Origin of the sequence: Cupriavidus taiwanensis, from assembly GCF_900250075.1 — a bacterium.
Classification (GTDB): Bacteria; Pseudomonadota; Gammaproteobacteria; order Burkholderiales; family Burkholderiaceae; genus Cupriavidus; species Cupriavidus taiwanensis_C.
Window position 1 is genome coordinate 1,199,298 of the sequence record NZ_LT977071.1, and the last position, 57,671, is coordinate 1,256,968.

General features: G+C 68.4%; 42 protein-coding genes (1 of these 42 only partly in view). 20 read left to right on the plus strand and 22 right to left on the minus strand.

Annotated elements, in window-relative coordinates:
* Positions 1-98 precede the first annotated feature (98 nt).
* The 10 genes from CBM2588_RS21815 to CBM2588_RS21860 all read right to left on the minus strand — a co-directional run bounded on the left by CBM2588_RS21815 (position 99) and on the right by CBM2588_RS21860 (position 8,917).
* Positions 99-1,163, minus strand: a complete 1,065-nt coding sequence (locus CBM2588_RS21815; RefSeq protein ID WP_115682440.1) for a phosphotransferase — start codon at positions 1,161-1,163, stop codon at positions 99-101.
* Complete coding sequence (locus CBM2588_RS21820) at positions 1,156-2,352, minus strand: acyl-CoA dehydrogenase family protein (RefSeq protein WP_115682441.1); 1,197 nt, start codon at positions 2,350-2,352, stop codon at positions 1,156-1,158. The genes CBM2588_RS21815 and CBM2588_RS21820 overlap by 8 nt, the downstream gene beginning before the upstream one ends.
* Before the next feature lie 11 nt (positions 2,353-2,363).
* On the minus strand, positions 2,364-3,149 hold the full coding sequence (locus CBM2588_RS21825; protein ID WP_115682442.1) for an SDR family NAD(P)-dependent oxidoreductase: 786 nt from the start codon (positions 3,147-3,149) through the stop codon (positions 2,364-2,366).
* Positions 3,150-3,185: 36 nt separating this feature from the next.
* On the minus strand, positions 3,186-4,655 hold the full coding sequence (locus CBM2588_RS21830) for an NAD(P)(+) transhydrogenase (Re/Si-specific) subunit beta (protein WP_115682443.1): 1,470 nt from the start codon (positions 4,653-4,655) through the stop codon (positions 3,186-3,188).
* On the minus strand, positions 4,652-5,002 hold the full coding sequence (locus tag CBM2588_RS21835) for an NAD(P) transhydrogenase subunit alpha (protein WP_115682444.1): 351 nt from the start codon (positions 5,000-5,002) through the stop codon (positions 4,652-4,654). The genes CBM2588_RS21830 and CBM2588_RS21835 overlap by 4 nt, the downstream gene beginning before the upstream one ends.
* A 15-nt stretch (positions 5,003-5,017) precedes the next feature.
* Entirely contained in the window at positions 5,018-6,136 is a 1,119-nt protein-coding gene (locus CBM2588_RS21840; protein ID WP_115682445.1) for a Re/Si-specific NAD(P)(+) transhydrogenase subunit alpha, read from the minus strand.
* A 101-nt stretch (positions 6,137-6,237) separates the two neighbouring features.
* Entirely contained in the window at positions 6,238-7,032 is a 795-nt protein-coding gene (locus CBM2588_RS21845; protein ID WP_115682446.1) for a TauD/TfdA dioxygenase family protein, read from the minus strand.
* A 34-nt stretch (positions 7,033-7,066) separates the two neighbouring features.
* Positions 7,067-8,038, minus strand: coding sequence for a zinc-binding dehydrogenase (locus CBM2588_RS21850; protein WP_115682447.1), 972 nt, complete (start codon positions 8,036-8,038; stop codon positions 7,067-7,069).
* Positions 8,039-8,061: 23 nt separating this feature from the next.
* Entirely contained in the window at positions 8,062-8,466 is a 405-nt protein-coding gene (locus CBM2588_RS21855; RefSeq protein ID WP_115682448.1) for a hypothetical protein, read from the minus strand.
* Entirely contained in the window at positions 8,456-8,917 is a 462-nt protein-coding gene (locus CBM2588_RS21860; protein WP_115682449.1) for a hypothetical protein, read from the minus strand. Before CBM2588_RS21860 ends, CBM2588_RS21855 begins: the two co-directional genes overlap by 11 nt.
* 219 nt (positions 8,918-9,136) lie before the next feature.
* Here CBM2588_RS21860 and CBM2588_RS21865 point away from each other — a divergent pair, with 219 nt between their 5' ends.
* From CBM2588_RS21865 to CBM2588_RS21895, 7 genes are all read left to right on the plus strand, one after another.
* Positions 9,137-9,427 (plus strand): UxaA family hydrolase, encoded by a 291-nt coding sequence (locus CBM2588_RS21865; protein WP_115682450.1) that lies wholly within the window; start codon positions 9,137-9,139, stop codon positions 9,425-9,427.
* A gap of 5 nt (positions 9,428-9,432) precedes the next feature.
* Positions 9,433-10,587: a UxaA family hydrolase gene (locus tag CBM2588_RS21870; RefSeq protein ID WP_115683687.1), complete on the plus strand. Its 1,155-nt coding sequence runs from the start codon at positions 9,433-9,435 to the stop codon at positions 10,585-10,587.
* Between the two features lie 6 nt (positions 10,588-10,593).
* The gene (locus CBM2588_RS21875) at positions 10,594-11,298 is read left to right on the plus strand and encodes a GntR family transcriptional regulator (RefSeq protein ID WP_115682451.1); all 705 of its coding nucleotides are present in this window, start codon (positions 10,594-10,596) and stop codon (positions 11,296-11,298) included.
* Positions 11,295-12,329: an Ldh family oxidoreductase gene (locus CBM2588_RS21880; protein WP_115682452.1), complete on the plus strand. Its 1,035-nt coding sequence runs from the start codon at positions 11,295-11,297 to the stop codon at positions 12,327-12,329. The genes CBM2588_RS21875 and CBM2588_RS21880 overlap by 4 nt, the downstream gene beginning before the upstream one ends.
* 87 nt (positions 12,330-12,416) lie before the next feature.
* On the plus strand, positions 12,417-15,983 hold the full coding sequence (locus tag CBM2588_RS21885) for an indolepyruvate ferredoxin oxidoreductase family protein (protein ID WP_115682453.1): 3,567 nt from the start codon (positions 12,417-12,419) through the stop codon (positions 15,981-15,983).
* Positions 15,984-16,051: 68 nt separating this feature from the next.
* On the plus strand, positions 16,052-17,032 hold the full coding sequence (locus CBM2588_RS21890) for a tripartite tricarboxylate transporter substrate binding protein (protein ID WP_115682454.1): 981 nt from the start codon (positions 16,052-16,054) through the stop codon (positions 17,030-17,032).
* A gap of 173 nt (positions 17,033-17,205) precedes the next feature.
* Entirely contained in the window at positions 17,206-18,606 is a 1,401-nt protein-coding gene (locus tag CBM2588_RS21895; protein ID WP_115682455.1) for a 3-deoxy-D-arabino-heptulosonate 7-phosphate synthase, read from the plus strand.
* A 39-nt stretch (positions 18,607-18,645) separates the two neighbouring features.
* On the opposite strand, the gene CBM2588_RS21900 is transcribed toward CBM2588_RS21895, so the two are convergent.
* Entirely contained in the window at positions 18,646-19,131 is a 486-nt protein-coding gene (locus CBM2588_RS21900) for a helix-turn-helix transcriptional regulator (protein ID WP_231942232.1), read from the minus strand.
* Between the two features lie 376 nt (positions 19,132-19,507).
* On the opposite strand from CBM2588_RS21900, the gene CBM2588_RS21905 reads away from it, so the two are divergent.
* The 10 genes from CBM2588_RS21905 (at position 19,508) to CBM2588_RS21950 (ending at position 32,257) form a co-directional block, all read left to right on the plus strand.
* Positions 19,508-20,713: an ATP-grasp domain-containing protein gene (locus tag CBM2588_RS21905; RefSeq protein ID WP_115682457.1), complete on the plus strand. Its 1,206-nt coding sequence runs from the start codon at positions 19,508-19,510 to the stop codon at positions 20,711-20,713.
* 8 nt (positions 20,714-20,721) lie between these two features.
* A complete protein-coding gene (locus CBM2588_RS21910) occupies positions 20,722-22,527 on the plus strand; it encodes an IucA/IucC family protein (RefSeq protein WP_231942233.1) in 1,806 nt (601 codons plus the stop codon).
* Positions 22,524-23,696, plus strand: a complete 1,173-nt coding sequence (locus CBM2588_RS21915) for an MFS transporter (protein WP_115682459.1) — start codon at positions 22,524-22,526, stop codon at positions 23,694-23,696. Before CBM2588_RS21910 ends, CBM2588_RS21915 begins: the two co-directional genes overlap by 4 nt.
* A 61-nt stretch (positions 23,697-23,757) precedes the next feature.
* Positions 23,758-25,578 carry an IucA/IucC family protein gene (locus tag CBM2588_RS21920; RefSeq protein WP_115682460.1) on the plus strand — a complete coding sequence of 607 codons (1,821 nt, stop codon included), beginning with the start codon at positions 23,758-23,760 and terminating at the stop codon, positions 25,576-25,578.
* Positions 25,575-26,807 carry a type III PLP-dependent enzyme gene (locus CBM2588_RS21925; protein ID WP_115682461.1) on the plus strand — a complete coding sequence of 411 codons (1,233 nt, stop codon included), beginning with the start codon at positions 25,575-25,577 and terminating at the stop codon, positions 26,805-26,807. The genes CBM2588_RS21920 and CBM2588_RS21925 overlap by 4 nt, the downstream gene beginning before the upstream one ends.
* The gene (locus CBM2588_RS21930) at positions 26,794-27,570 is read left to right on the plus strand and encodes an HpcH/HpaI aldolase family protein (protein WP_115682462.1); all 777 of its coding nucleotides are present in this window, start codon (positions 26,794-26,796) and stop codon (positions 27,568-27,570) included. Before CBM2588_RS21925 ends, CBM2588_RS21930 begins: the two co-directional genes overlap by 14 nt.
* Before the next feature lie 245 nt (positions 27,571-27,815).
* A complete protein-coding gene (locus CBM2588_RS21935) occupies positions 27,816-28,232 on the plus strand; it encodes an SRPBCC family protein (RefSeq protein ID WP_115682463.1) in 417 nt (138 codons plus the stop codon).
* Positions 28,233-28,592: 360 nt separating this feature from the next.
* Positions 28,593-30,809, plus strand: a complete 2,217-nt coding sequence (locus CBM2588_RS21940; protein ID WP_115682464.1) for a TonB-dependent siderophore receptor — start codon at positions 28,593-28,595, stop codon at positions 30,807-30,809.
* Positions 30,810-30,905: 96 nt separating this feature from the next.
* The gene (locus CBM2588_RS21945; protein WP_115682465.1) at positions 30,906-32,066 is read left to right on the plus strand and encodes a PepSY-associated TM helix domain-containing protein; all 1,161 of its coding nucleotides are present in this window, start codon (positions 30,906-30,908) and stop codon (positions 32,064-32,066) included.
* A complete protein-coding gene (locus tag CBM2588_RS21950) occupies positions 32,063-32,257 on the plus strand; it encodes a hypothetical protein (RefSeq protein WP_115682466.1) in 195 nt (64 codons plus the stop codon). The genes CBM2588_RS21945 and CBM2588_RS21950 overlap by 4 nt, the downstream gene beginning before the upstream one ends.
* A 60-nt stretch (positions 32,258-32,317) precedes the next feature.
* Here CBM2588_RS21950 and CBM2588_RS21955 read toward each other — a convergent pair whose 3' ends face one another.
* The 3 genes from CBM2588_RS21955 to oxlT form a co-directional block, all read right to left on the minus strand.
* Complete coding sequence (locus CBM2588_RS21955) at positions 32,318-33,067, minus strand: dienelactone hydrolase family protein (RefSeq protein WP_115682467.1); 750 nt, start codon at positions 33,065-33,067, stop codon at positions 32,318-32,320.
* Between the two features lie 77 nt (positions 33,068-33,144).
* Positions 33,145-33,972, minus strand: a complete 828-nt coding sequence (locus tag CBM2588_RS21960) for a helix-turn-helix domain-containing protein (RefSeq protein WP_231942234.1) — start codon at positions 33,970-33,972, stop codon at positions 33,145-33,147.
* Positions 33,973-34,129: 157 nt separating this feature from the next.
* Positions 34,130-35,452 (minus strand): oxalate/formate MFS antiporter, encoded by a 1,323-nt coding sequence (gene oxlT / locus CBM2588_RS21965; protein ID WP_115682468.1) that lies wholly within the window; start codon positions 35,450-35,452, stop codon positions 34,130-34,132.
* A gap of 1,041 nt (positions 35,453-36,493) precedes the next feature.
* Here oxlT and CBM2588_RS21970 point away from each other — a divergent pair.
* Complete coding sequence (locus CBM2588_RS21970; protein ID WP_115682469.1) at positions 36,494-38,017, plus strand: Fic family protein; 1,524 nt, start codon at positions 36,494-36,496, stop codon at positions 38,015-38,017.
* A 20-nt stretch (positions 38,018-38,037) separates the two neighbouring features.
* On the opposite strand, the gene CBM2588_RS21975 is transcribed toward CBM2588_RS21970, so the two are convergent.
* The 4 genes from CBM2588_RS21975 to CBM2588_RS21990 all read right to left on the minus strand — a co-directional run bounded on the left by CBM2588_RS21975 (position 38,038) and on the right by CBM2588_RS21990 (position 51,526).
* Positions 38,038-48,711, minus strand: a complete 10,674-nt coding sequence (locus CBM2588_RS21975) for an LWXIA domain-containing protein (protein WP_115682470.1) — start codon at positions 48,709-48,711, stop codon at positions 38,038-38,040.
* Positions 48,712-48,895: 184 nt separating this feature from the next.
* Positions 48,896-49,699 carry a putative hydro-lyase gene (locus tag CBM2588_RS21980; RefSeq protein WP_115682471.1) on the minus strand — a complete coding sequence of 268 codons (804 nt, stop codon included), beginning with the start codon at positions 49,697-49,699 and terminating at the stop codon, positions 48,896-48,898.
* A 118-nt stretch (positions 49,700-49,817) separates the two neighbouring features.
* Positions 49,818-50,768, minus strand: coding sequence for a LysR family transcriptional regulator (locus tag CBM2588_RS21985; RefSeq protein WP_115682472.1), 951 nt, complete (start codon positions 50,766-50,768; stop codon positions 49,818-49,820).
* 152 nt (positions 50,769-50,920) lie between these two features.
* A complete protein-coding gene (locus tag CBM2588_RS21990) occupies positions 50,921-51,526 on the minus strand; it encodes an SRPBCC family protein (RefSeq protein WP_115682473.1) in 606 nt (201 codons plus the stop codon).
* A 513-nt stretch (positions 51,527-52,039) separates the two neighbouring features.
* Between CBM2588_RS21990 and CBM2588_RS21995 the strand changes: the two genes are divergently transcribed.
* A complete protein-coding gene (locus CBM2588_RS21995; protein ID WP_439897461.1) occupies positions 52,040-53,353 on the plus strand; it encodes an MFS transporter in 1,314 nt (437 codons plus the stop codon).
* A 325-nt stretch (positions 53,354-53,678) separates the two neighbouring features.
* Complete coding sequence (locus tag CBM2588_RS22000) at positions 53,679-54,662, plus strand: helix-turn-helix transcriptional regulator (protein ID WP_115682474.1); 984 nt, start codon at positions 53,679-53,681, stop codon at positions 54,660-54,662.
* Positions 54,663-54,974: 312 nt separating this feature from the next.
* Here CBM2588_RS22000 and CBM2588_RS22005 read toward each other — a convergent pair whose 3' ends face one another.
* The 4 genes in view from CBM2588_RS22005 to CBM2588_RS22020 are tightly spaced (at most 26 nt apart) and all read right to left on the minus strand, a layout consistent with a single transcriptional unit that may run on beyond the window.
* Positions 54,975-56,012, minus strand: a complete 1,038-nt coding sequence (locus tag CBM2588_RS22005) for an EscU/YscU/HrcU family type III secretion system export apparatus switch protein (protein ID WP_115682475.1) — start codon at positions 56,010-56,012, stop codon at positions 54,975-54,977.
* A 26-nt stretch (positions 56,013-56,038) separates the two neighbouring features.
* A complete protein-coding gene (gene sctT / locus CBM2588_RS22010) occupies positions 56,039-56,854 on the minus strand; it encodes a type III secretion system export apparatus subunit SctT (RefSeq protein ID WP_025584980.1) in 816 nt (271 codons plus the stop codon).
* Complete coding sequence (locus tag CBM2588_RS22015) at positions 56,847-57,359, minus strand: flagellar FliJ family protein (RefSeq protein WP_115682476.1); 513 nt, start codon at positions 57,357-57,359, stop codon at positions 56,847-56,849. Before CBM2588_RS22015 ends, sctT begins: the two co-directional genes overlap by 8 nt.
* Positions 57,356-57,671, minus strand: partial view of a FliI/YscN family ATPase gene (locus CBM2588_RS22020; RefSeq protein ID WP_115682477.1) — the end only. 1,067 nt of this gene lie beyond the right edge of the window; 316 of the gene's 1,383 nt are visible here — the last part of the coding sequence; its start codon lies beyond the right edge, outside the window — the gene reads right to left on this strand; it ends in the stop codon at positions 57,356-57,358. Before CBM2588_RS22020 ends, CBM2588_RS22015 begins: the two co-directional genes overlap by 4 nt.

Genomic DNA, 57,671 nt, shown 5'->3' on the forward strand with positions numbered 1-57,671 from the left:
AGCTACGTTTCGCATAATAAGTGTTATGTCAAATCAAGTAGATTTCGTAGCTGGCTGCCAGCAGTTCGGCAGCCACCATAGACCCTCATACCCCCCGCTCAACCCATAACGCGCTGCGCCTGTATCCAAGCAAGATCAGCCACCCGCGCGAAGCGCTCGCCCATGGCACGCGCGTCGGCGCTGGACGCCGTGCCGCGTGCGGCGCGGGCCTTGATGCCATGGAGAATCGCTGCGAAGCGGAACATGTTGAAAGCGATGTAGAAATCCAGGTTGCCAATGCCCTGGCGCCCGGTGCGGCGGCAGTAGGCTTCGACATAGACGGCCTCGTCGGGCAATCCCGCTGCCGCCAGGTCCCGCCCCGCGATGCCGCCCAGGATATCGGGCGGCATGCGGAACATCATGGCGTGATAGGCAAAGTCGGCAAGCGGATCGCCCAGCGTCGACAGTTCCCAGTCCAGCACCGCCAGCACCCGCGGCTCAGTGGGATGGAAGATCAGGTTGTCGGCGCGGAAATCGCCGTGGGTGATGGCAACCTCATCGGCGCCGGGCAGATGCCGGGGCAGCCAGTCGACCAGTTGGTCCATCGCAGGATGCCGGCCGGCCAGCTCGTCGCTGCGGTACTGGTCCGACCAGCGCGCGACCTGACGGGCAACGTAGCCGCCAGGCTTGCCGTAGTCGCCCAGGCCGATGGCAGCCGGATCGATGGTGTGGAGGCTGGCCAGCGTGGCGTTCATGGCGTCCATGTAGGCCGCACGCTCGCCCGGCGCCACCTCGGAAAAACCGGCATCCCAGAAGATCCGGCCCTCGACGAGATCCATCACGAAGAACCAACTGCCGATCACCGCATCGTCGGTGCAGAGCCCGTGGATCCGGGGTACCGGAAAGCCCGCCTGGCCCAGCGCCGCCATCACCCTGGCTTCGCGTTCCACGGCGTGGGCGCCTTTGATCAGCTCGCCGGGGGGCTTGCGTCGCAGCACATAGCTGCGCCCGGGCGTACGCAGGCGATAGGTAGGATTGGACTGCCCGCCCTTGAACTGGTCGATCGTCAGCGGTCCGGCGTATCCCGCCACGTTACGCGCCATCCAGCGCTCCAGCGCAGCCTGGTCGAAGCGATGCTGGTCGCGCACCGGCCCTGTGCCGGCGAACGCTTGCGCGCTAGCCATGGCTCGCCTCCCCGCTCAGGGTCTTGCGCTTGATCATCTTTGCCAGCGACCATTTGTGTACCTCGGTGGGGCCGTCGTAGATGCGGAAGGCGCGGACTTCACGGAACACCTGCTCGACGATGGAGTCGCGCGATACCCCCGAGCCGCCCATGATCTGCACGCAACGGTCGGCCACGCGGAACACCGCCTCGGACACCGCCACCTTGGTCATCGAGCTCTCGTTGGTCCCCACGGCACCGCCATCGAGCACGCCGGCGCACCAGTCGATCATCAATGCCGCCTGCTGCAGGTCGATCAGGTTCTCGGCCAGCATGAATCCTACGCCTTCATGGTCGATCAGCAGCTTGCCAAATGCCTTGCGCGTGGTCGCATAGGCCGTGGCGATCTCATGCGCACGCGTGGCGCAGCCGTGCCAGCGCATGCAATGCGAAAGCCGGGCTGGCGACAACCTGACCTGAGCATAGCGGAAGCCTTCGTTGATCTCGCCAAGCACCTGGCTGGCCGGCACCCGCAGATTGTCGATGACGATCAGGGCATGCCCGCCGGGCATCGAGTTGTCGATGGTGTCCAGCACACGCTCGATCCGAATCGCGGGATCGGGCAGGTCCACCAGGAACATGGTGGACTGCACCTTGCCGTCCTCGCCCGTGCGCGCCATCACAATGCCGACCGAAGCCCCTTCCGCGCCAGTGATGAACATCTTGCGCCCGTTGATGACCCACTCGTCGCCCCGCTTCACCGCGGTGGTCTGCAGCATTGACGGATCCGAGCCGGCGCCGCCATCCTCGGCTGGCTCGGTCATGAAGAAGGCCGAGCGGGTTGCGCCACTGACAAGCTGGTCGAGGAAGCGCCGCTTCTGTTCCGGGGTGGCGACCTTGCCGAGCAGGAACATATTGCCCTCGTCGGGGGCCATGGTATTGACGGCCACAGGACCCAGCGGCGACAGCCCGGAGCGCTTGAGCACGGCTGCGGTCTCCAGCTGCGTCAGGTGGCTGCCGTCATCGAGGATGTGCGGCGTCATGACGCCCGCCTCGCGCGCCTTGGCGCGCAGTTCGTCGACGAGGTCCGCCGACGGGCCATGCGCACCGTAACGGGGGTCGCGCTCGTAGGGCGCGACGACCTTGCGCACAAAGGACTCGACCCGATCGGCGATGGCCCGGCTGCGTTCGGTGGGACAGGGAGTGAACATGGGTATTTGTCTCAGAGCGAGTTGATGGAGTGGCCGCCGTCAACCGGCAGGACCGTGCCCGTCATGTAGTCGGACGCATCCGAGGCCAGCAACAGCAGCGCGCCATCGAGCTGGCCGGGCTGGCCGAGCCGGCGCTGCGGAATGCGCGCGATCATGGCCCGGCCGCTGTCGCTCTCGAAGAAGCTGCGGTTGATGTCGGTCTCGAAGTAGCCCGGCGCCAGCGCGTTGACGCGGATGCCGTAACGCGCCCATTCCAGCGCCAGCGAGCGCGTCAGGTGGATCAGGCCTGCCTTCGCGGCGGTGTATGCGGGCACCTGCTGCGCCACGCGCAGGCCGAGGATCGACGCGATATTGACAATGCTGCCGCCGCCGGCTGCGCGCATCATCCGCGCCGCGCACTGCGCCACGCGCCAGGCGCCGTTCAGGTTGGTGTCGATCACGCTTTGCCAGGCGCCCTCCTCTACCTTCATGGCCGGCCCGGTGGTGGCGATGCCGGCGCTGTTGACGACTACCTGGACCGGTCCCAGCTGCCGGTGCGCCGCCTGGAACGCGGCACCGACCGATGCCGGATCCCTGACGTCGAGCGGCACCACGCAGCCTTGCCCGCCCTGTCTGCGCAGGTCGGCCAGCACGGCCTCGCCTTCGGCCACGCGCCGGCCAGCCAGTGCCACCTTGCAGCCTGCGCGCGCCAGCGTCTGCGCAAAGTGCAGGCCCAGGCCGCCAAAGGCCCCGGTTACCAGCGCTACCTTGCCGTCCAGATCGGCAAACAGGCCGAGCTCGCGTCCTTGCTGGTTCATTGCTTGTCTCCTCTGTATTGCTGCGAATGCTGCGGCTCAGGCGGCCTTGAGCATGTCCTCGACCACCTTCTTGGCGTCGCCGAACACCATCATGGTCTTGTCCATGTAGAACAGCTCGTTGTCCAGGCCGGCGTAGCCGGCGGCCATCGAGCGCTTGTTGACGATGATGGTCTTGGCCTTGTACGCCTCCAGGATCGGCATGCCGGCGATCGGCGACTTGGGATCGGTTTTGGCCGCCGGGTTGACCACGTCGTTGGCGCCCAGCACCAGCACCACGTCGGCCTGGCCGAACTCGCTGTTGATGTCTTCCATCTCGAAGACCTGGTCGTACGGCACCTCGGCCTCGGCCAGCAGCACGTTCATGTGGCCCGGCATGCGGCCCGCCACCGGGTGGATCGCGTATTTCACGGTTACGCCCTTTTCCGTGAGGGCTTCGGTCAGCTCCTTGAGCGCGTGTTGGGCGCGCGCCACCGCCAGGCCGTAGCCAGGCACAATGATGACCGTCTCCGCATTGCCCATCAGGAAGGCGGCGTCATCGGCCGAACCCGACTTGACGTTGCGCTGCGCCTGCGCTGCCGGCCCGCTTGCGGCCGTGGCATCGCTGCCGAAGCCGCCCAGGATCACGTTGAAGAACGAGCGGTTCATCGCCTTGCACATGATGTACGAGAGGATGGCACCGGACGAACCCACCAGCGAGCCGGCGATGATCAGCATCGGGTTGTTCAGCGAGAAGCCGATGCCCGCCGCCGCCCAGCCAGAGTACGAGTTCAGCATCGACACCACCACCGGCATGTCGGCGCCGCCGATCGGGATGATGATCAGCACGCCCAGCACGAAGGCAATTGCCAGCATCACCAGGAACGGCAGCCATTCCTGCGTCATGAAGAAGGCGATGCCGAAGCCCACCATGGCCACCGCCAGCGCCAGGTTCAGCACGTGCTGGCCGGCGAACACCACCGGCGCGCCCTGGAACAGGCGGAACTTGTAGCGCCCGGCCAGCTTGCCGAAGGCGATCACCGAGCCCGAGAACGTGATCGCGCCGACAAAGCAGCCAATGAACAGCTCGATCCGGTTGCCGAGCGGGATATCACGCGAACCGGCAGCGGTGATGCCGAACGCGGCGGGCTCCGCCACTGCCGCCACCGAAATAAACACCGCCGCCAGGCCGATGAGCGAGTGCATCGCCGCCACCAGCTCGGGCATCTTGGTCATCTGCACTTTCCTGGCCACGTAGGCGCCAATGCCGCCGCCCACCACCAGCGCGGCCAGTATCAGCGCCAGGCCGGTGCCGGGCGCTGATGCATCCGCCTGGCCGGACAGCAGCTCGCTCTTCAGCTTGAAGATCAGCGCCACCGTGGTGAGTGCCGCCACCGCCATGCCGGCCATGCCGAAGCCGTTGCCGCGCCGCGCGGTGGTCGGGTGTGACAGCCCCTTGAGCGCCTGGATAAAGCAGACCGACGCGCCCAGGTAAGACAGCGTCACCAGATTCATCGACAGGCCGTTCATTGCGCTACCTCCGACAGTTTGCCGCCAGGCTGCCCAATTGCTTCAGCCTGCGCCTTGGGTGCCTTCTTCCTGAACATCTCCAGCATGCGCTGGGTGACCAGGAAGCCGCCGAACACATTGACCGCCGCCAGCGCCACCGCCAGCGTGCCCATTGCGCGGCCAACATAGCCCTCGGTCAGGCCGGCGGCCAGCATGGCGCCGACGATGATGATGGCCGAGATGGCATTGGTCACCGCCATCAACGGCGTATGCAGCGCGGGGGTAACGGTCCAGACCACGTGGTAGCCCACGTAGATCGCCAGGACAAAGATGATCAGGTTGATCACCGTGTGGCTAACCATTTCCATTGAGGTCTCCTTGCATCAGCCGGCCAGCGCCGCTTGCTTGCGTCCCGTCATCAGGCAGGCGGCGACGATGTCGTCTTCGAGGTTGAGCGTGAACTGGCCGTCCTTGTCGACGACCAGCTTGAGGAAGTCCAGCACGTTGCGGGCATAGAGCGCCGAGGCGTCGGCCGCGACCATGCTGGCCAGGTTGGTATGTCCGATCAGGATCACGCCGTTGTGGTTGACCACCTGGTCGGCCACCGTCAGTGGGCAGTTGCCACCCTGCGCGGCGGCCAGGTCGACCACCACCGAGCCCGGCTTCATCTGCCGCACGGTCGCTTCCTGCAGCAGCACCGGCGCCTTGCGGCCCGGGATCAGCGCGGTGGTGATGACGATGTCGGCCTGGAGCGCGCGCTGGTGCACCAGCTCGGCCTGGCGCTTCATCCAGTCCGGCGGCATCGGGCGCGCGTAGCCGCCCACGCCCTGCGCGATCTCGCGCTCTTCGTCGGTCAGGAACGGCACGTCGAGGAACTTGCCGCCGAGCGATTCGATCTGCTCCTTGACCGCGGGGCGCACGTCGGACGCCTCGATCACCGCGCCCAGGCGCTTGGCGGTGGCGATGGCCTGCAGGCCGGCGACGCCGGCGCCCAGGATCAGCACGCGCGCGGCCTTGACGGTGCCGGCGGCGGTCATCAGCATCGGCATGAAGCGCTGGTAGTGGTGCGCGGCCACCAGCACGGCCTTGTAGCCGGCGATATTGGCCTGCGACGACAGCACGTCCATGCTCTGCGCGCGCGTGGTGCGCGGCGCGGCTTCGAGCGCGAAGGCGGTGATGTTCGCGGCGGACATGCGCGCGTTGTTCTCGGCATCGAAGGGATTGAGCATGCCCACCAGCACCGCGCCGGGCTTCATCTGCGCCAGTTCGGCGGCATCGGGTGCGCGCACCTTGAGCACCATCTGCGCGCCGAGCGCGTCGGCGGCGCTGCCGATGGTGGCGCCGACCGCCTCATACGCGCTGTCGGGCTGGCTGGCGTTCAGGCCGGCGCCGGCCTGCACCACCACCTTGTGGCCCTGGGCGACGTACTTCTTGACGGTCTCCGGTGTCGCGGCAACACGCGCTTCCCCCGCCCGCGTCTCAGTCGGGATCCCTATCTGCATATCAGTCTCCGTTTGGTCCCGTCCGCAAGCCGGACAGGCCCTTGGTGCCGGGCGCCACCTGCCGGATCTCAGGCAAAGGGCGCCGGTATTGGCGGTACGCCTCAGCGGGGCACTTCCCCTTCCAGCGTGACGCGGTTCAGTACCCGCTCGGCGTTGCCGTAGTCATGTACGGCATAGTGCATGGTGCAGCGGTTGTCCCACATCAGTACATCGCCCTGTTGCCACATATGGCGGTAGACGTTGTCCGGCGTCACCGAGTGCTCATACAGGAAGTCGAGCAGCGGACGGCTCTCCGCCTCGGTCATGCCTTCGATGCACTGCGCGGTATCCGGGTGGCCTACATAGAGCGCCTTGCGCCCCGTCTCCGGGTGCGTGCGCACGATCGGGTGGACCGCCGTGGGGACCTTGTCCGAACCAGTCATCTTGGCCAGCCGCGCGCCAGAGAACCGGGCCCGCAGCCCTTCGATCATGCGCTGCATCGCCGGCGACAGGCGGTCGTACGAGACATACTGGTTGCACCACATGGTGTCGCCGCCGACGGGGATGGTCACTGCCGAGAGGATCGAGATCTTGGGCGGCACCTCGGTATAGATCGAGTCCGAATGCCAGGCCTCGGTCGAGGCGGTTTCCTTCGGGATTTTGGTGACCTGGGCCAGTTCCGGGAACTCTGTCAGACCCTTCAGCAACGGGTTGCCCTGCACCGGCTTGCCCCAACGCCTGGCAAACGCGACCTGGGCCGCAGGCTGAAGATGCTGGTCGCGGAACACCAGCACGCCATACGCGAGGAAGGCTCGGTGCAGGGTCTCGAAGCTGGCATCGTCGAGCGGCTGGTTCAGGTCGATACCGGTCACGGCTGCCGCCACGGAGCCGGTCAGCGGCTTGATCTGGATTGTCATCATGTCTCCTCTTGTCTCAGGCTTCTCTGTGGATTCAGTCGATCAGCAATACGATCTTGCCGACGTGCTGGTCTTGCTTCATGTATGCGTGGGCAGCGTCGATGTCGGTCATGGCAAAGGTCCGGTCGATCGGCAGCCGCACGCGGCCCGCGCGCAACAATGGCAGCATGTCGCGGGCGCAGGCCTGGATGCACTCCAGCCGCTCCTGTTCAGTGCGGGTGCGGAAGGTCACGCCAATCAGCTGCAGGCGCTTGAGCCAGAGCTGCGTCAGGTCGATCTGCGCGGTCGCGGAACCCAGCCGCGCGATGTTTACCAGGCGGCCCTTGACCGCGAGGCTTTGCATATTGGCTTCGAATACCGGACCGCCTACCGTGTCGATGATGATGTCGACACCCTTGTTGCCGGTGGCTGCCATGACCGCCTCGACCTGGTCTTCGCACGACGCATCGATGCCGACGTCCACGCCGAACTGGCTGATCTTGTCCAGCTTGGCGGCCGAGCGCGACGACGCGATCACGGGCCGCGCACCCATCAGCGAGGCGATCTGGATCGCCGCCATCGCCACGCCGCCCGAGGCGCCGTTGACCAGTACCGCCTCGCCGGCCACCAGGCGGCCGTTCGTAACCAGTGCGTCATGCGCAGTGATAAAGACGTTCGGGAACGCCGCGGCATCGATCCACGACAGGCCATCCGGCACCGGGATCAGCGCCATCGGATCGGCCACCACGTACTCCGCCTGGCAGCCGCGGCCATGGCCCATCACGCGGTCGCCCACGCGCCAGCCGTTGACACCCTCGCCGACTTCCGCCACCTCGCCGGCAAACTCGACGCCGGTCGTGATGGTGTTGCCCGACCGTAGCTCCTTCGCCTGGTTGATTTCGCCACGGTTCAGGCCCGCCGCGCGCACCCTCACCAGTACCTGCCCCGCTGCCGCCGCCGGCACGGGGATATCCTGCACTTCGACCTTGCCGCCCTCGGGGCCCGGCACTACACGGACTGCCTTCACTGCTGTCTCCTTTTCCTGTCTTTCTACGTGTTGCTTGCTGCGTCTGCGTCTTGCGCGAAAGCCTGGACCGCGCACTGCGCCGTCGCACGGATCAGCGACAACAGTTCCAGCGCGCGTTCGGCGGCCGCTTCGCCGCCGGGGTGGTTGCCGCGCACGAATGGCGCGCGGGCATCTTCGATCGCAGCCAGCGCCTGCATCGGTCTTTCCGCCGCTACCGCGAGCCGCCGGAATTCATTGACCGTCAACAGGTACGTGTGGAACACATCCGCCTGCCGCGACGTGGCGCCGAGCTTGTGCAGCAGCGCGTTGAGCCAGTGCGTGCCGGCCAGCATCGCGCCCTCGATGGTCATCTCGTAGTCCGCGCTGGTGCACTTGCGCAGCGATGCCTCGATGCTGCACGCCATTGCCATGTGCTGTTCAATGTCCATGGCAATTCCCCTCCAGGCGCGCCTCCAGCAGGTCAAGGCAACGGCGCAGCGCGGCGTCACAACCCGCCGCAATGTCGGCAGTCGGCGCCAGCCCCTCGCGCAGGCAAGGATCCCGGTGGTGCTCGATGTGCTCCATCGCCTCCATCATTTCGGCGATATCAGCAGGCACCGGCCCCTCCACTTTCGGGCGGCCGACATGCAGGACGTCGCCCAGCGGCCGCAACGCCGCCTTGAGGCTGCCGTCGGGCTGAGGCACCAGGTACACGCCCGGTTGCGTCGGGAAGCAGTCGTCGTCCAGCGTGATGCGGGCCTCGTGCAGTGCTGCATTGACGGCATGGGTACCGGCCGTCATGCCGGCCCAGAACCACAGCCCGAAATCCTCCAGCGGGTCCAGGCGCGCGCGCAGGGCCTGCAACTTCGCGATCTTCTCCTTGTGTGACATGACCTTCATGTCGGCTTTCTCCGTTGATTCACAGCGTCGATGTTCCGGCGCTGACAACATCGCCGTTGTCAGGACGATAGACAGCGGCCGCATCGATGTCAACAAACTTCTATATAGGACTTACGCTTGGGGAGTAGTGGTTTTCGCTGATAAGCCAGATTTTCGCTTGACCATCAACCCGTAGTCTTTCTACATTGGATCCCAACACCTATACAGGAGTTGATCGAAATGCCACGAGCCATCGTACTGAACCCCGCCGACAATGTGGCCACCCTGCTGGACGCCGGCGAAGCCGGCGAATCCTGTGCGCTCGAAGGCGAGCGGCAAGGCAGGCTGGTGCTGCTGCAGGACGTGCCGTTCGGCCACAAGATCTGCATCGCCGACACGGTAGCGGGACAAACCATCCTGAAGTACGGCCAGGTCATCGGCCGCGCCAGCCGCGCTGTGCGCGCCGGCGAACACATGCATGTTCACAACATCGAGTCGGCGCGCGCCCGCGGCGACCTGCACAAGGGGTAATGCAGATGGCAACAACCTTCCTCGGATACCCGCGCGAGAACGGCGCGGTCGGGGTGCGCAACTGGGTCGCCGTGGTCTCCGTGATGGACAACTGCAATCCGGTGACCCGCACCATTGCCCGCACAGTGGGTGGCTGCATTCCCGTCACCACGCTGTTCGTGCGCGGGCAGTTCGGCGCCGACCTGGACTTCGCCTTCGAGTCGCTGGCCGGCCTGGGGCGCAACCCCAACGTCGCCGCGGTGCTGCTGGTGGGCCTGGAGCCGTCGTCGACCGAAGAAGTGGCGCGCCGCATCCAGCTCAGCGGCAAGCCGGTCGAGCGCGTGCACTTGCAGCCCAACGGCACCGTTGACTGCATTGCCGACGGCACCCGCAAGGCCACACGACTTGTCCTGGCCGCGTCCCGCGCGCGCCGCGTGCCATGCCCGGTGTCGTCGCTGGTGATCGGCGTGGAGTGCGGCGGGTCCGATACCACCTCGGGCCTGAGCTGCAACCCGGTGATCGGCCGCATGGCCGACATGCTGATCGCCGAGGGCGGGACCGTGATCATCTCGGAAACGTCGGAGTTCATCGGCGCCGATCACCTGTTCGCGGAACGCGCCGCAGACGGGCGTGTGCGCGAGGCCTTCGTCACCGCCGTGCGCAACATGGAGAATCTGGCCATCTCGCGCGGCGTCGACATGCGCGAGGACCAGCCTTCGCCCGACAACAAGCGCGGCGGCCTGACCACCGTCGAAGAAAAGGCGCTGGGCGCCATGGCCAAGGCCGGCACCAGCCCGCTGGTGGGCGTGCTGCGCTACGGCGAGGCACCGCAGCAGAAAGGCCTGCATTTCATGGACGCACCGGCCGCGGCCGTGGAAAATCTCACTGCGCTGGCTGCCGGCGGATGCCAGCTGACCTTCTTCGGCACGGGGGTGGGCAATCCGATCGGCAGCATGGTGGCACCGACGGTCAAGGTGTGCGGCAACGTCAATACCCTGCACACCATGGCCGACAACATTGACTTCGACGTCAGCGGCGTCCTGCAACGCGGAGAGAAGATCTCCGACCTCGGCGAACGGCTGTACGGCTATGCGACGGACGTCGCATCCGGCACGCGGCTGACCAGCGAGGTGCTCGATATCCGGGAGACCGCGATCAGTCGATTCGCACTGAGCCTCTGAGCAACCATGACCAAACTTAACAGCGTCTCCGACGCGATCATCCGCTCCATCGAATCCGGCGCACTGCGCGAGGGTGACCGCCTGCCGTCAGAAGGCGAGCTGGCCGCCATGCACGGCGTGAGTGTGGGCACCATCCAGAAGGTGCTGATCCGGCTGAAGCACTCCGGACTGATCACGCGCGAGCAGGGGCGGGGTACCTTTGTTTCCGGCACCCGCGTGGCGCCCGCGGATGTGCGCTACCTGCGCTTTCGCGACGAGCAGGGCAACGAGCTGCCGTCCTACGTGCACGCCCGCTCTGTCAAGCGCATCAAGCGCCCGGGGCCATGGTCCGAGTTCCTCGGCGGCGATGGCTGGGTGCGCATCGAGCGCGTGATCAGCGTGGGCGGGCGCCTGGACCTGTACAGCGAGTTCTGGCTGCGCGACGAGGACTTCGCCCAGCTCGGCGGCCTGGACCGCGACGCGCTGGAGAAGAACCTGCGCGAACTGATCGGCCAGCGGCTGTCGCTGCCGACCTTGCGCGTGGACCAGTGGATCCGCTTCGGCCCGGCGCCTGCCACGGCGGCGCGCGAGATCGGGCTGAAAGCCGACGCGCCGGCCTTTATCATGGAACTGCGCGGCTATACGCTGCGCGACCAGCCGCTTTACTACCAGTCGGTCTACGCCGCCCCCTTTTCAGAGCGGCTGATGATCGTGCGGGAGAAGTCCTCATGACCAAGCGATGGAGCGTACAGGGCCTGGAGCGCTGGACGTCTGCTGTTTTCGAAGCGTGCGGCGTGGCGCGCGAGCATGCCCTCCAGGCCGCCACCGTGCTGGTTCGCAGCGAGCTGCGCGGCTACAAGACCCATGGCATGACGCGCGTGCCCTCGTATGTCGAGCGTCTGCGTGCCGGCGACTTTAACCCGAGCGCCGCGATGTCTCACCGCAGCTTCGCCGGCGGCATCGTGCTGGACGCGGACGGCGCCATGGGCCAGATCGCCGGGCCGCACGCGGTGCAGCTTGGCCTGGAGGCGCTGGCATCGAGCGCATCCGTGCTGGTTGCGGTGCAGTCGTGCGGCCACCTCGGCGCGCTGGGCATCCATGCCCTGCTGGCCGCCGAGGCGGGCGCGTTCTGCCTGGTCGGTCAGCGCACGCCGCCCGTGCTGGGCATGCAGGGCTTCGCCCGCCCGGCCATCGGCCACAACCCCATCGCCTTCGGCTGCCCCCTGCCTGGCCATGCACCCATCGTGTTCGACGTGGCCTGCAGTGTCGCCGCGCGCGGCCATATCCTGCTGGCCGCCCGCGAGGGCAAAGCCATTCCCGAGGGCTGGGCGCTCGACGCCGAGGGCCAGCCAACCACCGATGCACAGCGTGCGCTGGCCGGCTCGCTGCTGCCCACAGGGGGGCACAAGGGCATCGGCATTGCCATGATGGTGGAGTGCCTGGCAGGCGCCCTCACCGCCACCGCCGACTCGCTCTCCCCCGAGCGCAATCACGTCGGCAGTGCCGGCGCCGTCGGCCGCCAGGGCGGCTTTGTCTGGCTCGTCAGGCCCGATGCCTTCGCCGGCCAGCGCATATTTGCCGACTACATGGCCCATTGGAGCGGCAACTACCTTGCCGCCGGCGGCGGCGATGCAAGGCTTCCGGGCCATCGCGGCAATGCCCTCGAACTTGACGGGCGCGAGCACGGCATCGCGTTGCCCGACGCCATCGCCTGCGAGCTGACCGCGCTGGGCAGGCAGCTCGCCATCCCGTTCCCGGCCTAGCCGAATCCACGACAACATCACAGAGAACCGGGCCACCGGCAGGCGCCGGCCGCCCCTACGCAACCCCATACTGGCTGATTCCGTCCCATGAACGCTCCAATACTCCCCGACGCAGCCCGGCAGGCCATGGAAGCAGTGTCGATCGACGACAAGTACGCGCTGGAATCCGGCCGCGCCTACATGAGCGGCGTGCAGGCCCTGGTGCGGCTGCCACTGCTGCAGCGGCGGCGCGACACGATGGCGGGCCACAACACCGCGGCCTTCATTTCCGGCTACCGCGGCTCGCCGCTAGGCACCTATGACCAGGCCATGTGGCAGGCAAAGAAGTATCTCGCCGACAACCATGTGGTCTTCAAGCCCGGCGTCAACGAAGAGCTTGGCGTGACCGCCGTGTGGGGATCGCAGCAACTCGACTTCGATGCGGCCAGCAAGAAGTACGACGGCGTGTTCGGCATCTGGTACGGCAAGGGCCCCGGCGTCGACCGCAGCGGCGATGCGCTCAAGCACGCCAACCTGGCTGGCACCTCGCGGCTGGGCGGCGTGATCGCGCTGGCCGGCGACGACCACGTGTCCAAGAGCAGCACGCTGGCGCACCAGAGCGACCACACCCTGATCGCGTGCGGCCTGCCGGTGTTCTTTCCGTCCAACGTGCAGGACATCCTGGACCTCGGCGTGCATGCCTTCGCCATGAGCCGGTTCAGCGGCCTGTGGTCCGGCATGAAGACCGTGCAGGAGGTGGTGGAATCGGGCGCCTCGGTGGTCACCGACTCGGACCGGGTCCGCATCCTGCTGCCGGAAGACTTCACGATGCCCGCGGGCGGCCTGCATATCCGCTGGCCGGACGATCCGCTCGCGGCCGAGGCGCGCATGATGGAGTTCAAGTGGCCGGCGGCACTCGCCTATGTGCGCAGCAACCGCCTGAACCGCAACGTGGTCGAGGGCCCCAACGACCGGCTGGGCATCATTGCCAGCGGCAAGGCCTACAGCGATACGCGCCAGGCCCTGCTTGACCTCGGGCTCGATAACGCCGCCTGTCGCGCGCTCGGCATCCGGGTCCACAAGGTCAGCGTGGTGTGGCCGCTGGAATCGCTCAGCGTGCGCGAGTTCGCGCACGGCCTGCGCGAAGTGCTGGTGGTGGAGGAAAAGCGCCCCCTGATCGAGCAGCAGCTCAAGGACGAGCTGTACCACTATCCCCCCGCCGCTCGCCCGGCCGTCTTCGGCAAGTACCACCACACCGACGGCGTGGGCGGCGAATGGAGCCATCCACGGCCGGCCGAGGACTGGCTGCTGCGCGCCAAGGCCGACCTGTCGCCGGCACTGGTGGCCAAGGCCATCGCCCAGCGCCTCAGGCTGCTCGGCGTGCCGGCCGATGTGGCGGCGCGCATGGACGTGCGCCTGAAGGAAATCGAGGCCAGGGAACGCGCCACCGCCCAGGGCGACTCGCGCGGCACCGACCGCCTGCCATGGTTCTGCCCGGGCTGCCCGCACAACACCAGCACCCGCGTGCCGGAAGGCTCGGTCGCGACGGCGGGCATCGGCTGCCACGGCATGGTCGTGTGGATGGACCGTTCCACCACCTCGTGGTCGCAGATGGGCGGCGAAGGCGTGCACTGGATGGGCCAGGCACCCTTCAGCAAGCGCAACCACATGTTCGCCAACCTGGGCGACGGCACCTACAACCACTCCGGCCTGCTGGCGGTGCGCCAGTCCATCCATGCCGGCGTGAACATGACCTACAAGATCCTGTTCAACAGCGCCGTGGCGATGACCGGTGGCCAGCCGGTGGACGGGCAGCTTGACGTGCCAGCGATGTCGCGCGAGCTGGCCGCCGAGGGCGCCAGGCAGATCGTGGTGGTCACGGATGAACCGGACAAGTACAAGGGTGTCGCCAACCTGGCAACGGGGGTCACGGTGCGCCACCGCGACGAACTCGATGCCGTACAGCGCGAACTGCGCGACGTCAGCGGCGTCACGGCGATCATCTACGACCAGGCCTGCGCCACCAAGAAGCGCCGCGAGCGCAAGCGCGGCACCATGGCCGATCCCGCCAAGCGCGTGGTCATCAATGAACTGGTGTGCGAAGGCTGCGGCGACTGCTCGGTGGAGAGCAACTGCCTGGCCGTGCAGCCGGTGGAGACGGAATTCGGCCGCAAGCGCAAGATCAACCAGGATACCTGCAACAAGGATTTCTCCTGTACCAAGGGCTTCTGCCCCAGCTTCGTCACCGTCGAGGGCGGCCAGCTCAGGCAGCCGTCGACAGCAGCCACGCGCCATCCGGCGCCGGGCGACATCCCGATGCCCGCCCTGCCCGACGCGGCGACGCCGCGACGCATCGTCGTGGCGGGCATCGGCGGTACCGGCATCGTGACGATCGGCGGCGTGCTTGGCATGGCCGCGCACCTCGAAGGCAAAGGCGTCATCACCCAGGACGCCACCGGCATGGCACAGATGGGCGGTTCCACCTGGAGCCACATCCAGATCGCTGCCAGCCCGGATGCCCTGCATGCCAGCCGGGTGGATATCGCGATGGCCGACCTGGTGATTGGCTGCGACACGGTGGTGGCAGCCAGCAAGGCGACGCTTGCCGCCATGTCGCCTGGGCGCACCTATGTCGTGCTCAACAGCCATGTCACCCCCACCGCCGCCTTTGTGCGCAATCCGGACTGGGACGCACAGACCGCGGAGGCCGTGGGCCGCATCGCGCAGGCTGTCGGCAACGGCCAGCTTGGCAGCTTTGACGCCGAACAGGTGGCAAAGGGCGTGATGGGTCAGTCCATCTACGCCAACCTGATGATGCTGGGCTACGCCTGGCAGAAGGGACGCGTGCCGCTGTCGCATGCCGCGCTGATGCGTGCCATCGAGCTCAACGGCGTGCAGGTGGACAGCAACCAGGCCGCGTTCGAATGGGGCCGGATGTGCGCGCACGACATGTCACGCGTCCCGGTGCGCGCCGCCGACGCACAGGTGATCCAGTTCGTGCGCAAGCTGCCCGTGGAGGAACTGCTGAAGCAGCACGCCGAGTTTCTAACCGGCTACCAGAACCGGGCTTATGCGGCGCAATACGAGTCGTTTGTCGGCCGCGTGAAAATGGCGGAATCGGTTGTTGGCGGCACCCGCATGACCGAAGCCGTGGCGCGCTCGCTGTTCAAGCTGATGGCCTACAAGGACGAGTACGAGGTGGCCCGCCTGCACACCGGCGCCGCATTCCGCAAGCAGATCGAGTCGATGTTCGAAGGCAAGGTCCGCCTGGTGCACCACCTCGCGCCGCCCCTGTTCGCCAGGAAGAACCAGGACGGGCAACCCCTCAAGGGCGCCTACGGCCCGTGGATGCGCACGGCCTTCGGGGTGCTGGCCCGCTTCCGCGGGCTGCGCGGCACGGCACTCGACCCGTTCGGCTATACCGCCGAGCGCAAGGCAGAGCGTGCGCTGATCGCCGAATACCGCCGTTGCATCGAGGGACTGCTGCAGAAACTCTCCGCGCAGAACCTGGACCTGGCGCTCGAGATCGCGCGCCTGCCGATGGAGATCCGCGGCTATGGCCACGTCAAGGTGCGCAACCTGGCCGCCGTGCGCACCCGCTGGGACCGGCTGATGGCGCAATGGGAGAGCGGCGAGGTCCGGCACGAGGCAAGCGGGCCCGCCGTGGCTGCCTGAAGATAAATGGTGTAGAGGCCCCGCCCGTGGCGGCGCGGGGACCATCAGAGCAAACAAGGAGACAAACCATGAAATCCACACTGCATCGCGTCGGACACGCCCTGGGTGCCATTGCTCTTGCCGCCTGCGCCGCCAGCGCGCTGGCCCAGGGTGGCTACCCGAACCGCCCCGTGCGCATCATCGTGCCGTGGCCGGCCGGCGGTGGCGTCGATACCGTGACCCGGACCGTGGCCGAGAAGATGAGCGCGAGCCTCGGCCAGCAGTTCGTGGTCGACAACCGGCCGGGCGCCACCGGGAACATCGGCGCCGGCATGGGCGCCAAGGCCGTGCCCGATGGCTACACGCTGCTGGTGGCCAGCGCGCCCATGGCCATCAATGCCAGCCTGCAGAAGAACCTGCCGTTCGACCTGGGCAAGGATTTCGCGCCGCTGGGACTGATGGCGAGCTCGCCCTACATGCTGGTGGTCAATCCATCGGTGGCCGGCTCGGTCAAGGAACTGGTGGCACGGGCGAAAGCCGAGCCCGGCAAGCTGAGCTATGCATCGGTCGGCCCCGGGACCCAGCAGAACGTGGTGAGCGAGGTGTTCAAGGAGATGGCCCACGTCAACATCGTCCACGCTCCCTACAAGGGCGGCCCGCAGGCCCTGACCGACATGGTCGGCGGCCACATCCAGATGATGTTCCACGGCGTGCCGGCGGTAATGCCCTTCGTGAAGGGCGGCCAGCTCAAGGGGATTGCCGTGGCAAGCAAGCAGCGCCTGCCGCTGTTCCCTGACATCCCGACCATGGCCGAGGCCGGCTTCCCTGGCATCGAGGCAAGCGAGTGGTACGGCCTGGTGGCGCCCGCCGGCACGCCGAAGGAGATCGTCGCGCTGCTGGGCAAGGAAATCGAGAAGGCACTGAATGCGCCCGGCGTGCGCCAGCAACTCGCCGGCAAGGGCTACGACCCGGCCAGCAGCAGCTCTCCGGACCAGTTCGCTACCTTCATGGCCGCCGAGCAGAAGAAATGGGCGCTGGCCATCAAGCAGACCGGCTTTCGCCTGGAATAAGGCAGTTGGGATGGCGGGCGGCCTTTCGGATTGGCATCCGGGTGATCCCTGCCAGGTCATTCGGCGCCGCCCGGAGGAAACGCTGGAACCGCCCCCGCCAACCCGCTCCGATGGACAACCGGCCCCGGATTGCCGGAGACTTCAGGCCTGATTCATGCCACGCCCCCTGGGATATGGACAAGCCTCCGCTGTCACCACATGCCTTGCTCGATGCGGCGCTGGGCGCCGTTCCGCGCCGCTATTGCCTGCCCGAACTTGACGATGCCTCCGTGCCGCCCCTGGATGCCAGCCCGGCGACGACGCTCGCACTCGTGATCGAACAGGCCCGCGCCGCGCTGGCGCGTCGCCAGACGCCGGATGCAGCCTTGAAAGACCGCTTTACCGGCGCGCTCGCGCGCATGGTGCGGGAAGCGATGCGCGCGGATGGCGGCGATCCGGTGTTCCAGGCGATGGTGCTGCGGCATCGGGCCGCGCCGGTGCGGGAGTACGCGTCGCTGTCAGCGCGCGCGGACCAGGACCGCCGCGCCGTCCGCGCCGCCGTCAATGCGGTCGCGCATCCCGGCAAGCAGCAAGGCCTCGGCCCAGGCCCGCAACGCGAGGCGCTGGCGCGGCTGCATGCGTGCGCCGGTGCCCAAGCCTGGAACGAACTCCACGACACCGTCCAGCGACTGCTGGAGATGGCGCACACGCCCGCCGTGGCGGGCGAACCACCGCAAGCACGCGGCCTGGCCCAACTGCTGGAACACCCGGCGCTGGCGCGTCTGCAGCGCCTTGATGCGCTGGCGTCGAACGCGCTCGTCGTGGAATACCGGACGCTGTGGGAACGATACGGTCCACGTTCGGGCAGCGCTTCCGCCGTCGCGCAGGGACGGTCCTCGCGGCAGCGTGGCGATGCCGCCGAGGCGCTGGCCGCGCGGGCGCTCGAGGCGTTGGCGCAGCGGCTTAACGCCGCGGCGGGTGCATCGGCACCCTACCGCGTGGTGACGTCGATGCGCGTACCGGCCGCGATCCCGGCCGCGCATCAGCACGCCAAAAGCGAATGGGATGTGGTGCTGCTCCGGCGATCTGCCGCAACAGAAGACACCGCCGCCGGCACGCCGGCCTGGGATGTGTGCCTGCTGGTCGAAGTCAAGGCCTCCGTCGATGCTGCGACTACGGATTTTCCGCGGCTGCTGCGCGGCTTGCGACTGCTTGCGCATGCGGACAAGGACGTCGTTTATCCGTTTGCGACCCGGCAAGGCACGGTGCCGCTGCGCGGCGCCGCGCTGTGCGCCCTGCCCTCGGCTCCCTCTGCGCTGTCCCGCACGGTGCTCTATTGCTGCGACGCCCCTGCCGAGCCGACCCCACGCCTGCTCGGCGCCGCGAGCCGGATGCAATTGCTGTCGGCAACGCCGACGCTCGATTTCGCCGCGGCGCTGACGGCGACACCGCCTGCGGACGCGCGCGCGCTTGAGCCGGTCTGGCATGCGCTGCTGGAAGCGCCCGGCTGGCGTGCCGTGCTCGACCAGTACGCGACGCTGCGGCAAGTCCGTGAACTGATGGTGCATACGGACGACTTGCTGGCCGCGGTGTAGGCAAGGCCTGGCCAGGCCAGACGCGCCGATGTGATCGACCTACGATCCACTACCGGGACGCGGCGCCAACAGGTCTTCGAAGAAGAAGGCCGCCAGCTGATGGCGCCCGTTCACCTTGGCCTTGGCATAAAGATTGGCGGCGTGCTGCCGCACGGTCTTGGCCCCGGTCTCGCGCACCCCGGCGATTTCTTCCAGAGACAGGCCCTTGACCAGCAGTAGCGCGACGTCCCTTTCGGCCGGAGTCAGGCCCCAGCGCTCGAACTGCTCCTGCATCGATTGCAGAAAGTCGCGTGTGGACCGTTGCGCGGCCGCGTCGCGTTCGGCCGCGGCGCGCACTGCGGCATCGGCTGAATGCTTGAGCGTTTCGAACGCGTGCAAGGCGCGTCGGCGCTCGCCGATCACGATGCCGAGGATCACCAGGAACGCAAGCGTCGCGGCGGTTTCGGCATAGAAGTGGAACGACGGCCCGCTGCTGACCAGCTGGTACAGGTCCCATGCCTGATAAAGCGGGAAGACGGCAAGCATGAGCAGGAACTTTGGGGGCATAGGCGTTCGGTCTCGGGCCAGCCATGACAAGCCGGCTGGGAAAAAACGAGCATCACGGCGGACGCGTAATGTAACTGATTCTCAATAACAGGCCAAGACCCGTAGTGGCGAAACCGCCTTGATAAGTGGCTCTACTAGCACAAAGTGGCTGCCGGACATATGTCCCGGCCCTGGATGATGTGCTGTGTATGACACGCGAATACGGAACAAACGGCCGGAGTGGCCATGGCAGATGTCCCTGACAGGCGTTCACCGAGTTGAGCATGAGAATGAGTCGCATTAGCATGATTCGGCTGCTTCGTATCCCCTGCATTGCTCATTGCGCTCCCCCGCACATCCACCTGAGACCCGACTCATGCAAGAGATTTTCGTACTCGCTCACGTACCGACCCCCGCCGTCAACGAAGGATTCCTGCCGGCGGCACGCGCGCTCGGGCGCGCCGTCGTCTTATTGACGGATTGTGCCGATGCCCATCGCGCACACTTTGCCGGCGCCGGCCTGCCCGCCTACCCGGACGACATCGTCCCGTGCGATGTCTTCAACCCGCTGGCGGTGATCGATGCCATCACGCGCCGCGGCGGCAAGCCCGCAGCCGTGTTTTCGAATAGCGATCACCTGCAGGCGGCCACGGCGATCGCCTCGGCGTACTTTGGCCTGCCCGGCAAGGACTGGCGCACCGCCTATGCCGCCAAGAACAAGGCCGAGATGCGGCGGCGCCTGGCAGAGTCGGGAATCGACACGCTCTGGCACGCCGTCGTTTGCGACAGCGCCAGCCTGGCCGCGCTGGCCGACGTGCCGATGCCGTGCATCGTCAAGCCGCGCGAAGGCGTGGCCAGCCAGCAGGTCAGCCTGGCGCGCAGCCACGCCGAGCTGGCCGAGCATTGCGGCGCGATCTGGGCGCGGCACCCGGGCCAGGTATTGCTGCTGGAGGAATACCTGGAGGGCCCGCTGTACACGCTGGAAACGCTGGGCGATGGCAAGGAGCTGCGCGCGCTGGGCGGCTTCCGCGTGACCCTGTCGCCGCCGCCGTACTTCGTTGAGATGGAAGCGGTATGGGGCACCGGCCTGCCGGCCTCGGTCGAAGCCGAGGTGCTGGACACCATCCGCCGCTTCGGCATCGGCTTCGGCGCCTGCCATACCGAATACGTGCTGACCGCGAAAGGCCCGCGGCTGATCGAGATCAACTACCGCAGCATCGGCGACTACCGCGAGTTCCTGCTGTCCGACACCCTGCAGTTCCCGCTGTTCGAACAGGTCTTGCGGCTGCACCTGGGCGAGGCGCTGCCCGCGCTCGAAGTGCCGAGGCGGGCGGCGTGGATCCGCTATTTCACTGCGCAGGCAGAAGGCACGCTGCGGCACGCGCCGGCACACAGCCAGCATGAGGGCAACGGACTCCGGCTGACCTACCAGCCCCTGCGCAAGGTGGGCGACGCCATCCAGCTGACCAACTCCAACAAGGATTACCTGGGCGTGCTGCGCGGCAGCGGTCCCGACAGCGCGGGTCTGGCCGCGGCGGTGGAACTGGCCAGCAGCAAGCTCGCCTGGGAGATCGCGCAATGAGCGCCCGCATGCAACAGCAGCCGTCCCGGTCCGCCACTGCTGCCAACGCAGATGTCGACTACATCTGCGTGCGCGTCGTCGACACCCTGCTGCGCGAGGACGTGCGTGCCTGCGCCAGCCGCGGCGAGTTGTACGGCGCTGACGCGGTACCGGGTGCCGCGCATGGTTTCGATGCCGGCCAGCAGTGGCTGCGTGTCCCGCGCCTTGGCGCCGGCACGCTGTGGCTTCCGGTCAGCCCGACGCGCTACATGCAGGACTGGCGCCTGACTCGCCTGCCCCTGCTGCATGAAGCCGACGGCGAGTTCTCCGCACTGCATGAGGTCGAGTCCATCCTGGCCGCATTCGCCGGCGGCCTGCCCGAGGCAGATGCGCGCCTGTTCACCGCCTACGCCGAGGAGTGCCGTGCCGCGGTCGAGCATCGCGCCGTCTCGATGGCCGAGCGCGCACGCTGGTTCGCGCAGGCTGACCGCGCTGCTGGCCATGCGCTGCCCGCCTGGAACCAGCGCATGCTGCACTACGATCGCGCCGCGGGCTTCCTCGATCATCCCTACTACCCCACCGCGCGCGCCAAGCTGGGCTTTGCCGCCGATGACCTGGCCCGCTACGCGCCCGAGTTCCAGCCGGCATTCGCGCTGAACTGGCTCGCGGTCCCGCGCGAGCGCCACCATTCCAGCGGCGATGCCCTGCCCCCGAACTGGCCGGACTTCGCCGAGGTCGGCCTCGATCCCGCGCTGGCCAGCTCGCATGCGCTGGTGCCGGTGCATCCCTTCGTCTGGCAGCATCACCTCGATGGCTTCCTGGCCGAAGCTGGGCTGGACGGCCACGTCATCCGCGCGCCGCGCGCCTGCCTGCGCGTGTCGCCGACCTTGTCGGTGCGCTCGCTGGTCGTGCTCGACGCCCCCGCATGGCATATCAAGCTGCCGCTGACGATCCGCACGCTGGGCGCCAAGAACATCCGCACCATCAAGCCCAGCACCATCGGCGACGGCCATCGCATCCAGACCCTGCTTGGCGACATAGTCCGCCAGGAACCCGGCCTGCACGGGCAGGTGCTGCTGACCGACGAAGCCAATGGCGCCCATGTCGACCAGCGCCCGTTCCTGGGCTATATCCTGCGCCGCTATCCCGAGCCGCAGCTGGCGGACAAGACGGTGGCCCCGGTCGCGGCCCTGCTGGCGGAAACCGCCAGTGGCCAGTGCGTGGCCGAGGAACTCGCCGGCCGCTATCACGGCGGCGATCTCGATGCCTGGCTCGATGCCTACCTGGCGCTGACCCTGCAGCTGCACCTGACGCTGTGGCTGCGTTATGGCGTGGCGCTGGAATCGAACCAGCAGAACTCGATGCTGGTCTACGGCGACGAAGGCCTGCGCCTGATGCTCAAGGACAACGATGCCGCGCGCATCGACCGCGCCATGCTCGCGCGCCGCTGGCCGGCGTTGGCGGCCCGCCTCGACGGGCTGGAAGACCAGCGCATCGGCGTCGACGCGGCGTTGCCGCTGGCACAGATGTTCGTCACCATCACGCTGCAGCTGAACATCGCGGCGCTGGTGGAAGGCCTGGCGCAGCGTCGCGGCACCGACCCTGCGGTTGGCTACGCGCGCGTGCGGCGCCACGTGGAGGCCGTCCTTGCCGACCTGGCCGCCGCGGGGGAAGACACCGCCTTCGCCCGCCAGGTGCTGCTCGACGACGACCGGCTGCACCTGAAGTACCTGCTGACCGCCGCGTCGCTCGCCGAAAAGGCGCGGACCGGCGCCACCGACGTCAACAAGTTCTACGGCAAGCGGGCCCCCAATTTCCTCAGGGTGGCCGCATGAGCGCCAGCACGCGTCGGGTGGTCGCGGTGGTGATGCTGTGCCATTTCATCGCCGCGTTTGCGGCGCTGGGCATGCCGCCGTTCTTCGCCCTGATCCTGCAGCGTTCGCTGCACAACGATGTGCCGTGGCTTGCGGGCGCGTTCTACGTGGTGCCAACCCTGCTGGCGGCGATCTCGGCGCCATGGTGGGGCCGGCTCGCGGACCGCTTCGGCAAGAAGCCGCTGCTGATGCGTGCGCAACTGGGGCTGGCGGCAAGCTTCCTGCTCGCCAGCTACGCGACCAGCTCGTTTGCCTTCCTGGCGGCGCTGGTGCTGCAAGGCGTGCTGGGCGGGACCTTCTCGGCCTCCAACGCCTACCTGGCCACGGTCGCCAGCGGTACCACGCTCACGCGCAGCCTGACGGCGATGCAGTGGTCGGCGCGCGCCGCGCTGGTGGCGGCGCCGGCCTGCCTCGGCCTGTGGATGGGTGCCGCATCGCCGATCGTGCTGTACCGCTGGCTGGCGCTGCTGCCGCTGGCCGCCGCGGCGCTGATCGCGTGGCTGCCCGCGGGCGACGCCAACGGCACGGTGCAGCGGCCGGCGGCACGCTCCACCGGCGCCGGCACGGCGGCACCGGCGACGCCGCGGCAGATCTATGTGCTGCAGTTCGCGTTCGTGTTTGCCACCGTGGCGACGTTCCCCTACTTCATCCCGGACCTGCAGCAGCGCATGCCGGCCCTGTCCGCGGCCACTGCCGGGCTGCTGTTCGGCCTGCCGCACCTGGTGTACCTGGCGGCGGCACCGCTGCTGTCGCGGCGGCTCGGGCTGGCACCGTCGCTGACGTTGCTGGCCTCCGCCTACGGCACGCTGGCGGTCGCGCTGCTGGCCCAGGCCGCGCCGCTGGGGCTGCCCGCGCTGGTGGCCTGGCGCCTGCTGATGGGCATCGCCATGACGGTCGGCTTTATCGCGCTGCATGCGCTGGTGGCCAGCGTGGTGCACGCGGGCAACGCCGGCCGCACCTTCGGCTGGTTCGAAAGCAGTTCCAAATGGGGTGGCGTCGCGGCCGGGCTTGGCGCCGGCGCCGCGGTCAGCGTGGCCGGCCAGGGCGCGCCCTACCTGCTTGGCGCGGCGTTGCTGGTGCCGGCCGTCGCCTACCTTCTTACCGCCCGACAGCGGATGAGCCCGCTCTGATCCCTCCCGAGAACGAGGTCACAAGACAATGCAAACGCAAGACAAGTTGGAACCTGCCGGCATGCGCCGCCCCCTGGATGACATGACGGAACTGGCCGGCCTGGCCGCCGCGCGGCGCTGCCAGGAGACGCTGCTGAACTGCTACTGCCGCGAAGTCGCGGGCCCCGCCGGCCAGTTGCGCGTTGGCCCGCCGGCCGGGCAGAACGACTGGCCCGCAACCATCGCCATGACCCTGCAGCGCGAGCCGGCGCAGGTGCTGGACGTGCAGCTGCCGCATATCCACGACCGCTTGCTGGCCGTGGTCGGCGGTGCCTGGCTGACCGGCAACTACCGCTACCTGTCGCCGGTATTCCACAAGGCCGAGAACAAGCCGTGGGCGCTGCTCGACTGGGAAGCGCTGGCCGCGCTGCTGTTGCGCGAGATGGCGCAACAGCATGAGCTGCCGCCCAACACCGAGCTGATGGAGCAGATCCGCAACAGCGTCGCCGTCAGCACCGAAGTGCTGTCGGTGCCGGTATCCGAGATCATCCCGGCCGATCCGGTCGACGCCTATATCGACTCCGAGCAATCGCTGACCTTCGGCCACCCCTTCCATCCCACGCCGAAAAGCCGTCAGGGCTTCTCCGACGAGGACCTGCTGCGCTACTCGCCGGAACTGCGCACGCGCTTTGCGCTGGCGTGGTTCGCGGTGCCGCGCGACGACATCGCGCAGCAGTCGCTGCTCGACGCCAGCTGCGACCAGCTGATCGCGGCGAATGCCCCGCCGGTGTCTGCCGACCGCGTCGCGGTGCCGGTCCATCCGTGGCAGGCGGGCTACCTGCGCGGGCATCCGCTGGTGCGCGATGCGCTGGCAAGCGGACGCCTGCAAGACCTGGGCACGCAAGGCGCGGACTTCTTTCCGACTTCGTCGATCCGGACCTTGTACCAGCCCGGCAATCCGTACTTCTACAAGCTGTCGCTGAACATCCGCATCACCAACTGCGTGCGCAAGAACGCATGGTATGAGCTGGAGAGCGCGATGCATGTCAACCGCGTGCTGCGCCCGCTGCTGCCGGAGCTGGCGCGCGAGTTCCCCGGCCTGGCGCTGATGGAGGAGCCGGCGTTCCTGTCGGTCGACCTCCGGCACGCCAACATCGAGCAGAACCGCCAGGTCATCGAAGGCTTCGGCCTGATCCTGCGCCAGAGCGTGGATACGCTGCGCGCGCCCGACTGCGTGCCGCTGCTGGCCGGCTCGCTGTTCGGCAACCACTATTACGGCGATGCGCGCATGCAGCGTCTGCTCACGGCGCTCGCCGCGCAGGAAAGGACCACGGTGGATGCCATGACCGAGCGCTGGTTCTCCGCCTATGTGGAGCAATTGGTTTACCCGGTGTTCCACCTCTTCTTCGCGCACGGCGTCATCTTCGAGCCGCACCTGCAGAACGTGGTGCTGGGCCTGCGCCAGGACATGCCGGCGCAGCTGTTCCTGCGCGATTTCGAGGGGGTCAAGCTGACGCCTTCGCGCCATCCCGCGTCGTCCATGGCGGGCATCAGCGAGCGCGCCCGGTCGTCGCTATGGTATGACGAGGAGCAAGGCTGGAACCGCGTCGCCTACTGCGTGTTCGTCAACAACCTGTGCGAAGTGATCGCGCAGCTCGGTGCCGGCAGGCAGGCCCTGAGCGCGCGGCTGTGGTCGGTGGTGCGCCATCACTTGCATACCTACCAGCATCGCCACGGCAATGCGGCGTCGGCGCGCCGCATCAACGGCCTGCTGGCTGGCCGCCCCTTCCCCGCCAAGACCAATTTCAGCAACCGCTTCTTTCAGCGCGCCGACCGCGCCTCGACCTACGTGCCCGTCGCCAATCCGATTCCCTTTGCCGGCATGGAGGCGGCATGGCAATGACCGCCCCCGTACTGCGCTGGTCGCACGTCGCCGACCACCTGCACCAGGCGCTCGCCGATGCGGGCGCCCCGCTCAGCGCCTACGTCTACGACCTCGAGGCGCTGCGCGCGCACGCCGACACGATCGCGGGCAGCCTGCCGCCGGGCTTCGAGCTGTTCTACGCCATCAAGGCCAACTCCGACCTGCCGATCCTGCAGACCCTGGCGCCGCTCGCGCATGGCTTCGAGATTTCCTCCGGCGGCGAACTGGCCTGGGTGCGCGAGCACTTTGCCGAGGTGCCGCTGATCTTCAGCGGCCCTGGCAAGACCGATGCGGAACTGGCCGGCGCGCTGGACCTGGGGGTCGAGGCGCTGCATGTGGAAAGCCTGCATGAGCTGGAACGGCTGGCCTGGCTCGCGCGCGAGCGCGGCACCACGGCGCCGGTCCTGCTGCGGGTCAACCTGGCGGTCGAGGGGCTGCAGGCCACCACGCTGATGATGGGCGGCAAGCCCACGCCGTTCGGCATCGCCGGCGACCAGCTGCCCGCCTGCCTGGCGTGGCTGCGCGCGCACCCTGAAATCCGGCTGCGCGGCTTCCATTTCCACCTGATGTCGCATCAGCTCGACGCCGCCGCCCATCTGCGCCTGCTCGATGCCTACCTGCAGCAGGTCAGGCGCTGGCGCACGGAATACGGGCTCGACACGCTGGACCAGGTCAACGTCGGAGGCGGCATCGGCGTCAACTACCGCGAGCCCGAACGGCAGTTCGACTGGGCCCGCTTTGCCGCAGGCCTGCCGGCGCTGTCGGCACAGCGCGACGGGCTGACCGTGCGCTTCGAATGCGGTCGCTATATCACCGCGTTCTGCGGCTACTACGCCATGGAGGTGATCGACGTCAAGCACGCCTTCGACCGGGCCTTCGCCGTGGCCAGCGGCGGCACCCACCACTTCCGCACGCCCTATGCGCAGGGGCACAGCCACCCGTTCCGGGTGCTGCCGGTGGCGTCCTGGCGCTATCCGTTCGCCCGCCCCGGCGTGCAGGATGCGCGCGTCAGCGTGGTCGGGCAGCTTTGCACGCCCAAGGACATCCTGGCGCACGACGCGTACGTCGACAGCGTGCGCGCCGGCGACCTGGTGGTGTTCCCGTACGCCGGCGCCTATGCCTGGCATATCTCGCACCACGACTTCCTGCGCCACCCGCACCCGCGGCACTGCTACCTGCCGGTGGAGGATGCCCATGCTGCAGCCTAACCGTCTCAAGGCCGCGATAGCGTCCGGGCGCGATGTGTTCGGGCTGATCAACTCGCTGCCGTTGCCGCTGATGACAGAGATGATCGGCTACGCCGGCTTCGACTTCGTGATCCTGGATCTCGAGCATGTCGGCGTGAATCCGCAAACGCTCGAGAACATGATCCGCGCTGCGGAATGCGCCGGCACCACGGCACTGGTGCGGGTGCCCCGGGCGGCGCCGGACATCATCCTGCGGGTGCTGGATGCCGGCGCGCAGGGCATCGTGGTGCCGCACGTATGCAACCGCGCTACCGCCGAACTGGCGGTCCACAGCGCGCGCTACCACCCGCTCGGCAAGCGCGGCATCGCCGGTGGCCGGACCACCGGCTTCGGTACCCTGACATTGCCCGAGTACATGGACCGGGCCAATCGCGAGCTGATGGTGGTGGCGATGATCGAGGACCGCGCGGGCGTCGACGCGATCGAAGAGATTGTGGCCGTGCCGGGCATCGACATGGTGCTGGAGGGGGCGATCGACCTGTCGCAAAGCCTGGGCGTTCCCGCCGACGCGCAGCATCCTGCCGTGCAGGCAGCGATCCGCCGCATCGCGCAGGCCTGCCAGGCCGGGGGCGTGCCGTTCTGCGCCATCCCGCGTGCGGCCGGACAATGCGAGCAATGGCGCGAACAAGGCGTGCACGCCTTCCTGCTGGGAGACGATCGCGCCACGGCCTTCCGCGCCATGAAGCAACTGGTGGCGGGCTATCGGCGTGAACCGTCAGCCTGAATAACCGGGACAGCCGACATCGCCGGGATAGCGGGCGCACGGCCGAACACCCGGGTGCACCCGGTGTGGTGGCAGCGGCACGCCGCGTTTGCGGCAGCATCCGGTATTCCCGACTGTTATTGCAGTCCTGCGCGTAATTTCTGCACCGGCCCCGCCCCTATCGCTCTGGCTGGGGCCGGCGCCGCGCCATGCGTCTGGAACGGGATTTGCACCGGTTCGCCCGCCTTTTGAAAAAAGGAGGTGCTATGTCAACCATCGAAGAGTCGATTGACGTCCGGGTGCCGGTGCAAGTCGCGTATCAGCAATGGTGCCGGTTTGAGGAATTTCCGCGGTTCATGGAGGGCGTCGAGGAGGTCAGGCAGCTCGATGACCGCCGTCTTCACTGGCGCGCCGAGATCGGCGGCAAGCAGAAGGAGTGGGATGCCGAGATAACGCAGAATGTCCCCGACCAGTGCATCGCTTGGCGCAGCGTCGCCGGGGCGGAGAACTCGGGCCAGGTGAATTTTTCTCCGCTGGATGCGGGCGCGACCCGGGTGTCGGTGCGCATGAATTACGAAACCGAAGGCGTGGTCGAGGCGGTCGGCGATGCCGCCGGCGTGCTCAAGCGCAAGGTCGAGGGCGACCTGAAACGCTTCAAGGAGTTCATCGAGGCGCGCACGTGAGGGCCTCGGTCTGACCTCGCGGCCTGGCCGCAGGCCGCGACATCATCCCCGCATTCTCCATGTTTTTCCCGCAAAAGCCGTCGCCCTGCCCGTGGGGCGACCGGCCACCGCAGCGGCCCCTTCCCGCCTGAGTATTCCCGTTCCACCTTCGTCCAACAGGTTGATGCGCCAGAACGGCGCCGATCAACTGGCCCACATGCCGCGCGACTTGCCGAGTTAGTCGGCGCCCAATACCGAAGCGCGGCACCTGACCATCGGCACGGCCCCCCAACGTAGAAAGCTGTGAATGAAATTTATTAATGATAATGATTTGCATTTACAATACGGCCGAAATCAAGAAAGCCGACATCCAGGAGGAATATGTACAGGGGTAAAACGGCCGGCCCGAGCCAGGGCCGGCGAAGCCATCAACCATTTGCGCTGACGGCGCTGGCGCTGGCGGTCTCCATGCAGTGCGCGCAGGCGCAGGACAGCGGCACGGCGCAGGCGGGCAGCACCGCCGTGGTACAGCTGCCGACCGTTAGCGTGCGCGCCGACGGCGTGGAGAACTACGGGCCGGCGAACAAGAAGTCGGTGTCCGCCACCAAATCCGACGTGCCGATCGCCGACACGCCCCAGTCGATCAGCGTCATCACCGCCGACCAGATGCGCGCCCAGGGCGCGCAGCGGGTCGAGGAAGCGCTGCGCTACAGCGCCGGCGTGCGCACCGAGCCGATCGTCGATACGCGGCGCAGCACCTACATGATCCGCGGTTTCACCGTGTCCCAGAACAGCCAGTACTGGGACGGCCTGAAGCTGCCGGCTTCCGGCGGCTACGGCGGCTGGGAACTGGAGCCGTACAGCCTGGATCGCGTCGACGTGGTGCGCGGTCCGTCGTCGGTGCTGTACGGACAGACCTCGCCCGGCGGCCTGATCAACCAGATCAGCAAGCGGCCGCAGGCGGAGACCGCCAACGAGATCAACCTCAGCTTCGGCAACTATGACCGCAAGGAGGTCTCCGGCGACTTCACCGGGGCACTCGACAAGGACGGCAAGGTGCTGTACCGCCTGACCGCGCTGGCGCGCGACAGCGGCACGCAGACCAATATGGCCGGCGACGACCGCTTCTTCATCGCGCCGCAGATCACCTGGCGCCCCACCGATGCCACCAGCTTCACGGCCTACGCGCAGATCTACCACGACAATGCCGGCAACAGCGCCAACTTCCTTCCGGCGCTGGGCACGATCACGCCGCTGGCCAACGGCTCCAGGATCCCGACCGACCTGTTCACGGGCGAGCCGGGCTTCGACCGCTTCAAGCGCGAGCAGTACCTGGCGGGCTATGAATTCTCGCATCGCCTGAACGACACGGTGACGCTGCGCCAGAACCTGCGCTACGGCCACATGTATGTGAGCTACGAGAACATCGGCGGCAACGGCGGGCTGGTGGCGAATCCGCCCAACGGCCCTTACCTGCTGCGCCGTATCGGCTTGCGCTCGAACGAGTCGTTCGACCTGTTTACGGTCGACAACCAGGCGCAGATCAAGGTCAGGCATGGCATCTTCGACCATACCATCCTGACCGGCATCGACTACTCGCGCTCGACCTTCGACCGCCTGCGCGGCCTGACCGGCAACACGCCGGCCGCCCAGCCGCCGCTGAATATCTTCAACCCGGTCTACGGCAATTTTGTCGCGCCGAACTACCAGACCGACGAAGACACCACGCGCAGCCAGATCGGCTTCTACCTGCAGGACATGGTGCGGATCTCCGACCGCTTCATGCTGCAGCTGGCCGGGCGCTATGACAAGGCCAAGGTCAGCACCGACACGCGCGCCCTCTCGACCAACGCGGTCACTCGCACCGGCAGCGACGACGGCAAGTTCACCGGCCGTGCCGGCCTGCTGTGGGAAGGCCCGTACGGCCTTTCGCCCTACGTGAGCTATTCCACCTCGTTCGAGCCGGCCACGACCGTGCCGCTGTTCGGCGGCGGCACGCCGCAGCCCACCACCGGCAAGCAATACGAGGCCGGGCTGAAGTGGCAGCCCGCGGGCAGCCGCAGTTTTGCCCAGCTGTCGCTGTTCGACCTGACCCAGGCCAACGTGCTGACGACGTCCCCGGTCAGCGGCTTCTCGTCGCAACTGGGTGAAGTCCGCTCGCGCGGCGTGGAACTGGAAGGCACGTGGTCGGTCACGCCCAACTTCAACATCCTGGCGTCGTACACGTACACCGACGCCGAGGTCACGAAGGCCGGCCCGAACGCGCCCAACGCCGGCAAGACGCCGCAATACGTGCCGCGGCACATGGCCTCGCTGTGGGCGGATTACCGGCTCTCCAGCGGCTTCCTGGCGGGCGTCTGGCTGGGCGGCGGGGTGCGCTACGTCAGCAAGACCTACGACCAGACCAACGTGACCGAGGTGCCCGGCTTCACGCTGGTCGACCTGGCCGCGAGCTATTCGTTCGCGCGGCACTACACGCTGCGGCTGAACGTCAACAACCTGTTCGACAAAACCTACGTCGCCGCATGCGACAGCGCCACCAACTGCTACTACGGGCGCCGCCGCACCATCATCGGCACGGTGACGTACCGCTGGTAAGCCGGGCATGGCCTGGCATGCCAACCCATGGCGGCAGGCACGGCCCCGCACCCGCAACACGGGTGCGGGGCCGCGGCCTTGCAGGAGTCTCATCACATGAAAGCCCCCACGCTACGCTTCTGGTACGCGATCCACCGCTGGACCAGCCTGCTCTGCACCCTGAACCTGCTGGTGCTGTGCCTCACCGGTCTGCTGCTGATCTTCCACGAGGACATCGACGCGCTCGCCGGCCAGGAACACCACGGCCTGGTGTCGGCCGAACGCACCCTGCCCGTGCCGGCGCAGCGCCCGCCGCTGCAAGGCATGGTCGATGCGGCGCGCGCCGCCCATCCTGGCCAGGCGCCCAAGTCGATTGCCTTCGCCGAGGATGATGCCGATGCCGTCGGCGTGCGCGTCGGCCCGCCCGGCGAGGCCAAGTTGCGCCACGGCACCACGGTCCAGTTCGATGCCGCCACCGGCGCGCCGCGCAAGCCCGGCCCGGCCGGCGAGACCGTCAGCGGCTTTATCCTCAAGCTGCACCTGAACCTGTTCCTGGGCCTGCCCGGCCAGTTCTTCATCGGCTTTATCGGCGTGCTGTTCGCGCTCAGCCTGATCAGCGGCCTGGTGCTCTACGGGCCTTTCATGCGCAAGCTGGCCTTCGGGCTGGTGCGCTTCGGCAAGCCGGTGCGCGTAGTGCAGGCGGACCTGCACAACCTGTTCGGCATCGTGGTGATGGTGTGGGCCCTGGTGGTCGGGCTGACCGGCACCTTCCTGTCGTTCTCGCCGCTGATCATCGGGCTGTGGCAGAAGACCGAGCTGCAGCACCTGATCGCCACCCTGCCCGGCCCGACACCGCCAAAGCTGGTGCCGGTCGACCGCGCGCTGGAGGCGGCCCACCAGGCCGTGCCGGGCAGGGATCCGGCCTTTGTGTTCTACCCCGGCACCGAGTTCTCCACCGGCCGCCACTACGGCGTGGTGCTGCGCGGCCATACCGAGCTGCAGAAGCGCGTCTATGCGATCGCGCTGGTCGACGCCGGCGACGGCAGCGTCGCCGCGGTGCGCGGCATGCCGTGGTACCTGCAGGTGCTGCTGCTGTCTGCGCCTTTCCACTTTGGCGACTATGCCGGCCGGCCGCTGCAGATCCTGTGGGCGTTGCTGACCGTGATCACGGCGGGGGCCACCGTGACCGGACTGATCTTCTGGCTCAAGCGGCCGCGGCGCAGCCGCGGGGAAGCGCGCGCACCGCTGCCGCCGCAACTGTCGGGAGACCAGGCATGAAGCTGATCGACGATACCTGGCCGATGCCGGTGCTGCTTGGCGCGCTGTCGCTGGGCGGCCTGGCGGCCGGCATTCTTGGCGACGGCGCGTGGGATGCGCTGTGCTGGATCGGCCTGGGCGTGCCGGTGGCGCTCACCGCGGGCTGGCTGTGGCGGCAGTGGCGCGCGCGGGAGCAGTCTGCGCGGCGCTGAGTTGCCACGCCAGGCTGACACGGCAACAGGCGATCTGACCGTGCGGCGCCGGTCCTGCCGCTAGGCCGATGCCGCGAACCGCTCGGCCAGGAACGCCGCGCATGCCGCCCACGAGCGCCGGTCGGCCGCGGCGTCATAGACAATGCCCCGCTCCGGGAAGTTGGCGCCCTCGAAAGTAAACGCATGGCGCGCATGGCCATAGGCATGCAGTTGCCAGTCGGCTCCGGCCTGTGTCAGCTCGGTGGCGATGGCGAGCACGTCCGCCGGCGGCGCCACGGGGTCTTCCCAGCCATGCAGCAGCAGCACGCTGGCACCGATGGGACCTTGCGGGCCGAGCCGCGGGGGCTGCAGCACGCCGTGGAAGCTGGCCGCGGCCACCAGCCCGGGCGCGGCGGCGCGCGCCAGGTCCAGCGCGCACAGGCCACCGAAGCAGTACCCCACCGCGGCCATCCGCCCCGGATCTACGTCCGGCAGTCGCCTGGCCGCTTCAAACCCGGCCAGCAGCCGCTGCCGCAGCAGCCGGCGGTCGGCCAGCAGCGGGTCCATCAGGTGCGCGTTGTCGCCCCGCTCGTCGCCGCGCACGCCCTTGCCGTACACGTCGGCGGCAAAGCACGGATAGCCCAGTGCCGCGAAGCGGTCGGCGCAGCGGCGCATCGCCGCATTCAGGCCGCTCCACTCATGGGCCAGCACCACGCACGGCGTGCGTGACGCGGCCATGCCGGCAGGCCTGGCGAGGTAGCCCTCGAAGACCGTGGTGCCATCCGTGTAGGAGATAAAGCCGCGCTCCGGCGGCAGGCTTGCAGCGTTCATGGTTTCCTCCGTTCAGGCCGCCAGCATGCGGCCGCGCGGGAACGCTGTATTGAACGTTTGGGACGTGCCTGGTCCACTCACAGGTAGAACGCCGGCGCGCCAGCCGGACGCTGCCCGAAGGACACCGCCAGCGGTGACTGGCCGCTGCGCGCGTACGTGCCCGGCGTCTGCGCCACGCGGCGGCGCCATGCGCGGATCTGGTGGGCCTGGTCGCTGTAGCCGTCCAGCGCATCGCCCGTGCCGCGCTGCAGTGCCTGGATGCTGTGCTGCAGGCGTTCCAGCTCCATCAGCTGCTTTGGCCCGAGCCCCAGCTGCTGCGCGAACCAGCGGTTCAGCTGACGCCGGCTGACCGCCATCAGGCTGGCGACTTCCTGTACCTGCCGCCCCTCGCGCAACAGCGCGTGGGCCGCGCGCATCGATTGCAGCGCCGCCGGCTCCCGCAGCGCCGCGAGCCGCCGCAGCAGCCACGCATCGAGCCGGGCAACGATCCGTGCCGGCATCCAGGCGGCGCTAAGGTCGGCGCTGAGCGCATGGCTGGCCCGGTCTCCCAGGTACCCCGCGAGGTCCAGCAACTGGTCCTTGCACTCAGGCCCGACGCCGGGAAACAGCCGCGCCAGCCCGGCGCCGCTGAGCATGGCCATGACGAAGTACGTATCGGACCACGACTGCCAGCGCCGGCTGGCCGACTGCAAGCCCAGCAGCGACACCGTCGGCACGGCAGGGCCGCCCACCATCGCGTTCGGACGGCCGAAGTTGACCGACAGCACCGCACCCGGGTACGGACAGGTGGTGATATCGCTGCCGGCGTAGGCGCCTTCCAGGTCCTGTACGAACCAGTAGCCGTCGACATAGGGCGTCAGGGATGGGCACGGGGCGAGGACCTGGAACATGACGGCGGCGCGCATGGGAGGCGCTGGGGTGGGCACGGGCATACCTTTATCACAGGCGCCCCGCTCCCGTCGCAAACACCCGGCCCCATGAAAAAAGCGGGCTTCCGAAGAAGCCCGCCTTTTGTTGCTGCGAAAGCCCTGCAATGACTGGCGTCGCCGCCGTCATCCCCGCTCAGGCCGGTACTTGCGACCCGGCTGCCGCCGCCTCCTTCGAGAACAGGCTCCGGGCGTTGGCAACGTGGCTCTTCAGCACCGGCCGCAGCACCATGATCGCCAGGAAGGCCGCGGTCAGGTCCATCGCTGCCACCGTGTAGAGCACGGTGGACCAGGTGCCGGTCGCTTCCATCATCAGGTTGCCGATTGGCACGAACAGTGCGCCGATACCCTTGGCGGTGTAGAGCACGCCGTAGATCTTGCCGATGTGCTTGGTGCCGAAGGCATCGCCGGCGAGCGCAGAGAACAGCGAGTAGACCTCGCCCCAGGCCAGGAACACCACCCCGGACAGGATCAGGAACGCGTACGGGTTGCTGCCGAAGTAGCCCAGCGCGATGATGCCCAGCCCTTCCAGCGTGAAGGCGATCACCATGGTCTTTTCGCGGCCGATGTTGTCCGAAATCCAGCCGAACAGCGGGCGCGAGATCCCGTTCATGATGCGGTCCAGCATCAGCGCCAGCGGCAGCGCGGCCATCACGAAGAAGTGCAGGTCGACCTTGAACTCCTTCACGCCGAGGTCCTTGGCGATCACGCCCAGCTGCGCCACGGCCATCATGCCGCCGGTGACCACCAGCACGAACATGATCAGCATCAGCCAGAACAGCTTGGTGCACAGCGCTTCCTTGAGCGTGTAGTCGCGCGTGGCCTGGACCAGCTTGGCCGACGCCTTGACTTCATGCGACTTGGGCGAACGCAGGAACCACGCCGCGATGAAGGCGAGCGAACCCTGCAGCAGGCCGAAGAACAGGAAGGTGTGCTGGAAGCCCTGCGACTCGATCATCGCCGCGATCGGCAGGATGGTCGCCGCCGAGCCCGCGCCGTAGCCTCCGGCGGTCAGGCCCACGGCCAGGCCGCGGCGGTCCGGGAACCACTTGAGGGCGTTGTTGATGCAGGTGGCGTAGATCGAACCCACGCCCAGCCCGCCCACCGCCGCGCCGACGTAGAAGCCCATCAGCGTGGTCGCCTGCGAGTTGATGCACCAGGCCGCGCCGATGAACACCGCGCCGAACGCCACCATCATGCGTGGCCCGAACTTGTCGATAAAGTAGCCTTCGATCGGTGCCAGCCAGGTCTGCACCAGCACGAACACGGTAAACGCGACCTGGATGCTGGCGCGGGACCAGCCGTAGGTGTCCTGGATCTCCGGGACGAACAGGGTCCAGGCGTACTGGATGTTGGCGGTGGCGATCATGCAGATCACCCCCACGATCAGCTGCATCCAGCGTGTGCCTTCCGGGACCTGGTGATTGACGCCCATCCCCATTGCCGATGGATTACTCATTGCGCGCTCCTTGAATAGATTGGCCATTAACTCGCGACAGGGCGGAGGAATATACGGTCGCGCTGCGCCTCAGCTTAGGGATGGCTGCTGGCATTTCATGTCTCCTAATGTCATTGGCATTTGTTTGCCTCTTATCACGACGCGACCTGAGGTCTCCGCCCTCACCTCTCTCTCAAACTAGGAGCGGCGATGGGATACACAGTATGTGATATATCAACGAAGTCAAGCGAAAGCCGGGGCAGGGTTTTCACTGAATTAATGCGGGCCATGGATGGGCGCCTTATATTCACGACAAAATCGCATCAGAAGCTGTATGCAAAAACTGGCCACGGTGCCGGCTGTCGGCTGCTATCCCTTTGCTGGCGTGGAATTCCGGCGCCCCCTCCGGCATCAATGAGTATTTCTTCTGAATCCGCCGTGATCACAATGGCGCATTATCATTACAACATTGTCATGAGGCGGTCGCGCCATGATGACAGAATTGTCATGATTATCCCGCTCCGCCCAGGTGGATTCTGGCTAAATGCCTCCGATTAATTTCGCGCCGACATACAAAAAAAATGCCCGCAGGCGAACCTGGCGGGCTGAGGCATGGTGCGTGACATCGGCCGCAACATGTAGTTGCAGTTATAGGCGATAAATGGAGCCGGTCAAATAGCTGAAATAGGTTTTACGCCGATTAATTGGCAAACCCAGAGAAAACCCTGAGCTCTCCCGGGGCCATGGCGGCGATTATGTGGCAATAAGGCTTGATTATGACAAGGCTGTCATTTTCAGGTGACATTTACAAGCCTTGGCCGCTGGCGGCGCCGGCTGACTCGTGTAGACGAAAACGTCATCGCCTGCGCCTGGAATAGACAAAACGGCAAGCGCAGTAGAGCGCCTCGTAAAGCCGGTCTGCTGGCCGGCTAGCCTGCCCGTGGCGCGCCGGCTTCATATATTAAATTATCAGAAATCCGGCTCGAAGTAGATGTTTTGGTAAGTCCGGTAGAAGCTATGGTAAGCTCCGCGGGCATCAGCCCACATTTCACCGACCTCCGCATGGCTCATGCACCACTAGGCTACGACGCCCTGATCCGCCAGTTCGGCCTGCGCGTGCCGCCGCTGCGCTGCACCTCGGCGCTCGGCGACAAGACCGGCGTGCTCAGCACGCATACCGGCCCGGATGGCACCACGCGCACGGTCTACCCGCGCAACCGCTACCGCGGCGGCGACACCACGGTGGACCACCTGACCTTTGCGCTGAAGAAGGAACAGCTCGACCTGACCGTGCTGGCGGCGCTGTTCGAGCAGCCCCAGGCGGTGCAGGACGTGCGCGCCTGGCTGGCGGCCACGCCGACCTCGCGTTATGCCCGGCTGAGCGCCTTCTATGCCAAATGGCTGGCCGGGGCGCAGTTCGATTACAAGCTGCCGGCCGGCGCGCCGCGGGTGCTGGCGCTGGATGAGGCGGAATACGTGACCGGCCCGTCAACGCCGGACCTGCAGTTTGGCATCCAGAACAATCACCTCGGGCCGGCGGCATTCTGCCCGGTGGTGCGCCGTACCGAGAAGCTCGCGCGCTGGATTGCCGCCGACCTGCCCGGCCGTGTGGGCAGCGCCATCCGGCGCCTGGAGCCGGAGTTGCTGGCGCGCGCGGTGGATTATCTCTACCTGGCCGAGACCCGCTCCACGTATTCGATCGAGCATGAGATTCCCGATAACCAGCGCGTCGCCAAGTTCCGGCGGCTGCTGGAATATGCCGGCCAGCGCGCGCCGCTGACCGAAGCGCAGCTGTGCGAATGGCAGAACGAGATCATCTCGGGCCTGCGCGCCGAATACAGCTTCCGCGACCAGCAGAACTGGCTGTCTCGCGGCGGGCGGCTGCGCAATATCGCGGACTATATTCCGCCGCCGCCGGCGCAGCTGGGCGCGATGATGGACGGCATTGCCGCGGTTGCGGCACTGGTCGAATCCCGCGCGGCAAACCCGATCGTGGTGGCGGCGTGCGTGTCGTTCGGCTTTGTCTTTGCGCACCCGTTCTATGACGGCAACGGCCGCCTGCATCGTTTCCTGATCCACCACCTGCTGCGCCAGGCCGGCGTCACGCCCGAAGGCGTGGTGCTGCCGGTGTCGGCGCGCATGCTCAAGCAGCTCGACGTCTACGCCGGCCTGCTCAAGGCCTATTCCGCGCCGCGTACCGCGCTGCTCAATTACGCGCTGGATGCGGACAGCGACACCATCCTGATCAAGTCGCCGCAGCCCTACTGGCTCTATGCCTCATTCGACGCCACCGCGCTGTGCGAATTCGTGTTCGAGTGCATCGAGCAATGCGTCGAGCAGGACCTGGCGCAGGAAATCCAGTACCTGCGCGCCTACGACGCCAGCGTGACCCGGCTCGAAAGCTGGCTCGACCTGCGCCAGTCGCGGCTGTCCAACCTGATCGACCTGGTCGTGCAGAACCACGGCGAGCTGTCGCGGCGCAAGCGCAAGCTGTTCGAGGACATCACCGACGGCGAGCTCGCCCGCATCGAAACGGTGGTGCGCGACGAGTTCGCGGACTACCTGGAGCGCCACGGCAGCCGCTGACGCGCGGCGCCGCCGATGCCCTATCGCGTCACGTCCAGCTCCCAGCCGGGCTCCAGGTGGTCCGGGTTGTCGGCCAGCCGATAGCGCGGGTTCAGGTTGATCAGTTCGCGCAGCGCGAAGTTGGCCACCTGCTGGTCCGGCGTCATCGCCTGCGCCCGGGCCTCGGCCTTCTGGCCGTCGGACAGCAGCGTGTCCAGATGCGCGCCGGCGATGCCCCATAGCGTGGAACCGGCGACGTGGTCCGGGCTGTAGGGCTGCACCCGTACCGATCCGGAGCCCGGGCGCTCCCTCGGGGTCTCGCTGGGCGGTTCTGCCGGGGTCTCTTTCGGTGGCTCTTTCGGTGGCTCTTTCGGCGGCGCCGGCGGGGTCGAGGGGCCGCCGCTGGGCGTCGGCGTTGGCGTCGGCGTTGGCCGCGGCGCGCCCTTGTCCTCGTCCTTGAGCAGCTCCACCAGGATCTTGGCGCCGAAGTTGACGATCACGCCGCCGCCCAGCAGCACCAGCCCCTTGGGCATGGCGCGGCCGAAGAAATCCCATTTCTGCGCCAGCCATGGCGTGACCGGCTTGTCCACGGCGTCGGGATCGGCGGCCTTCGCCAGCCGGTTTTTCTCGGCATTGATCAGCTTCTGCTCGTTGCGCGACTGCAGGTGCGCACCGATGCCGAACACCGCCAGGCTGCCCGCCTCGATCGCGCCGACCACGCCGCCGGTGTGCATCATGTCGGCCACGGCCAGCGGCACCGCGCCGACCGAGTAGGCGTTCATCACGAACTTGCGCAGCCGCGCACCCAGCAGCGCGGGCTGCGCCAGGCCGGTGTGATAGCCAGCGCGGGCCGCGAAATTGACCGTGCTCAGCACCGAATTGGCGGCCAGGAACACCGCGCTGCTGTAGGTCAGCGGCTCGCCGATCTGGGTCACGCCGTGCTCGCCGAACCACAGCATGGTGTTGCCGTTGTTGATCGCCAGCGTGGTCAGCTGCAGCGCGTCGTTGACCTGGCCGGCCCGGGTATCGGGCGTCAGCAGCGAGGCGCCGATGGTGCCGATCACCGCCTGCGCCTCGCGGATCTTGTCCGGGGCCTCCGCCAGGTCCTTCTTGTCGGCGTGGTGGGCGTAGGCCTCCAGCTGGTCCAGCGCCTTGGCAAACTTCTGCTGGTTCGTGCCGTTGATGCCCCACACCGCGGTGCCGGGCTTCTCGGTCAGCGCGCGGCGCAGCCAGGCGATATCGGCCGGCGTGTGCGTGCCGGCGCGCCGGATCACCTTGTTGGCATGCACGGTGCGCCCCATCGCCACGCTGCCGCGGTAGATAAAGCAGCCGGCGCTGGTCAGCACCAGGTTGGCACCGGTCTGCGCAGAGATCGCCGCGGCGCCGGAGGCGGCGGCGAAGGTGCCGGCCGCCGACACCGCCAGCGCGGTGCGCACCTTCCACGGCCGCGGGCCATTGCTGCCGGGCGGCGGGGCATTGCCGGCCGGGCCATGCGAGATGGTCGCGCGCACCACTGCGCCCTCGCCGCCCCGGGTGCCGTCGTCACCCCTGGCGCGCCCTGCTTCCTGCATCCGGTCCAGCATGCGGTACACCGCGCTCCCTTGCGACGCATCCGAGCCGGTCTCGACATGGGTCAGGTCGGCCACCTTGACCGTACCGTCCGGGAACAGCGCGAACTCCACGTCGCCCAGATGCAAATTGCGCGTCTTCATGGTGTCGACCAGCGCGGCGATATCGTGCGCGGAGCGGCCATTGAGCAAGGCGGCATGCTCTGGCCGCAACTGGCCGGCGGCGTCGAACAGGTCCTTGGTGCTGGCCGCGTAGCGTTCGTAGCCGATGGCCGGGCGCCCGAACGCCTCGAACGAAGCTGGCCCGAAGCTGCGCACGGTTTTGAGCCCGTGCGTGCCGGCGGCCTCGGCCATGGCGGCGCGCTCGCCGTGCACCATGTCGCCCAGCCAGGCCTCGTTGGCAATGCCGACCGCCAGGTCCTTGCCCAGCGCAAACACGGTCTTGGCGCCGCCGCTGCCCAGACGCGGGCCGAGGTAGGTTTCCAGTTGCACCCGTTCGCGGGTGCCATCGGGCCGGCGCAGGAACACGTTGCCGTGGTGGTCGATCTTGAAGCTGTGGCCGGCGTAGGGATCGGGCTGCGGCGACAGGCGGCGCCAGCGGCCCGGCTGCGCCAGGTCGATCTGGCTCCTGGCCGGATCCTGCGCGTAGGCGCCGCGGCGCAGCGCGAACTCCGGCACCAGCACCTCGGTGCCCATCACGTCGGCCACCTGCTGCGCCAGCATGCGTCCCTGCGGTGCATGCGCGCCGTCCAGCGCCAGCACGATGGGCTGGCCGGGCTCCCAGTCGTGCGCCAGCTGCAGGGCAAGTTCGTGGGCGCCGATGCCTTCGCCTCCCTCGCCGCGCAGGCCACCCTCCGGGCGCACGGCCCCGACCACCACCAGGTGATCGCTGGGCGCGTTGACGCGCACTGCCGGCTCGCCCAGTGCCAGTTCGGCCCAGCGGTCCGGCGTCTGCCGCCAGCTGGCCGGCACCGGATCGCCGGCGGTGCGCGCGCCCTGCTGGCGCACCGGCTTGCCGCCGCTGGTGAGCGCCACCACCGGCAGCGCCGGCATGGCGCCGTGGAAGCGGCCGCCGTCCTGCACATGCACCGGCGCGCCGGAAGCGGCCATGGCGGCGGGATCGGCGGCCACGCGCAGGCGCGCGCCATAGGCCAGGTCGCTACCCGGCGCGCGGAACGCATCCACGTCCAGCCGGCCGTCGGCGCCGTAGACGCGCGCGTTCAGCCCGGTGGCCAGTTGCTGCACCAGCGACACCGCGCCGTCCTGCCCGTAGCAGCCGTACAGCACCACCGGCATGCCCTGCTGGTAGTCCGGATGCGAGCGGATGCGGTCGATCACCGCCGTGGCGTCGATCAACGACGCCGGACCGTCGCCGGCCCGCATCGCGATGCCGCCGAACAGGCCCTCGGCGCGCACGGTGAAATGCCCGGGAATCTGCGGCACCGACACCGCCACCGCCTCGTCGCCAAAGGTCTTCTGGCCGGCCTGCTGGGCCAGGTCCAGGTCGGCACGCCCGCGCGGAAACTGCTCCAGCCGGGCCAGCACGTCGATGCGACGGCCGTCCTGCTGGCGCACCAGCGGCAGGCCGGCGCGGAAGTCGTCGGGCAACGCGGCGCGGATCTCTCCGTGGTAATCCGGATTCAGCGCAAACCCGTCCGCATGCGGCTTGTGCCCGCGCAGCGACAGCGGCACCGTGCCGACCACGCTGCGCGCGTCGACCGCGCCGTGCCGCGCCGCCTCGCGCTGCGAAACGATGGCGATGCGGAAGTTGCCCCCCGCCTGCAGCGCGGGGCCAAGGTCGCGCATGGCCTGCTGCAGCGACAGGAACGATGCTTCCGGCAGCCCCGCGCGCAGCGGCACCGACAGCCCATCGCCATGGGTCACCACGTAGTGCACGCCGGCCAGGCGCCCGCCGGAGGCATGGATGCCGTCGATAGTGGCCGCTATCGCGCCGCGACTTGGCGCGCCGTCGCGCACCGACCAGCTGCCGTCGCGAATCTCCGGCCGCGCCGCGGGCATCGCCGCCGGCTGGCTGCCCGCGTCCTCGGCGCGGCTTGCGGAAGCGGCCTTGCGCGGCAGTTGCCCGCCGTGCGCGACCACCGCTTCGGCGGCGTCGGCCAGCGGCGTGCGCGCCAGCGCCGGACCGCCCGGCAGCGGTGCGCGCGCGGCACCCGGTCCGCGCGGCTGGCCGCCGGCGGCCGCGCGTCCGTACAGCGTGATCACCGCCTGGTGCACCTCGGTCGAGAAGCCATCCACCGTTGCCACCCGCTCGCGCGAAACGCCGTCGACGGCGCCGGCATCGGCCGCCGCCTGCAGCACGCGGCCCAGTTCCTCGGGGCTCTGGAAGCGTTCCGGCATATTGCCCCGGCGCAGCAGCAGCGCCGAGACCGCGTACGCGCCCCAGTTCGACACGCTGGCGGTGACCACATGGTCCACCGGCACCACCGCGGCGATATCGCTGCCGTCGAGCGCGCGCGGGATCAGCCCGCCGACGCCGCCCATGCCGGCCTCGTTGCCGCCATCGCCCACGCCCAGGGTCTCGATGCCGTCGATGGCATTGGCTTCCAGCACGATCTGGTCCAGTGCCGGGTTGAAGTCGTCGATGCCGATGCCGCGCATATTGTGCTTAATGCCGCGCGCGCTGCGCGACGGCAGCTCGATCGCCATGACCCGGTCGGGGCCGACCTCGCGCAACAGCGCGCGCGCCGGCTCGGCGGCGCTGGCGATCGGTTCATCGAATACGCGGATATTGTCCAGCGGCTCGCCCATCTCGCGCAGGATGCCTTCCAGGATCGGCCGGTTGGCCGAATCCACCACGTAGGTCACCTGCTTGCCGCGCAGCCGCAGCGCGCGCCCCAGTTCCGCGGTGCCCGGGGGGCCGTCGGTTTCCGGCATGTCCTTGGCCACCGAGAAGCCCGTCACCAGCATCACGTTGCTGGCATCTTCCAGCGACGCCGCCGCGCGTTCGGCGCCGCCCGGCATGTAGAACTCGCGCAGGCCGCGGCCGATGTAGTTGAAGCTGACGCGGTCGACCGGCGACAGGTGGCGCCCGCCTTCGACCAGCGCCAGCGCCGGCGACACGTCGGCGGCCTCGCCGAAGGCGGTCTTGAACACGCGGATATCGGGGCGCCGCCCCATCGCGTGCGCCAGCCCGGACACCCGCGACGGCTGGCCGGTGGTGAAGACGATGGTCGGCAGGGTCTTGTCGTCGGGCACCGCCGACGGGTCCAGCGGCTGCTCCAGCAGTGCGCTGCGGTCGATCAGGCCCTGGTCGACCAGCATCTCCACGCCCTTGCGCGCCTGGTACTGCATCGGGTCGATCAGCCTGACGTCGCTGCGGCCGATGGCATCGAGCTGCTGGCGCACCAGCGTCTCCAGCGCGGGATAGTGGGTGCAGCAGAACCACAATGAGGTGGCGTCGGCCGGGATCTGCTCGGCGTTGATGTACTTGGCCACCAGCCCCTTGAGCTGTTCCAGCTGCTTGCCGTCGGCCAGGTGCATCAGGTTGTTGACCGCATCGGCCCACTCGGTCGCGCCGATCTCCTTGACCGTGACGCTGCCGCCGCTGGCCTCGGCCACCGCTTCCAGGTAGGCGTGCAGCTTGACCGTGCCGGGCGTGGCCACCACCACCGGGCGCGCCCCGCCCTCGGTGACGATCCTGGGCGCGGTCTGCATGATCAGGTTGACCACCTTGGCCTGGTGGGTGCCGGCCAGCGCCTCGGGAAACGCGGTGCAGGCGGTGTTGCAGGCAAACAGGTCGACCGCGCCCCTGGCCTTCTGCGCCGCGACCACGCCGGCGTGGACCAGGTTCACCAGGTCGCCGCGCTCGCGCCCGCCGTAGGTGCCGGCGGCATGGTCGGTAAAGGCCACCACCTGCACCGCCTTGCCGGTCATGGCATAGGTATGGCGCGCGATGTTCTGCGCGGCCAGCAGGCCGCCGTTGCTGGAATCGAAGGCGGTGATGACGATCGCATCGTCCTGCACGCGGATGCCGAAGTCGGCCGGATCGATGCCGTCGGGCAGGAAGCGCCGCTGGATGCCCTCGAACAGCTGCGCCATGTCCAGTCCCGCGGGCAGGCGCTCGGCCGCCTTCTGCAGCAGCTCGTAGACCCCCTTCTGCACGGTCTTGTCGTAGCCGCGCACGCTGGTGGCGCCGACTTCCAGCGTGACGCCGTCGCGCGCCTTGTGGCGCGCCATGGTGTCGAGCAGCGCGCCCACGGTTTCCACGCTGGGCATGCCGCTGTCGCGGCCCAGCGCGCGCTGCACGCCGAAGCCGATCGCCTGCGCCGCCAGGTTGGAATTCATGCCCGTCACCAGGTGGTCGGCGCCGACGTCGGACCAGCTGTCGGCCAGTTGCTCGGTCACCGCCATGTCGCGCAGCAGGCGGTCGCGCGCGGCGCGCATGCCGGCCTCGTTGCCGTGGTCGCCCACGGCAATGGTGACCATGTCGGCGATGTCGTTGGCGTCGATCAGCAACTGGTCGAGCATGGCATTGCCGCGCACCCGCTCGCCGTTCTGCAGCCGGTATTCGTTGTTGGTGTTGCGCCCGGCCACTTCCACCGCCACCACCGCCTGCGGCTTGTGCATCGCCAGCAGCGCGCGCGACTGGCGCCCCGCGCTGGCAAAGTCCCGTGCCGAGAAGGTCTCGACGCGCGCATTGGGCTGGTTCAGGTCCTGACGCAGCATCTTGCGCAGCGTGCGCGCATGGGCGCGGTCGGTGACATAGACCACGTCCTTGCCCAGCGAGGCCAGGTAGGCGCCCAGCGAGGCCGCGCCAACCGGGCCGTTGGTCTCGGCGCGGCCATGGGCGGTCAGCGGGCCGGTGACGATCATCACCGAGTCCAGGTCCGCCAGCGCGCGCGCGGCCATCTCGGCGCCGTAGGGCACGCCGATGTTCTCCATGCTGCCGTCGATCCACAGCACGTTGTCCAGCGGCGAGATCGCGTTCTGCCGCAGCGACATGCGCGCGGGCGCTTCGGGCCCGTCGGCATGCGCCACCACCGCGGGGCCGTGGCTCACCGTGCGGCGCTGCACGCCGGCCTCGCCGTCGCCCGCGGGGTGGCGCGGCGCGCGCGCCGGCGCCGGCGTGCCGTGCGTGCCACGGCGGCGCGACGCCGCCACCGGCGCGTCGGTGCGGCCGCCGCCGCGCTCGCCCGACGGGTTGCGCGCGGCGGATTCCGTCACGTAGCGCGCCATGGCGCGGCTCATGGCGCGGTCCATCATGCCGTGGATCACGCGTTCCTGCAGCATCGTCCCGCGCGTGACCGCCATGTCGAAGGCCGCGGCGGTGCTGAGCCTGGCCGATTGCCAGGGCGTAAGGCGGTGCGGCGTGCGCAGGTCGCGCGCCGGCGTGGCAGCGCCGTCGGTGGCCGGCCGGCCGCCGTTGCTGCGCGCCGGCGTCGCGGGCCTGGCTGCGCCCGGGGCGGGTTCACCGTCGGCCTGCCTGCCGGAGCGGCCGGACTGGCCGTCGGCATCGGTGCGCGCGAGCGGCTGGCCCTCGGCGTCGCGGCCGGCCGGACCCCGGCGCGTGGTCGGCCGCGTCGCGGCTGGCACGCCATCGCCGTCGCGGTACGCGCCCAGCGCGTCCGGTGCGACGCCCCGCGCCGCTCCGCCGATGCCGGCTGGATCGCCGGCGCCGCGCCCGCGCATGGCCTGGTAGCCGTCGCGCACGGATTCCCCGATACGCTTCTGCACCGCCATCGGCAGCATCTGCGTGGCGCCCATCAGCAGCATGGCGCCGTTCTGCAGCTTCTCCGACACGCTCATCTCGCTGCCATGCTCGGCGAACATGGCGGCCTGCTGCAGCGTCTGCACGCCACCGATGCCGAAGCCCACGCCATTGAGCACGCGGCTGGCGCTGCCGTAGTGGCCGGCGCTGTGGGTCAGCATGCCGCCCGCCATCTGGCGCAGCGGGTTGGTGCTGCCGGCCAGCCGGGTGCCCGCGTTCATCGCCAGCGCGCCGGTCTTGGCCAGCCCCATGCCGCCCATGCCGGCCAGCGAGCCGGCGACGTTGAGCCACTGCGCCATCGCTTCCTGGCTGGCAAAGGGATTGACCGAGCGGCCATGGTCCGAAATATTGTCCAGCGCGGCCCACGAGGTGCCGACGCCGTAGCCCATGCTGCCCACCATGCCGACCCAAGCCGCGGCCACCAGCGGCGTCAGCGTGCCGCCCGAGGCCACCGCCAGCACCCCGCCCGCGACCGCGCCCACGGCGGCCACGCCGAGGTTGACCCAGCCCCACACCTTCTCGCTGGTGGTGACGATATGGGCATCCATCGCGGCGTAGTCGACGTGGCCGTCACGGCCAAGATCCAGGTTCTCGGCAAAGTACACCGTGCCCCGGTCGGACAGCAGGTTGTTCTCCTGGAAATCGCGCTTTGCGTCCAGCTCCTCCTTGCCGTAGACCGAGCCCTGGTCGTCCACCCACAGGGTCTTGCCGTCCTTGCCCTCGAATTCGAACACGGCGGTCTGGTACGGCACCTCGCCGGGGCCGGCCACGTACATCGGGATGGCCTTGACGGTGGTACCCGGCTTTGCATCGTCGGCGATCTGTTCGCGGATTGCGTTCGCGTCGCCCTGCGGCGCGCCCAGGGCGATGGCCTCGGACAGCCCCTTCTCGTCCGAGGCCTTCGCGCTGAGTTCTTCCTTGCGCATCGCCAGGCTGTCGAAGGTCTGCCGCAGGATCTCGTCCTTGTCGAGTTCGAAGCGCTGGTTGGCCTCCTTTGCCTCGTCGGTGCCGGCGTAGTCCTCGCTGCCGCGCTGCACCGCGTTGCGCAGGTAGACGTCGGACATCACCGGCGCGTCCTTGCTCGACTTCAGCGACTGCTCGAAGGCGGCCGACAGGCCGATGTGCCCCTTGGCGGCCGCGTCCTGGGCCCCGCCGTAGATGCGTCCCTGGCGCGACGAGCCGCCCTGGTTCATCATCATCAGCATGCTGACCTCGTTGTCGCGGTCGGTCAGCCAGCTGGCCGTGCTGGTCGCGGCCGGCGCCGTGCCGGCCTGAGCTTGCGGATTGCGCGCGTAGTAGCCGGCATCGGCCGCGTCGACCACCGCCGACAGGCCATGATAGAAGTCGTCCCAGTCGTTGTAGCCTGGCGACTGGCTGTTGTTGCGCCCGGTCCAGTCGTTGCTGTACTCGCTCTTCACCGTATCGAGCAGCGTGCCGGCGTCTTCCTCGATCAGGTGCGGCGCCACTTCCTGCAGGTAGACGCCGACCTTGTCGGCGTACATCTTCTCCTGGCCGATGATGGGCCGGCCCTGGTCGTCGTGGGTCTTGTTCTTCAGGTCCTTGTCCATCGACGCTTCGATCTGCGCCTTGAACAGGTCGCCGCTGAAGCGGTCGTTGTGCACGTCGACGTACAGCTGCCGCTCCTCGGGCGTCTGCGCGGCATCGGCGCCGGCCTTGCGCATCTGCAGCGCGCCGGTGACGTCGCCGCGGTCCAGCTTCTGCGCGATGCCGCGGGTCATGGCGTCCACGCGCAGCGGCACCGAGCCCTCCATGAAGCCGAGCATCCGGTTCAGGCCGCTGGCGGCCTGGTCACGCTGCGCCTGGCTCAGCCTGGGGTCTTCGCTGCGCGCCTTGAGCTGCTCGACGGTGTAGCCGAGCAGGCCTTTCTCGGCGACGCCCTTGTCGTAGGCGATCCGGGCCGGATCGGTGGCGGGCAGGTCGGGCGCGGGAATCAGGCTGTCCGCGCCCAGCGCCTTGTACATGACGTAGCCGGCCGGGTTGTGTTCCATCAGCGCGCGCTCTGCCTGCGGCAGGTCGCGTGGCGTGGCGGAGTTGGGATCGGTCTTGGCCTGGGGATCCAGCGTCAGCCCCTGTGCCTGCGCCATCGCCAGCGTGGTGGGGTCGTTCTGCGCCAGCTTGCGCTCGAACTCGGTGGACGGCGTCAGGTGCTCCATCTCGCCGGCGATGCGGCCGCGCAGGTCGATCCGGTCGATCAGCTGGCCCATGCCGCCGTCGGTGCCGTAGCGCGCCTTCAGGTCCTGCACCGCCTGCTGGCGATAGCTGTCCGGCACCTTGACGCCCTGGCCCGACGCCAGCGCCTGCAGCTGCGCGTCGGCGTCGCCGACCTTGCCGTTGGCCAGGGTCAGGTCGTACGAGCGGTCCGCCATCGAGAGGGTGCGGTCGTGCGGATCGTTGCGCAGGTCCTTCAGCGCCTGGTCGGCGTCCTGCTTGTAGCCGTTCGCCGCGATCGTGTCGATCTCTTTCTGCATGGCGGCGAGGAAGGACTCCTCGGCCTTTACCCGTTCCTGCTGTGCTTGCTCGTGGGCGTCGCGCGCGGCCACCAGCTGGTCGTCGGCCTCGAGCTCGAAGCGCCGGATGCCGCCGGGGATCTTCAGGTAGGCGGCCTGTTCCTGGTCGACCCTGGCGGCGGCCTGCTGCTCCTTTTCCTGCGCCAGCACCACGTTGAAGCGCGCGCCCTGGGTGTCGCGCGCCTGCTGCGTGCTCTCGTTCTTCAGGAATTGCGTCTTGGTTTCTTCGATATTCAGCGCGACGTTGGGATCGTCATAGCGCTTGCGGATCTCCTCGGCCTTGGCCTCGACCGCGGCCTTGACGTCCCCGCCGGTGGCCGCGGCGTTGTTGGCGGCCACGCGCAGCTCGTTCTGCGCGCCGCCCATCACGTTGCCGTACTTCAGGCCCAGCGGCTGCCACTGCTTGTCGGTCATGGCGCGGCCGTCGAGGTCGGCCACCACCTTGTCATAGGCGTCCTGCGCTTGCTGCTGCCAGCCATCGGTCAGCGCCCTGGCATCGTTTTCCTTCTTCTTGCGCGCTTCCTCGGCGGGGTCGGTCTTGGGCTTCTCGGGCGCCGGCGCATCGACCTGCATCGCCTTGGGCGACTGTGCGCCGGTGGCGTTGGTGGTGTAGAGCGCCGGCGTCACCACCACCGCCTGCGGCTTGTCGGGCTGGTCCGCGGGCCTGGCCTGCTGATTTTGCTGGGTTTGTTGCGACTGTTGCGCCTGCTGCGTGTTCTGGGTGTCTTGCTGGCGCTGGGTCTCGCGCGCCTCGGCGGCGCGCTGGGCGCGTTCGGCGGCTTCGCGGGCGGCGCGTTCGGCCGCCTCGCGCGCGGCTTCGGCGGCGGCGCGGGCCGCGGCCTCGGCTGCCGCGCGCCCGGCAGCCCGGATGGCATCCATGAAATCCAGCATGACGCAAGTCTCCTGGCGACGCCGGCGCGTGCCGGCAGGTCAGACGGTTGCCGATGCCCTGGCACGCGGCCGCGGCCACGCGCCAGCAGCGGGCAAGCCGCGGGCATCATGCGCGCCGATTCTGCGCGCGTCGGCGGCGCAGGCCAACTATGGGAATTCGTAGGGCCTGCGCGGGGCAGGTTGGCTACAGGCGGTTGTTGTCCAGGTCGGTCACCAGCATGCAGCCGGGCGCATGGGTGATGCAGATCTCGGGCCGCGCCTCTCGGATCACCGCCTGGGGCGTGACCCCGCAGGCCCAGAACACCGGGATTTCGTCGGCGTCGAGCGGCACCGCGTCGCCGTAGTCGGGCGATTCGATATCCTCGATGCCGATCAGCCGCGGGTCGCCGATATGCACGGGCGCGCCGTGCACGTCGGGGTAGCGCGCGGTGATCTCGGTGGCCAGGATCGCATCGGCGGCCTTGAGCGGGCGCATCGACACCACCAGCTTGCCCGACAGCCGGCCGGCCGGGCGGGTCTCGATGGCGGTGCGGTACATGGCGACGTTGCGGCCCAGGTTGATGTGCTTGAGCGGCACGTTGGCCGCCAGCAGCGCCTGCTCGAACGAGAACGAGCAGCCGATGGCAAAGGCGACGAAGTCGTCGCGCCACAGCTCGGTGATGCCGGTGGTCTCGTGGTAGGCGCTGCCGTTGCGATAGACCCGGTACATCGGCACGTCGGTGCGGATATCGACATCGCGCCCGAGGTTGCGGAACACCGGGTCGCCCGGATCGGTCACGTCGATCAGCGGGCAGGCCTTGCGGTTGAGCGCGCAGAACTGCAGGAAATCATAGGCCCAGTCGCGCGTCAGGATCACGATATTGGCCTGCACGTGGCCGCGCGCCAGGCCGCTGGTATGGCCGTGGTAGCGGCCCGCGCGGATCAGCTGGCGCAATGCGGCGGGGTCTTCGGGCAGGAGCGAGGCGGCATGCTGGAGCGGCTGGTTCATGGTCGGCAGGCAGGCGCCGGGCGGCGCGAAAGTCGGGTTGACCTGCCGATTCTGGTCGCCCGCCGGCGCCGGCGTCCAACAAATCTTTCGGATCGAGCGCGATAAAGGAATCCGATGACTACGAGCCCGCGTGGGGCCCCGCGGCTTGCGGCTGCGCCGCCACCGCCATGTCTTCGCCCACCTCGGCACAGAACTCCGCCACCACGCCGGTGGCCAGCCCGACGATCGACTCGTTGACCTCCAGCCCCGCGCCGATGCGCCACGAGGCGACGATGTCGAGCGCGGGCGGATGGTTCTCCACGTCCACCACCGACAGCGTGCCGTCGACCAGCTCCTTGCGCACCAGTGCCGGCGGCACCGCGCCGATGCCGAAGCCGTCGCCGATCAGCCGGGTCATCGCCGCCACCGAGTTCACGCAGTTGATGCGCGGCGAGGCCACGCCGTTCAGGTGGAACAGGCTTAGGATGTCCTGGTGCGGGCGCGAGTTCTTGACGAAGGTGATGACGCGTTCGGCGGCGAGTTCTTCGAGCGAGGCATAGGGTCGGTCGCAGGCGGAGCCGGTGGCGACGATCCAGCGGATCGGGTAGCGCGCCAGCTCGACATTGCGCACCGTTTCCAGCCGCAGCAGGTCGGTCTGGAAGATCACGTCGAGATAACCCTTCTGCAGCTGGTCGCACAGGTTCAGCGCGGCGTCGGCGGTCAGTTCGATCTCCAGCGCCGGGTAGGCCTGCATCGCGCGCTTGACCACGGTCGAGAGCCAGGTATGGATCACGGAATCCATCGCGCCGATGCGCACCCGCCCCGCGATGGCGCGCGAACGGTCCAGCGACTGCCGCATATGGTGCATGGTGTTCACCATCTTCTCGGCGTACTCCAGCACGCGCTGGCCCTCCGGCGTCAGCGTGACGCCGCGCGAATCGCGCAGGAACAGCTTGACCCCCAGGTCTTCCTCCAGCACGGCGATGCGGCTGGAGATCGAGGCCTGCGTGCTGAACAGCTTCTCCGCGGTCAGGCGGAAGCTGCGCAGGCGGGCCACCCAGACGAAGGTTTCGAGAAAGCGCAGGTTCATGGGCGATGGGAGGCGGGACGCGCGCTGCGGCGGCGCATCAGGACAGAATCCAAGCCACAGAATCTACGCGATGGCACGGAGGCAAACAAGCGTTTGACAGCAGCGCTCGGGAGCGTGCCATGCTGCCCCGCAGCATGGCCGGCGCGCCGCGCTCACGCCCCCAGCGGCGACGGCTGCGACGGCGTCGGCGGCTGGCGCGGCGGGATCAGTGCCGGACCGCGCGCGGCCTCCTCTTCGGCCTCATGCTGCGCCGCTTCGGCCTGCGCCTTCAGGCGCTGCAGCGCGGCCAGCATGTCGTCGCCCAGCGCCGCCGGGTACTCGGCGCGCGCGCCGTCGGGTACGGCCGACGGGTCCAGCCACATCTGCCAGCTCACGTGCGTGGTGCCCACGTCCTGCCCCGGCGTGGCTTGCAGCCGCCCGCGCGTATGGCTGGAGAGCTTGCGGTAGCTGTAGGAGAACGGCCCCCTGTCGGTCAGCACGTCGACCGCCGGCAGGCCGCCGGCCTTGTGGGCCATGCGGCGTACCGTGCCCGGGCTGCCGCTGCCCAGCACCACGCGGCAGTCCTTGTAGAGGCTGTCCCAGTCCGGCACCGCGCAGTAGCCTCCGGCCAGCTCCCAAACGCGCGCCGGATCAGCCAGCACCTCGACCGAGCGCTCCACAGGGATCAGCTGCGCGTGCGCCGGCGCCTGCCACGCCAACAGCAGCGCAGGCACGGCGAGCCGGAGCGTGGAAAGGGTCAGGCGGGCAAGCATTGACATAGGCTAGGCGGCACGCGCACGGTGGGGGGCAATGGGTGCAAGCCTAGCCGAGCACGGCGGCATGTGCCATTACCGAAGGCTCGTAGCGGCCGCGCCGCGCACCGCCCGGCCCTACGTGTTTCCGTAGGGCCGCGGCCAACCCGTGCGCGCTGGCGCGCCGTATGCTTATGCCCTTGCGGCTGCGCCCCGCGCACGCCGCCCCGGCATCGGGGAAAACCCGCGGGCCGTGGCGATGGCGCCACGGGACGGAACGGCGCCAGCCGCGCATTCACGGGCGTTCAGCACAGGAATCAATTTTTCTTATCGGCCGCCGCCCGAAAAACTAGTTGGACGCGGGCCGCCGTGCCTTTCAAGAATGCAGTCAGCGGGCGCACCGCAGGAAGCGCTGCAACCGCGCACCGCCGCGCCATCGAGCGCCAGCGGTAGCCGGCAACGCATGGCGGGACCACAAGGCAGACACCGCGTGCCACGCGCGCTGCCAGGGCCGAGCCAGACATCGCACGAGAGGAATGCATGGAAACGCAGATCGGCAGTATCCAGAGCCCCCAGCCGTCATCGCCCGCCAGCGCCGAGGCAGCACCGTCGCGCGGCTTTTTCTCCTGGTACCGCGACATCACCGCCAATGAACGCCGCACCTTCTGGAGCTGCAAGGTCGGCTATGCGCTCGACGCCATGGACACGCAGTTCCTGAGCTTTGTCATCCCCACGCTGATCGCCACCTGGGGCATCAGCCGTGCCGACGCCGGCTTTATCGGCACCGCCACGCTGCTGACTTCAGCCGCGGGCGGTTGGGTCGCGGGCATCCTGTCCGACCGCATCGGCCGCGTGCGCACGCTGCAGCTGACGATCCTGTGGTTCGCCTTCTTCACCTTCCTGTGCGGGCTGGCGCAGAACTATGAACAGCTGCTGGTGGCGCGCGCGCTGATGGGCTTCGGCTTCGGCGGCGAATGGACCGCCGGCGCGGTGCTGATCGGCGAGGCCATCCGCGCGCAGGACCGCGGCAAGGCGGTGGGCATGGTGCAGGCCGGCTGGGCCGTGGGCTGGGGCCTGGCGGCGCTGCTCTATGCGCTGGTGTTTTCGCTGCTGCCGGCCGAGACCGCATGGCGCGTGCTGTTTCTGATCGGGCTGCTGCCGGCGGTGTTCGTGATCGTGCTGCGCCGCCTGGTGAAGGAGCCGGAGGTCTATACCGAGCACAAGGCGCGCGAGGCACAGGCCAGCGAGAAAACCTCGTTCGCCGCGATCTTCTCCCCGCGCCTGATCAGCATCACGCTGCGCGCGGCGCTGCTGACCACCGGCGCGCAGGGCGGCTACTATGCCATCACCACCTGGCTGCCGACCTTCCTCAAGACCGAGCGCGGCCTGACCGTGCTGGGCACCGGCGGCTACCTGGCGATGGTGATCGTCGGCTCCTATATCGGCTACGTCACCAGCGCCTACCTGACCGACCGCATCGGCCGCAAGCGCAATTTCATCCTGTTCGCGCTGGGCTCGATGACGATCGCGCTGGCCTACACGCACATCCCCGTCAACGACACCGTGATGCTGCTGCTGGGCTTTCCGCTGGGCTTCTTTGCCTCGGGCATCTTCGCCGGCATGGGCGCGTTCCTGACCGAGCTGTTCCCGACCAGCGTGCGCGGCTCCGGCCAGGGCTTCTGCTACAACGTGGGCCGCGCCATCGGCGCGTTCTTCCCGTTCCTGATCGGCCATGTCAGCCAGCAGATGTCGCTGGGCCACGCCATCGGCATCTTTGCCGCGGCCGCGTATGGCGTGCTGATCCTGGCCGCACTGACGCTGCCGGAAACGCGCGGCAAGGCACTGGAAGCGTAAGGCGCAACCTGGCGCGCCGCGGCCCGGCGCCGCGGCGCGCGCACACCACAACAACAATCACGGCAGCCCCCACGCGGGGCCTGCCAGGTTTTCTTCCGACGGGAATCGGGTCAGCAGTATGTCGGGCTTGCCAGCTCGACGGCAATGCAGCGCAGCAGCGATACGCGCTGGCGATGGCCAGCCGCCGTGCAGCACCGGCGGGCGGCCACGACCGGCACGACGCGCCGCGCCCCGCAGCGCCGCCGCGCAGGCCAGCCCCATTTGCACGCGTGGACCGGCTCACAAGGCCGTGCTTGCACGCCAAGACTCGTTGTCGGAGGCCTACATGATCAAAGATGTGGAAGTCGTGCCGTACCGTGACGCGGGGGCGTCCGGGCATGGCACCGCAGCAACCGCCGCACGCCCCGCCCGCCCGGCCACCGCGCCTGGCAGCGCCCCGGCACTGGTGGCCAACAACGGCATCAAGGTATTCGGCGAGCGCCACCTGGTGCCGGTCAGGCAGCGCGTGCGCCATGGCGCCACCCCCGGACTGGTGACCGCGCTGCAGGCCGAGCCGACCCACGAAGGCCGCAGCGCCGTGATGCAGTCCGCGATCCGCGCGATCGGCTTCGACTGGCTGGGCTACGCCACCGCCGCCCATGTCGGCGGCCAGCTGCAGCCGCGCACCTTCTTTGAAAGCTATTCCCCGCCAGGCTGGCGCGAGCGCTATTTCCGCGAGCGCTACTACGAGATCGACCCGCGCACGCCGCAGCCGGGCACCTTCTGCCTGCCCACCGTGTGGGACGCCGACGACCTGGCGCAGACGCCGCTGGGCAACGTGCCGCCGCTGCGCCGCCGCCGCTTCCTGGAGGACCTGCGCGACGCCGGCGTGCGCAGCGGCATCTTCCTCAACCTGCCGATGCCGGGCAACAGCGAGTTCGTGCTGATCAGCTTTATGTCGGGCATCGAAAGCCGGCGCTGGATCGGCGATTCCGTGGTGGGCCAGGCGCTGGCGATGGGGCTGGCGCTGCATGAATTCCTGACCTGCCACGTGGAGATTCCCGCGTTTGCCGGGCGCCATCGCGAAGGCCTGTCGGAGGTGCAGCGCGATATCCTTGCGTGCCTGGCGCAGGGGCTGTCGGACAAGGAGATCGCGCGGCGCATGGACATGTCGATCTTCAACGTCGATTACCACATGCGCCGGCTGCGCAGCCACTTCGGCGTGCGCAACCGGGTGCAGCTGGCCAGCGCGGCGACATTGCTGCGGCCGCCGGGGGCACCGCTGTCGGTGGACAGGGACAAGGATGCGGCGGGGGTGATTGCGGCCTAGTTTGCCGGTGTTGGCATTTGCCTCAGACCTTCAAACTCCCGCTTGCGTACTCCCTCTCCCGCTTGCGGGAGAGACCACCGCACCTTTGCACGTGCCGGCTTGCTTGCCAGTCACCGATGGTTGTGGTCCCCGCGCAGGCGGGGACCCAGTGGCTTTTTGTCTCCCTTCGGGGGACTTCAAAGACGCTGGATTCCCGCCTGCGCGGGAATGACGGTGGAATTTGATGCTTCGGTGGTACTAACGGAATCAAGCCGTTAGCAACGGTTCCTGGGTAGGGGAGAAAACCCGCAGCGGTGCGCATTCCGACCAGCATCACTCCTCCCCCTTCGCCCACCGCATCAACTCCGCCACCCGCTCGAACAAGGTCCGGTCGATAAACCGGTCCAGCGGAACATTCAAATACAGCCGCTGCGCCAGGTCCGAATCGAACGCAGACGGCACCAGGTAGTCCGCCGCGGCCTGGCGGATGCGCGCCGCCACCTGGCCGCTGCCCTTGGCCACCACCCGCGGCAGCGTGCCGGGGCCGTCATAGCGCAGCGCCACCGCGTACTGGGTGGAATACACCACCGCGGTCGACACCCGCACCCGTTCGCTGACGCCGAAGAACGCGGCCTCGAAGAAGGCCGCGCGGCGGCGCCCGGCCATGATCGGGTCGCCCTGGGTCTCCTTGTATTCGCGGCGGTACTCGTCGACGCTCATGCGCTGGCGCTTCATGAACTGGTGGCGCTCGTGCACGTAGTCCACCACCGCCATCACCAGGTAGATCACCGCGGCCCAGCAGCACATGCGCAGGATGATGTAGGCGACCAGCAGCAGGATTTCGGCGGGGCGGGCATAGCCGGTGCGCACGCCATCCTCGATCGCGCCCAGCGCCAGCACATAGACCAGCCCGGCCAGCAGCGCGATCTTGACCAGGATCTTGGCCAGGTTCACCAGGTTGCGCACGGCGAACATGCGCTTCAGGCCCTCGGCCGGGTTCAGCCGCGCCAGGTCTGGCTTGATCTGCTCGAACGCCACCAGCGGGCCCACCTGCAGGAACGCGCCGACGATGCCGCATACCAGCGCCAGCGCAACGATCGGCAGCACGCCCATCAGCAGGAAGCGCGCCGCGGCCTCGCCCAGCACCAGCATTTGCTGGTCCGCCAGGTGCTGCGGCACGCTGCCCATGGCGCTGTGCCACAAGGCCTGGAACAGCCGCACGAAATAACGGCCCAGCAGCCACAGGCCCGCCAGCACGCCGAGGAACACCACCGCCGAGGTGACGTCGCTGCTGCGCGGCACCTCGCCGCGCTTGCGCGCCTCGTCCAGCTTGCGCCGGGTTGCCTCGAGGCTCTTTTCGCTGTCGCTCATCGGGTGTCGATATGCCGCCGCCGGTGCTAGCGTGCCGCGCCCCGGCGCAGCATCTCGATCAGGATATTGTCCGGGCGCAGGAAGCCCTGCAGCGTATCCACCATCACCGCCAGCATCAGCACCAGCATCAGGAACGCCACCGAGATCTTGACCGGCTGCGCGAACTGGAACACGTCGAACTGCGGCACGAAGCGCGCGATCAGCGCAAAGCCCAGCTCGACGATCACCAGCAGCAGCAGGATTGGCGCGGCCAGCTTGACCACCCACGAGAACAGCGTGCCGGCGTAGAGGTTGGCAAAGCCCATCGACGCCAGCGACATCTCCGGCCCGAACGACATCACCGGCCAGAACGCGAACGACTCCACGATCACGCCGGTCATGGCGATAAAGCCGCCCAGCGCCGCGAACAGCGCGATGCCGAAGTGCGACAGCAGGTTCTCCATGGGCCCGTCCTCCTGCTGCGTCACAGGATCGAAGAAGGTGGCATTGCCCGAGCCGGTCTGGAAGTCGATCAGCTCGCCGATCATCTGCAGGGCCACGAAGAACAGGCCGAACGCCATGCCCAGCAGCAGCCCGATGAAGGCTTCCTTGAAGATCAGCACCAGCCACAGCCCACCTGCAACGGCGTCCAGGTCGATGCGCGCGCCGGGCGACACGAACAGCGCAATGGCCAGCACGATGCCGTTGCGCGCCACCCCGGGGATGGCCTGCTGCGACAGGAACGGCAGCACCGTGAACGCCGTCAGCAGCCGCGGCATCACCATCACGATCGGCATGATGACCTCGCGTCCCCACTGGAACAGCAAGGCGGGATCGAGCAGTTCGCCTTGCATCTCAGGCATGGCGCGCGTCATGCCGGTCAGCGTGCCAGGCGCGCGCCGCGGCTTCGTCGATGGCCTCGTCCTCGCGCCGCCCGGCCCCAGCGCGCAGCGCGCGGCGCTCGCGCAGCGCCAGCTCGCGCGCGCCGTCCAGCCGCGCCTGGGCGCGCAGCAGCGCGCGGCGGGCCGCGTCGAAGGCGGCGCGCCGCTGCGCCACGTCGTCCAGCACCGTGGCCAGGTTGGCATTGGCGCGGGCAATGCGGGCGTCGAAGGCGTTCTGCCAGCCCTGCGCATCGAGCAACCCCGATACCGACACCCCGCCCTGCGATGCGCCCTGCCGCAGGCGTTCGATGAACGCCGCGCGCTCGTCCAATGCGGCCTGCACCGCCTGCTGTGCGGCCTCGGCCTGCCGCAGCCCGGCCATCACCTGCGCGCGATGCTGCTGCAGCGCGCGTAGCGCCTCTTCCTGGCGGCGCTGCCGCACCGCCTCCAGCTGGCCCAGCCGTGGGTCGGCGCGGCCGGCCGTCATCGCGCTTCTCCCGCAGCAGCTGCGGGCTCCGGTACGCGCACTGCCCGCGCCAGCTTGTCGACGGCGCCGGCGAAGGTATCGAGCCGCGCCGCCGGCTGCGCCAGGTAGGCGCGGATATCCGGCATCGCGGCCACGGCGGCGTCGGCGACCGGGTCGGCGCCGGGCCGATACTCGCCGATCTGCAGCAGCAGCTCCAGCTCCTGGTACCGGGCCAGCAGCTGGCGCAGCCGCGCCGCGTCGCGCGCGTGCGCGCCGGCCGCCACCTGCGGCATCACCCGGCTGACCGACTGCAGCACGTCCACCGGCGGATAC

What these genes read in the sequence shown, in the direction of transcription:
- CBM2588_RS21935 (WP_115682463.1), top strand. Translation starts at nt 27,816, where the DNA reads ATGTCAACCATCGAAGAGTCGATTGACGTCCGGGTGCCGGTGCAAGTC.
- CBM2588_RS21980 (WP_115682471.1), bottom strand. Translation starts at nt 49,699, where the DNA reads ATGAACCAGCCGCTCCAGCATGCCGCCTCGCTCCTGCCCGAAGACCCC.
- CBM2588_RS21990 (WP_115682473.1), bottom strand. Translation starts at nt 51,526, where the DNA reads ATGTCAATGCTTGCCCGCCTGACCCTTTCCACGCTCCGGCTCGCCGTG.
- CBM2588_RS21970 (WP_115682469.1), top strand. Translation starts at nt 36,494, where the DNA reads ATGGCTCATGCACCACTAGGCTACGACGCCCTGATCCGCCAGTTCGGC.
- CBM2588_RS21880 (WP_115682452.1), top strand. Translation starts at nt 11,295, where the DNA reads ATGACCAAGCGATGGAGCGTACAGGGCCTGGAGCGCTGGACGTCTGCT.
- CBM2588_RS21930 (WP_115682462.1), top strand. Translation starts at nt 26,794, where the DNA reads ATGCTGCAGCCTAACCGTCTCAAGGCCGCGATAGCGTCCGGGCGCGAT.
- CBM2588_RS21890 (WP_115682454.1), top strand. Translation starts at nt 16,052, where the DNA reads ATGAAATCCACACTGCATCGCGTCGGACACGCCCTGGGTGCCATTGCT.
- CBM2588_RS21835 (WP_115682444.1), bottom strand. Translation starts at nt 5,002, where the DNA reads ATGGAAATGGTTAGCCACACGGTGATCAACCTGATCATCTTTGTCCTG.
- CBM2588_RS21945 (WP_115682465.1), top strand. Translation starts at nt 30,906, where the DNA reads ATGAAAGCCCCCACGCTACGCTTCTGGTACGCGATCCACCGCTGGACC.
- CBM2588_RS21815 (WP_115682440.1), bottom strand. Translation starts at nt 1,163, where the DNA reads ATGGCTAGCGCGCAAGCGTTCGCCGGCACAGGGCCGGTGCGCGACCAG.
- CBM2588_RS21955 (WP_115682467.1), bottom strand. Translation starts at nt 33,067, where the DNA reads ATGAACGCTGCAAGCCTGCCGCCGGAGCGCGGCTTTATCTCCTACACG.
- CBM2588_RS21845 (WP_115682446.1), bottom strand. Translation starts at nt 7,032, where the DNA reads ATGACAATCCAGATCAAGCCGCTGACCGGCTCCGTGGCGGCAGCCGTG.
- CBM2588_RS21925 (WP_115682461.1), top strand. Translation starts at nt 25,575, where the DNA reads ATGACCGCCCCCGTACTGCGCTGGTCGCACGTCGCCGACCACCTGCAC.
- CBM2588_RS22015 (WP_115682476.1), bottom strand. Translation starts at nt 57,359, where the DNA reads ATGACGGCCGGCCGCGCCGACCCACGGCTGGGCCAGCTGGAGGCGGTG.
- CBM2588_RS21840 (WP_115682445.1), bottom strand. Translation starts at nt 6,136, where the DNA reads ATGCAGATAGGGATCCCGACTGAGACGCGGGCGGGGGAAGCGCGTGTT.
- CBM2588_RS21995 (WP_439897461.1), top strand. Translation starts at nt 52,040, where the DNA reads ATGGAAACGCAGATCGGCAGTATCCAGAGCCCCCAGCCGTCATCGCCC.
- CBM2588_RS21870 (WP_115683687.1), top strand. Translation starts at nt 9,433, where the DNA reads ATGGCAACAACCTTCCTCGGATACCCGCGCGAGAACGGCGCGGTCGGG.
- CBM2588_RS21985 (WP_115682472.1), bottom strand. Translation starts at nt 50,768, where the DNA reads ATGAACCTGCGCTTTCTCGAAACCTTCGTCTGGGTGGCCCGCCTGCGC.
- oxlT (WP_115682468.1), bottom strand. Translation starts at nt 35,452, where the DNA reads ATGAGTAATCCATCGGCAATGGGGATGGGCGTCAATCACCAGGTCCCG.
- CBM2588_RS21875 (WP_115682451.1), top strand. Translation starts at nt 10,594, where the DNA reads ATGACCAAACTTAACAGCGTCTCCGACGCGATCATCCGCTCCATCGAA.
- CBM2588_RS22000 (WP_115682474.1), top strand. Translation starts at nt 53,679, where the DNA reads ATGATCAAAGATGTGGAAGTCGTGCCGTACCGTGACGCGGGGGCGTCC.
- CBM2588_RS21825 (WP_115682442.1), bottom strand. Translation starts at nt 3,149, where the DNA reads ATGAACCAGCAAGGACGCGAGCTCGGCCTGTTTGCCGATCTGGACGGC.
- CBM2588_RS21915 (WP_115682459.1), top strand. Translation starts at nt 22,524, where the DNA reads ATGAGCGCCAGCACGCGTCGGGTGGTCGCGGTGGTGATGCTGTGCCAT.
- CBM2588_RS21900 (WP_231942232.1), bottom strand. Translation starts at nt 19,131, where the DNA reads ATGCTTGCCGTCTTCCCGCTTTATCAGGCATGGGACCTGTACCAGCTG.
- CBM2588_RS21920 (WP_115682460.1), top strand. Translation starts at nt 23,758, where the DNA reads ATGCGCCGCCCCCTGGATGACATGACGGAACTGGCCGGCCTGGCCGCC.
- CBM2588_RS21910 (WP_231942233.1), top strand. Translation starts at nt 20,722, where the DNA reads ATGCAACAGCAGCCGTCCCGGTCCGCCACTGCTGCCAACGCAGATGTC.
- CBM2588_RS21830 (WP_115682443.1), bottom strand. Translation starts at nt 4,655, where the DNA reads ATGAACGGCCTGTCGATGAATCTGGTGACGCTGTCTTACCTGGGCGCG.
- CBM2588_RS21950 (WP_115682466.1), top strand. Translation starts at nt 32,063, where the DNA reads ATGAAGCTGATCGACGATACCTGGCCGATGCCGGTGCTGCTTGGCGCG.
- CBM2588_RS21905 (WP_115682457.1), top strand. Translation starts at nt 19,508, where the DNA reads ATGCAAGAGATTTTCGTACTCGCTCACGTACCGACCCCCGCCGTCAAC.
- CBM2588_RS21895 (WP_115682455.1), top strand. Translation starts at nt 17,206, where the DNA reads ATGGACAAGCCTCCGCTGTCACCACATGCCTTGCTCGATGCGGCGCTG.
- CBM2588_RS21960 (WP_231942234.1), bottom strand. Translation starts at nt 33,972, where the DNA reads ATGCGCGCCGCCGTCATGTTCCAGGTCCTCGCCCCGTGCCCATCCCTG.
- CBM2588_RS21940 (WP_115682464.1), top strand. Translation starts at nt 28,593, where the DNA reads ATGTACAGGGGTAAAACGGCCGGCCCGAGCCAGGGCCGGCGAAGCCAT.
- CBM2588_RS21865 (WP_115682450.1), top strand. Translation starts at nt 9,137, where the DNA reads ATGCCACGAGCCATCGTACTGAACCCCGCCGACAATGTGGCCACCCTG.
- CBM2588_RS21855 (WP_115682448.1), bottom strand. Translation starts at nt 8,466, where the DNA reads ATGGACATTGAACAGCACATGGCAATGGCGTGCAGCATCGAGGCATCG.
- CBM2588_RS21860 (WP_115682449.1), bottom strand. Translation starts at nt 8,917, where the DNA reads ATGAAGGTCATGTCACACAAGGAGAAGATCGCGAAGTTGCAGGCCCTG.
- CBM2588_RS21885 (WP_115682453.1), top strand. Translation starts at nt 12,417, where the DNA reads ATGAACGCTCCAATACTCCCCGACGCAGCCCGGCAGGCCATGGAAGCA.
- CBM2588_RS21975 (WP_115682470.1), bottom strand. Translation starts at nt 48,711, where the DNA reads ATGCTGGATTTCATGGATGCCATCCGGGCTGCCGGGCGCGCGGCAGCC.
- CBM2588_RS21820 (WP_115682441.1), bottom strand. Translation starts at nt 2,352, where the DNA reads ATGTTCACTCCCTGTCCCACCGAACGCAGCCGGGCCATCGCCGATCGG.
- CBM2588_RS22005 (WP_115682475.1), bottom strand. Translation starts at nt 56,012, where the DNA reads ATGAGCGACAGCGAAAAGAGCCTCGAGGCAACCCGGCGCAAGCTGGAC.
- sctT (WP_025584980.1), bottom strand. Translation starts at nt 56,854, where the DNA reads ATGCCTGAGATGCAAGGCGAACTGCTCGATCCCGCCTTGCTGTTCCAG.